The sequence below is a fragment of the Clostridioides sp. ES-S-0005-03 genome (assembly GCF_020658455.1).
Lineage (GTDB): Bacteria > Bacillota > Clostridia > Peptostreptococcales > Peptostreptococcaceae > Clostridioides.
Genome location: NZ_JACVWI010000009.1, coordinates 57,672 through 115,342, shown reverse-complemented (window position 1 = coordinate 115,342; position 57,671 = coordinate 57,672). Strand labels below are relative to the sequence as shown.

The following is a 57,671-nucleotide window of genomic DNA, read 5'->3' as shown; positions in this document are numbered from 1 at the left end:
TGTAATTCCTCTTTTCTTCAATTCACTTGACGTTGCTGAGCCTATTGCACATATCTTTAGGTTAGATAATATTCTTGAATCAAAATTCACTTCATAAATCTTCTCAAAAAATATTTCTACTGCATTTTTACTGGTTAGTATTAGATAGTTATATTCATTTATATTTTTTATTTCATTTTCCAATTTAGTATTATTCTGTATTTTTTCTATCTTAATAGTAGGTATCTCTATTGGATTCCCACCTAAATCCATTATCTTTTCTACTAATACACTATTTTGATTTCTAGACCTAGTCACAGCTATACTTTTTCCAAACAAAGGTTTCCCCTCAAAGAAATTCAGTTTTTCTCTAAGTCCTACAACACTTCCAACTACTATAAGAGTTGGTGGTTTTACTTCTTCTTTGATAGCAACTTCATAGACATTTTCAAGTGTAGATGTAACAACCCTTTGATTATATCTAGTTGCCCAACTTATAAGAGCAACTGGTGTATCTTTGCTCTTTCCCTCTTTCATCAAGTTTTCACTTATTTTCTTCAAGTTAGAAATCCCCATCAAAAACACAAGAGTGCCTTTATTGTTTGCAAGAGCATTCCAATTTAATTCCCCACTATCATCACCTTTCAGATGACCTGTTATTACATGAAATGATGAAGCGTGGTCTCTGTGTGTTATAGGAATACCCGCATAGCATAAACCTCCTATTGCAGAAGTTATCCCTGGAACTACTTCAAACTCTATACCTTCATCCACTAGAGTCTCTGCTTCCTCTCCACCTCTACCAAATACATAAGGGTCTCCACCTTTTAAACGAGTCACAAGTTTTCCTTCTTTAGCTTTTTCTGCTATAACTCTATTTATATCTTCTTGTGGCAAAATATGATTGCTTGATGCCTTTCCTACATATATAAATTCACAATCTGTTTTAGCTTCTCTTAAGTAACTACTATTTGCTAATCTATCATATACTATTACATCCGATTTTCTTATACACTCTAAGCCTTTCAGAGTCATGAGTTTATAATCTCCTGGTCCTGCACCTACTAAGTAAACCTTACCCTTCATAACTTTCATACTCCTTCAATACAAGTTTAGCTAACTTTAAACCTAACTCTCTAGGAGAAGAGATATCTCCTTCTATGGACTTAATTACTATTTTATTTCCTTCTGAATCTCCATATAAACCAGTAAGATGTATTTTATCTTGATTTATTTCACAATAAGCTGCCATTGGAATATGACAACTTCCATTCACACCATCTAAAAATCCTCTTTCAGCTAATATTTGGATTTCTGTATCATTATCTTTTAGTGAGTTCACTATCTCCTCAACATCACTATCATTACTTCTTATCTCTATAGCTAAAGCCCCTTGAGCAGGTGCTGGAATGACAACATCAACAGGTAAATAAGAACTTATTTTATCTTGTAAATTAGCCCTTATTATTCCTGATGCAGCTAATACAATTCCATGTAGATTTTCATCTTTGATTTTTCGTATTCTAGTCTCTACATTTCCCCTAACTTGAACTATGTTTAAATCAGGTCTTTGCTTTAATAATTGAAATTTTCTCCTTTTACTCCCTGTTCCTATTACTGCTCCATGAGGTAAATCATCTAGGCTTTTATATTCATCTCTAAGTATTAACACATCTCTTGGGTCTTCTCTTTTAGGTGTATGAGCAAATTTTAGTCCATCTGCCAAATAAGAAGGCATATCTTTCATACTATGTACTGCTATATCTATCTGTCCATCCAATAATTGTTGCTCTATTTCTTTTACAAATAATCCTTTATCACCTATTTTATCTAATGAAACATTTTGAATTATATCTCCTTTTGTTTTTATAATTTTGATTTCAAAATTAATATAAGGATATTTCTTTTTTAGCTCATTTATTACCCATTCAGTTTGTATAAGTGCTAGATTACTACCCCTAGTTCCAACCACGATATTCATATTAAATCTCCTTTAAATATTACATTCGTCTATTTTATTTTGTTCTCTTTATTTACTAGTATCGTAGAAAAATAAGATATCTTATCTTCAAGATGTGCTTCTCTTAAATCCTTAAATACAGTTTCACTATCTTGAGACGAATTACTAACTAAAATAGCATGTTCTATCAGATTATATTTTTCTAATTTTTTTATTATTTCTTTAAAATTCTTATACACTTTCATTAACACTATAGAATTATAATTTTGTAGAGCATTCTCTATCTTATCATCTTCCATAGTACAAGGAACTACTACTAATGCTTCTCTATCCATAACTAATGGAAAATTTTGATTAGATGCTATATTAGAAAACGAAGAAATTCCTGGTATAGTTTCTACTTCTATCTCATCTACTATTCTGTTCATTATATACACATATGTACTATAAAGCATAGGGTCACCCAATGTTACAAATCCTACATTTTTACCATTATTAACATCTGATATAATTTCCTCTGCTACATTGTCCCAAGCTAGTTCTTTTTCGTTTCCATCAAAACTCATTGGGAAATGTCTAGATTTTATCTCTAGTGATTCTGGTAAATATTCATTAACTATTGATAATGCCAAGCTTTCTCCACCCCTTTTTGACTCCGGAGTGTATAAAACATCTAGTTTTTTTAGAGTATTAACTGCTTTTATTGTAAGTAAAGAACTATCTCCTGGTCCTGTTCCTATACCATAAAACTTAGCAGTTTCTGCACCTTTAAGAGTATGACGAACAAATTTATCTTGTATATAAGGATTTTCTCCTAGCCCTTTTAAATGAATTTTCACATTAAATCCATTATCTTCAAGTATTGTCTTCCAAGAATCCTCTTCATCTCCTGCCATATCATTTATGGCATGGTCACCTGCAACTAACATAAATGGCATTAAATTTATAGTTTTTATATTTCCTTCTTTTAATCTTCTCATTACATGTTCTATTTCTGGATAACCTTCAACCGTACCAACATAAGCATTTACTCCATTATCTCTAAGCATATATTCTAAGGCTGGATATGCTGAATGAGACTCATGAACTGTTCCATGACCCATAAATACTACTGCTTCATCACTTTCCATATGAGGAATTTGATGTTTAATTGCCTCTACTGATTCTTGATAATCCTCTATGTGAGTAAGTAAAGGTCTACCTAATATAAGTTTTTTAAATTTAGAAGAATAGCTTTCTACTTGTTCTTTTAGCTTATTAAATTCTTCTCCACATATAATATGAAGCGTTTGAATTATTACTTCCTCATACCCTTGCTCATATATTTTATCTAAAGCTTGTATAGGGTTGTCTATTTCTATGCCATCTCTTTTTTTTATTTTGTTTATTATCATATTTGATGTATACGCTCTAAAAAAATCATAGTTTTTTAACGAATTCTTTATTTTATTTTCACACACATCTATTGTCTTTTCTCTTGTTTCATGGTAGCTTGTCCCAAAACTTACTACTAATAAGGCTTTCTTCATATCTTCTCCTCCTAAAAATCACACAATTATGTCTTTAATTTTATTTATGTCATTAATTACATTTTCGTAGTTAATCGATTCTCGTTTAATAATTACTACTGGTATATTGAGATTTTTACATGCATTTACTTTTTCTAAAAAACCTCCTGCTACCCCACTTTCTTTTGTTATAACTAAATCTACATCATAATGTTTATATGTTTCCTCGTTTATACACTGGCTAAACGGACCTTTCATTGCTACTATATTGTCTGCATTTAAACCTAATTTTTCACAACTTAAGATAACTTCACTTGTCGGAAGAACTCTAACCACTAAATTTTTATTACTTATTCCTTCTACAAATCTGTTTAAGTTTTTACTTCCTGTTCCTATAAATATATTTTTTCCTATTTTATTTGCAATTTTACAAGCTTCTTCAATTGTATCTACTATAAACTTATTGTCATAATTTATTTCTTCTATTAACGATTTTCTTTCAAATCTTATATACTCTATGTTTGATAACTTTGCACAAATAATAGCATTTTTAGATACTTCAACTGCATAAGGATGAGTAGCATCTATTATTCTAGCTATATGATTATCCTTTATAAACCTTAGCATTTCTTCTTTTCCAAGCTTACCTAAAACTATATTATTTGTATGTTTTTGTGCAAGTTCTTTTCCATATTCTGTAGTTACTGAAAGTACATAGGACTGATTTTCCAATTCATTTATCATATCACATATAGCTAAACTATCTGAAGTTCCTCCTAGAATCAAAATCATACTGTATAACCTCTTGGAGTTATCATCAGTTCACCATCAATATAAGTAGATTTATTTCCGATTATAACCATAGTAGTCATATCAACTTTTTCAAAATCCATATTCTCAAAAGTACATATAAACTTAGTTTCTTTTTCTCTACCTACATCTTTGACCACTCCAACAGGTGTATTTCCATATTTAAACTCTCCCATTATTTTAAATGCTTTACTTAGATGTTCACTTCTTCCCTTACTTCTTGGATTATACAGACATATTACAAAATCAGCTTCTGCAGCTAACTTTAATCTTTTTTCAATTACTTCCCATGGAGTCATTAAATCACTTAAACTTATATGACAGAAATCATGCATAATAGGTGCTCCAAGTATAGCTGCTGCACCAATACTAGCAGTAACACCTGGAATTACTTTAACTCTTATGTCTTCACTTTCCTTAGATATTAATTCTAAAATAAGTCCTGCCATTCCGTATATACCAGCATCTCCACTACTTATAACTGCTACTTTTTTCCCTTTTTTCGCTTCTTCTACTGCTTGTTTACATCTATCAACTTCTTGTCTCATACCATTTTGAATTACTTCCTTATCACTTATAAATTCTTCTATTAAATTTATATAAGTCTTATACCCAACAATAGCCTCAGAGTCCTCTATCGCTTTTATCGCCTCTAAAGTCATAGTATCTTTATTTCCTGGTCCAATTCCTACAACATATATCATATTTTTATTCTCCCTACCGAAAAAGTTATTCCTTTATATTTGTGTTTTTCAACTATTAAGTTTCCTTTACTTAAAAGATATGCTACAGGTTCTGCTACTGAATATACACCTACATTTTTTTTCACAAAATCGGATTTATCAAACATATCATCAACTTTGGATATTTCATCTATTGAAAATGTCTTAAATGGCGCTTTTAGCTTTTTTGCTAAATCAATGATTGCCTTTTCATCTTTTTTTAGGTCTATACTTCCAATTATTTTTACAGCTTTAATATCTATATTTTGTACCTCAAAAAATTCTAGTAAAGAATCAAACATCAACTTACTATCTGTGTATCTTCTACACCCAATCCCTATAACTATATCCTTTGGAATCACTTTTATTATTTTTTCTCTGTAATAATTATGTGTAAAGTTATTATCCACATCTAAACTTTCTATATCTTTAGTAAAATTTATCTTGTTGCTTACTATAACTATCTTTTCTATATCTTTATTTAAAAAACTATCTTTTAATCCTTTACTACTTTTTATAAGCTTAAATCCTCTAGTGTCAACTTGATAGCCTTCCTCAACATACAAACCAACACATTTACCATTTACTAACATAGAATTTACTTCTTTTACATTTTCTCTAAAGTTATCAATATAAGCATTTAATTTTTTTGCTATCATATCTAAAGAAGCTTTTTGGTTTACATCAGTAGCTGTTGTTATTACTGGATTCGCATTGATAAGACTACTTATATAATGCGTTAAACTATTTGCTCCTCCAATATGTCCACTCAATAAACTTATTACATTTTGTCCTTTCTCATCTATCACTAGAATTGCAGGGTCACTAAACTTGCTTGTTATATATGGTGCTATACTTCGTACAACTATCCCTGTCGCCATTATAAATATTATGTACTCAAATTTATTAAATACCTCTCCTACAAAATCACTTAGTTTTTTTTGTATTATTTGTACAGAATCTTCCTGACTAATATCTAAAGTACCTTTTTTATTTTTTATTTGATATACAACACAATTGTCCACTAAAGATTCTATCTTTCTAGCTAAGTTTTTTCCGTTTTCAGTAATACAAATTATAGCGATATTACCCTCTATACTCATGTTTAAAATCCTTATCATATAACTTTGAGTTATTATATTCTTCTCCTAAAAATCTACCTACCATTATTAAAGCAGTTTTATTTATGTTATTTTCTTTAACTTTTACAGCTATATCATTTAAAGTTCCTTTAACTATTTTTTCATCTGCCCATGTAGCTTTATATATAACCGCTATAGGAGTGTCCTTTGGATAACCGCCTTCTAATAATTTAGATACAACCTTCTCAATCTCTTGAACTGATAAAAATATTACCATAGACGTCTGATGCTTAGCATAAGATTGTATTGATTCCTTTTCAGGAACTGGAGTCCTTCCTTCCATTCTCGTTATAATAACACTTTGAGAAATTTCAGGAACTGTATATTCCACTCCTAGAGATGAAGCTGCCCCTAAAAAAGAACTCACTCCTGGTGTACAATCATAGTCTATATTCAATTTATTTAAATCTTCCACTTGTTCTCTAATTGAACCATATATAGAAAAATCTCCTGTTTGTAATCTCACAACAGACTTGTTATTTTCTATACCGTCTCTCATAACATCTATTATTTCTTGTAAATCCATATGTGCACTATTATGTATTTGACAATCTTCTTTACAATATTCTAAAAGTTCAGGATTGACAAGTGACCCAGCATATATTACTACGTCTGCATTACTTAATAGTTTATACCCTTTCAAAGTTATTAGCTCTTTGTCTCCAGGTCCTGCTCCTACAAAATGTACTTTATTCATCATCATCTTCCCCTTTTTCACAAGATATTATATATATAGGATTTAGTGGTTTAAAATATTCACCTTTTCCCAGTTTCTCTAGTTTAGAAACATTTAAAACACATACATCTATTTCTTTAAACCCATATTTTCTAAGTAACTTTAGAGTTTGGTTAAATGTTTCTATGATTATAAAATTAGCTACAAGTCTTCCTCCTGTAATTAAAGTTTTTTTAGACCATGCTATTATTTCTTCTAAGTTATTTCCAGTACCCCCAAGAAAAATAGAATCAACTTTAGTATTTAAGCTTATCTTTATCGGTGCATAGCCTTTTATTACTTCTACATTTTTCAAATTAAACTTTTTAATATTTTTTTCTATAAGTTCTACAGCAGCATCATTTTTCTCTATAGATATAACCTCTAGGTTGGGATAGTTATATGCAGCTTCAATGCTTACACTTCCTGTACCAGCACCTATATCTATAAAACTCTCAGCATTTACTAAATCTAGTTTGCTTATTGATATTGCTCTAACTTCTTCTTTAGTAATTGGAACCTTACCTGTTATAAATTCACTATTCCTCATCTAAAATCACCACAACATTCATTCCGAAATTGTCCATTCTTATTATTTCATCTGGCTTTGCTATTGTTATTTTTTCATTGTCATATGATAAATTCTCACCTACAACAATAATTTTATTTAAATTCCTATCTATTATTTCTTTACTTATTTGCTTTGGTCCTATCTTAGAATCTGTAACCATACATACTTTTTTATGTGATAGTATATAATCGAAATCTGGTATTTTACCATGGCTACTGGTAATATATAAATCATTCATATCAACATATATCCTTGAAAATATATATTGTAAAGAACTAATTCCAGAAACCATATTTAACATCTTATTATCAATATTTTTAGATAAATACTTACCTATACCATATATCAGTGGGTCACCTGAAGCTATTATTGATATTTGCTTTTCACTATTGTTATTTATATACTCTACAATTTCTCTTAAATTAGAATCTAATATTATTTTTTCTCCTTCAAAGTTTTTTACAGATTCTAAATTCCTTCTGCCACCAATTAATACATCTGAAGTAGAAATTAAATTTTCACCTTTTTTTGTTATATAGTCTAAGTTACCAGGCCCTAAACCTATTATATTTATCATATAAAAACCTCCAATAAATCATCTGTATTATCTGATTTTCCTAACAAAGACTTATCCATTGAAAAAATTATTACTTCTACATCAATATCATCTACATCTTCATTTAAATATTGCTTTACTCTATCTCTACATTTATTACTCAATATATTATAAACCTGTTTATATTCGCTATTATTTATTAACTCTACAGCTTCTTCAGCAGTTAAACACTGATTTATTTTATGTAAAAATTCATGTGTAGCTCCCATTAAAGCTAGATTTGCCACTAATATCTCACTTCTAGCATCTGCTACTTTACTATGAGTATTAAAAATCCCAGCTGATACTTTTATAAATTTACCTATATGCCCAGCCATCAATATTTTTTTATATCCTATTCTTTGAGCCTCTTTAATCATATAACCAATAAAATTACTGGTTCTTACTACATACTTAATATCTAAGTTCAGTTTCTCTCTTATAAATTGTTCTCCATGATTTCCTGGAACTAATATTATCTTGTCTAAACCTTGTTCTTTTTTCATTTGGAGTTCTATAGATAAAGATTTTTTCCAGCCCTCATCGCTCATTGGCTCAACTATCCCAGTTGTTCCTATTATAGATATTCCTCCAACTATCCCTAACCTTGGATTAAATGTTTTTTTTGCTATTTTTTCTCCTTGTGGAGCAAAGATTGTTATTTTTAAAACTTTATCATGCCCAAGCATAGATTCAAAATCACTTTCTATAAGCTTTATTATTTCTTGATTTATCATTCTTAATGGAGTTGGATTTATGGCAGGTTTACCAACACCTACACTTAATCCTTTTTTAGTTACTACTCCAATACCAGTTCCACCATAGACCCTAATAAATTTATAGAGTTCACTTTGACATTCTTCACTAATATTTATGTTATCAATATTTTCTAAGGTAAGATAACTATTGCTATCATCAGTTTTAGATATAATTTCAACTCTTGCATAGATATCCATAGTATGTGTTGCATCTATATCATCTCCACCATCTTTTTTTACAGAACATTCCACAAAATCATCAGAAATGTTTACATTATCAATATTTAATGATAGTGGTATTCCCTTAGGAGTATCTATGTTTATTGTATCAATTTTATTTTTTGTAATCATCATATACACAGCAGCCTTAGATGCACCTGTAGCACAAGAACCTGTAGTATATCCTCTTCGATACTTTTTCCCATCTATATATACATATTCTTCCATATAGATACCTACATGGCATATAAGATAGCATTCACTATTGCTGCTGCTAAATTACTACCACCTTTTCTACCTTTAGAAATTATATATGGTATATCTGTCTTTTCAACTTCATCTTTTGACTCCTGTGCTCCTACAAAACCTACAGGAACTCCTATAACTGCATCTACATCCAATTTCCCTTCTGATTTCATTTCCATAACTTTATATAAAGCTGTTGGTGCATTCCCAAGTACAAATATCTTTCTTCCTTCTTCTTTTGATGCAATTTCTACAGCTGCCATAGAGCGGGTAATACCTTTTTCTTTAGCTACTTTTGCAGTTTCATCATCTGCTACTAAACATTTATATTTGCATCCCAATGCTTCCAACTTCTTCTTATTTATTCCACTCAGAGCCATATTTGTATCTGTATAAATACTTGCATTATTTTTTAGCGCATCTATTATACTATCAACTGCCTTTTCTGATATTTTTAATATATCCAAGTAATCAAAATCAGCAGTAGTATGTATAGCTCTTTTTATTATTTTTTCTTCAATCTCATTTTTAAATTTATAATCTGGTCTGATTTCATCTATTATTCCTTGTATTAATTCAAAACTTCTTTCTTCTATTTTCATAGGATTCTTTATGTATTCCATTCTACTTCCCCCTTAATTCCACCATCTATTATATCCAAGGTATAGATTTTATTATAAACAGAATTTATATTAGACTCACATAATACATCTATTAATTTCTTATCATTCATAAGCTTATCAATTAAAATCCCTATTACTGTACCACTATGGGCAATATTTACTCCATAGGCTCCATATAGCTTAGATATTTTTATTATTTCATTTAAGTATTCTTTTTTTTCTATATTTTCGTTTGCTAAACTACTTAATGTACAAGCCTCTCCAACTAAGGATAAATCATCTTTCTTCAGACCTTCTTCTAAAAGAGTAAATGACTTTTTTATAATTTCCTTATTTTCGATTTTTAGCTTACTATAATCTTTCCTCATTCTAATTTTCATCGTATCTAATACTTTATTAGGTTCAAGAATTATAACTTTTGCATTAGTTATATTTCCCAAGTATTTTATAACAGTACCATTTAATGGATTAAATATACTATTTTTATTTATAAATATAGAGTCTGTTGGTTCTATTTCTGCTGCCAATTTCGATATTTCTTCACTATTTAAATCTTTATCTATTAACGATAATGTTGCTTTTATAGTAGCCCCTATATCAGCTGTCGAACTTGCCATCCCTTTTCCAACAGGTATTTTGCTGTTTATATTTAAAGAAATGTTTTTGGTATCTTTTTTAGGCAAATTAAATTTTTCAAATACCTTTTCTATAGCTATTCTTGATTTATGTCTACCTAAATTTATATCTTTTAATTTCTCTTCAATACATACCTTAGAGTACATATTTATAGCATATGAACATAGATATTCTTCATCATCTATTATCCCTTGAACAAACTCTCCACATGATGCTGGACATATTCCATAAGATTTCATTTTAATCACCTAATAAATTTTTTATATTTTCTATAAGAATTTTATTATCTTCATGAGATTTTATAGCTATCCTTATAAAACTGTCGTCCAATCCTATAAAGTTGGACGCATCTCTAACCAATATATTTCCGTGCTTAAACAAATCTTTTTTTAACTCATCAGCTGTCTTTTTATAAACTTTTATTAGGATAAAATTAGCATCTGTATCATAAACTTTTATATTTCTTATGTTTTTTAACTCTTGTAACATGTATTTTCTTTCTTTTATGTAGTACTCTTTACTATTTCTAATATAATCTTTATCTTCAAAAACAAAATTGGATAGCATATCAGCAAAAGAATTTATAGTCCATGGTTCTTTATACTCATAAATTTTATCCATAATGTTGCTATTACTTGTAAGGCCATACCCTAATCTTAAACCAGGCATTCCAAAAAATTTAGTCACAGCTTTAATTATAAATATATTTTTATTTGACTCTATATATTTAACTAAACTATATTTATTTTCATTTTCGATAAATTCCATAAAAGTTTCATCAATTATTAGCATCTTATTGTTTTCATTTAATAAACAAACAAGTTCCTTTAAATCTTGAACATTCCCACTAGGATTATTCGGATTACATATAAATAAACAATCAAATTTTTCAATGTTATTTTTTACTGTATTTATATCAAGTTTAAAATTATTATTTGAATCTAATTCTAAATCTATAATATCTATATTATTTAGTTTGGCACTTCTTCTATACTCTGAAAAAGTGGGGTTTATTATAGCCAATCTTTTTTTAATACTCTTCATAAGCAAATAAATTATCTCTGTTGCTCCATTTCCAGGTATTATAAAGTTTGAATTTATATTTATATATTTTGATATATTTTTTCTCAAGTTTGTATAATTTATATCTGGATAATTCCTACATTCATCTAACCCTCTTAAAATATATTTTTCTAAATTTGGTAAAACTTTTGGATTTATATTTGAACTAAAGTCTATTATTTCTTTTGGGTCTTTCCCATACAATTTTGCCATTTCGTCTACATTAGCACCATGCCCCAAATCCTTCATCTACATCCCCCTTAAATCAATACACAATTAATTTATATAATTAAAATCATCCTACACACCACAGATACCAGCGTAAATACTAATATAGAGGTCAATGAAGAAGCATACATAATTTTATTTGTTTTAATTATATCTTCTATATCTATCTCTCTAATTTTATCTCCTATCGTTGGCTTATCTACTTTTTTCCCAAAATAAACATTGGTTCCTCCTAGTTGAATTCCTAAGGCTCCTGATACTGCACCTTCTGAAAAAGCACAATTTGGACTTTTATGATTTTTTCTATCTCTAATAGAAATTTTAAAACAATTCTTATAGTTATAACCAAGAAAAAAGCTCCCTACTGTCATAAGAATAACAGATATTCTTGCTGGTATATAATTAGCTATATCATCAATTTTAGCAGAAGCAAAACCAATATCTTTGTATTTTTCATTCTTATATCCGACAGTTGAATCAAGAGTGTTTATGGCTTTATATGCCATAGCAAGTGGTGCTCCCCCAATAAATGCATAAAGCATAGGTGCAATTATACCATCTACAGTATTTTCTGCCACAGTTTCCACAGTTGCTCTTATTATTTCAGGTTCACTTAAATTAGTTGTATCTCTACCCACTATATAAGATAATTGAATTCTAGATTTCTCTATGTCTCCAGTCTTTAATACATCATAAATTTTTACAGCTTCATCTTTTAAACACTTTGTTGCTAATGTCGTATAAATTATAAACCCATTTACTACAGTGCTTAATAATACATTAAAACTACATAGCTTCACTATAACATAAGTTGCTAAGTAAGTTATTCCAACAGTTACAAACCATAATATAAAGCCACCAATTTTTAACTGTTTTTCATTTTTAGAGGCCTTCCTTATTATCCCTTGGATAAGATTTATAAGTTTTCCAATAAACCTTACTGGATGAGGGAAAGAATATGGGTCTCCTACAATTAAATCTGTTATATACCCTATATAAATAGATAAAATATTCATTTACTCATTTCCCTTTTCCAAAAAATTTTCTATGCAATTTAAGTTATTATAAAAATGTGTATGAAGGTATGTTGCCAGTGTATTTCCTTTGCTATAACCTCCATCCCATTCTTCTATTAAATTTCCTTCTCTTTCTTTTTTCATTGAATATGCACATTTCTCATCACTTTCAAATATTGAATGATGAAACTCATGCCCTTTAATAATTTCACCTGTTTTAGATAAAATTGTATTTTCTTTAGCTATACCAAGGCAATATCCAAACCTCTTTAGAGAAGGTGTCATCTTACTAGTTCCATTAAATATGCCAACCATATTAAATTCTTGTTCCTCTTGATTAAGTAACTTCTCACCTAAGTACATTAATCCACCACATTCTGCATAAATAGGAATATTATTATTATGTGCTTCTAGTATAGAGGCTCTCATTGATTCATTTGCTTCTAGTTCTTTCCCAAATATCTCTGGAAAACCGCCTCCAATATAAATATAGTCTGAATTTGGCACTGATGTATCTTCAAGAGGACTAAAATAGTTTACTTCTAATCCAAGCTCTTCTAAAAGTTCTATGTTTTCCCTATAATAAAAATTGAAGGCTTTATCATATGCTATGGCTATTGATTTATCCTTAACATGCTCTTTTATCTTATTATTTTCTATTAGATTTTGAAAATCAAAACTACTCTCAAATTCATCACTTTCTGAGATTTCGATTATTCTATCAATATTTATGTAGTTTTCAATCTCATCAGCTAAAGTATAAAACTTTTCTCTTAAAGATTTCATCTCAACACTAGGAACTAGACCTAGATGTCTGGATTCTAATGAAAATTTATTATTTGGAGGAAAGTATCCCAACACTTCGATATTACAATATTTCTCTATAGAACTCTTAATTATTTGATAATGGCTCTTAGTTTTTACATTATTTACTATAACACCTTTTATATCCACAGCTTTATCTAGTTCCTTATATCCTAGTACCATAGCAGCACTAGATGCAGCCATAGATTTTCCATTTATAACTAGTATAACTGGGGCTTTTAATACCTTAGAAGTATGTGAACTTGTGCAATTATCTAAATCTATCCCAAAACCATCATATAATCCCATAACTCCTTCTACTACTGAAATATCTGCATCCTTTGAAGATTTATTTACTATATGCTTTATCTTTTCATCATCTAACATATAAGAATCCAAATTCCTAGAATGTCTTCCAGTTATAAATGTGTGATATGAAGGGTCTATATAGTCTGGCCCTACTTTATACGGCTGTACTTTCATATTTCTCTTAACTAAAGCCTGCATTATGCCTAATGATATTGTAGTCTTCCCAACTCCACTGCTAGTACCTGCAATCAGAATCTTTTTCATAATACACCTCCTACCTAAAGTATAAATATAAAGTCATTCTTATTTCATAATTTCATATATCTGCTCTATATCTAAATGTTCTCTCAAGAAATCTGCCAATTTATCATACTCTTTATCTTTAAACTCATCAAAAGAACTTACAGTACTTTCTAATTCTTTTAATCCCTTTTTCTTTCTTATATTATTTAAAATTGCTCTTGTAAAATCTATTTCATCAAATATTCCATGAAGATAAGTACCAATTACATTACCTTCTTTATTTACACTTCCTTCAGTATAATTGACTTCTTTATCTAGTTTTTTTGTTATTAAGTCTAAGCTACTTACTTTATTACTGCGATTTGTAATTCCCATATGTATTTCATAGCCTTTTACTTTCTTACCTTTAAGGTTGTTCATATATTCGCCAGTACATTCAATAATGGTGGCTTCTACTTGAGTTGTAGTCTTTTCCTCTTCAAATATTGTTTCTGTATCTAAAAGACCAATGCCATCTACTTCTTCAATTTCACTTTCAACATGATAAGGGTCTTTTAATTTTTTACCTAGCATTTGATACCCACCACATATTCCAAATATCAATTTACCCTGACTATGTAAATTTTTAATTTGTGACTCAAGACCACTTTCTCTTATGTACTTTAAATCATCTATAGTACTTTTAGTTCCAGGTATTATCAATATATCTGGATTTCCTATAGCTTCTCCATAGTCTACATATCTAAGGCTTACATCTTCTTGTGTTTCAAATATATTAAAATCTGTAAAATTTGACATATGTGGAGTTCTAATTATTTCTATATGTATATCATTTTTATCCATTTTTTTCTTAAATCTAGTTGTTACACTATCTTCATCTTCTATTTTTATATCCATATAAGGAACCACACCTAAAACTGGTACTTTTATAATATCTTCAAGCATCTTTAAACCATCTTGTAGGAGTTCCTTTTTCCCTCTAAATTTATTGATTATTACTCCTTTGACTCTTTTTCTCTCATCATCATCTAATAAAAGCATTGTACCTGCTAATGATGCAAATACTCCTCCTCTATCAATATCCCCAACTATTATTACTGGTGCATCTGCTATTTTTGCCATACCCATATTAGATATATCTCTATCTTTTAAATTTATCTCTGCAGTACTCCCTGCACCTTCCATAACCACAATGTCATACATTGAACTTAAATTATTAAAGGTTTCCTTTAATACATCTACCAATTCTAGCTTATAATCATGATATTCAGATGAATGCATTTCTCCTACAACTTTTCCCCTTACAATCACTTGACTTTTATGATTTCCAGAAGGTTTTAATAAGACTGGATTCATATCTGCTATTGGCTCTATTTTTGACGCTTCTGCTTGAAATACTTGTGCTCTCCCCATTTCCAATCCTTCTTTAGTTATAAAAGAATTTAAAGCCATATTTTGTGATTTAAAAGGAGCAACAGTATAACCATCTTGTTTAAATATTCTACACAATCCTGCTGATAAAATGCTCTTACCTACATTTGATGCAGTTCCCTGTAACATTACTTTTTTACCCACTTTCTCCCCCTCCTTAAAGTTAAATTTTACCTACAAATAAAATAAAAAAAGTCCTAATGCTTCTAAAGCTAGGACTTTTATATATATATCAATTAAAAATCTTTCACCCCGAAGACCTCATGTTTTAAATTAAATTAGGCAGGTATCCTGGCTTAACTTCATCCTACTCCTATAACCTTCCCATCAAATTGACAGTGGTATTTATAGTTTCGTTGGTTTCACAGTAGCGGGGGCTGCAAAGGCATCTAACCTTTTTCCCTTTTTACATCTAATTGAGAACCTAATTTTAATCTAATATTCTATTTTTGTTATTAAGTTTATAAGCACATATCGTTTAATGTTTAATTTATATAAAATCAGTAAAATTCATTTTATTTATTACAGTAAATCCATTATCAACTTCCAAAATTGTAATAGATGCATTATCAATTTTAAAGTTCCAATGATATTTATAACTACCAGAAATCAAATGTGTTATTATGTTTCTTATTGTACCTGCATGAGAACATATAAGTATTGCTTTTCTATTTAAATAATCATCATTTTCTAAAATTATATTGTCAATCTCTTTTGCTACTCTTTCATATGAATCTATCAAACTTTCTCCATTTGGGTATCTATAATTGCTACCTTCTTCTATCATTTTTTCAAATTCTTTTGGATGCTTAACTTTTATTTCTTCAAAAGTTATTCCTTCAAAGTCTCCAAAGCTAATTTCTCTTAGATTTTCTCTTTCTTCTATTTCTATTGATTTCAGATTTGATATTTTCTCTACTGTATCTTTAGTACGTGAAGATGGAGTTGTATAAATCTTATCTATACTTTCACTACTCATATATTTTGTAATTTTATTTATTTGCAATTTACCTTCTTCACTTATATAACTATTTATATGACCTGATAATCTTCCTTTTTCATTATCAATTGTCAATGCATGTCTTATTAATATTAATCTTATCACATTATCACCACTTTTTAGTTTTAAATAAACATAAAAATTAACAAATATATATAAATCAAATATACAAGTTCTGAAAGTTCTATTCCACAACCTAATATATCTCCTGTTACTCCATCAATTTTTTTATAAATATGATTTTTAAACAATGTTATAAATATAAAAACTGCTATAGCTGAGCATAATACTTTAATCAATACTATATTAGGCACTAAAAATATTAATTTAGCAATAATACTAACTATCAATAATGTATATATTATAGCTGTTATTAACATACTTGTAGTCAATTTTCCTATAAATAAATTCCCCATTCCTTTTGCTCTTGGTGTTACCGTTTTATATGTCAATAACATTACTCCTAACCTTGCAATCATTGGCATGAATATTATAACCCATAGTGAATTATTGCTTATAATACTATATACAAATCCAATCTTTAATAAAAGTACAAACATAATTGCTAAAAGCGAATTTGTACCTAATCGAGAGTCTTTCATTATTTCAAGCATTTTCTCTTTGTCTCTATAACTGTATATTGCATCAAATGTATCCCCTAATCCATCTATATGAAGCCCCCCAGTAATCAAAACACCAGCAAGTGTTATTATAATCGCACATATAAATGGCTGAAACAAAAGTATAGAAACCCATCCTATTAAATAAGTTAATATACCAATAACAAGACCTACAAGTGGGAAATATACTATGGATTTGTAAAATTCATCATCAAATCCTACATCTAATTTTATAGGTATCCTTGTCAAAAACTGTAGTATCAAAATAAATCTTTTCATAGTCACATACTACTCCTTTATTTTCATAGGTATTCCACTAACTACAAAATAAACTTCATTGCTTTTTGATGCTATATATTGATTTATACGACCTACAATATCAGTATATATTCTACTAAGTTTATTTCCAGGAACAATTCCCATACCTAATTCATTTGTCACAAATACAAAATATAGATTTGTTTTTTCTATTTCTTTAATCAGTTTACTAATTTGCTCTTTTATGTACTCTTCCAATTTATTTATTTCTTCTTGAGTAGATTCTTCTATGTTTAAATTATGTGAAAACATTAAATTATTTACTAATAGTGTGACACAGTCTAGTATAACAGTCTCATGTTCTCCACATATATTTTTAATTATAGAATATATATCTTCATATATTTCATATGTCTTCCAACTTTTAGGTCTACTCTCTTGATGCTTTCTTACTCTATCTTTCATCTCATCATCAAATGGAATAGATGTCGCTATGTAGGCTGTATTATTATTCCTATCTAAACACAATTTTTCTGCAAAATTACTCTTTCCTGACCTAGCTCCTCCTGTTACCAGAATAATTTGACTCATCAAAACACTCCTAAATATATTAAATTTTTTATCGACCCATATCTATCTCATCAAAAGTCGCCATATTTTTGTAAGTATAATTTGAAGCTTCCACTATATTGAATGCCAAAGCAGCTCCACTTCCTTCACCTAATCTCATATCCATATTTAGTATAGGGTCTAATTTCAATATATCTAATGCTCTTTTAGTTCCTGATTCTGCTGATAAATGTGATGCTATCATATATTCTCTAGTTTTTGGATTTATTTTATAAGCAATTAAAGCAGCAGCATAAGAAATAAACCCATCTATAACAACTGGGATTCTATTAGCACTACATCCTAATATAACACCTGCCATTGAACCTATTTCAAATCCACCTACTTTAGATAAAATATCTACACCATCAGTTGGATTTGGATTGTTAATTTCAATAGCTTTTCTAATTACATCAGCTTTATGTTTTAATCTTTCTTTTTTAAGACCTGCACCTATTCCTGTCACTTCTGATGGGTCACATCCTGAGATTACAGATATTATTGCAGTACTTGGAGTAGTATTTGCTATTCCCATCTCTCCAATACCAATTACTTTATAATCTCTTTCTATACATTGCTCTGCTATTTCAATTCCTATTTCTAAGCATCTTATAGCCTCTTGTTTACTCATGGCTGGTCCCTTTGCCATATTTGAAGTACCTTTTCTTATCTTATAATCTAATACTCCATCTAATTTTTCATCACAATTTATTCCTACATCTACAGCTACAACATCTGCTCCTACAAATTTACTTATTACCCCAACTCCACATAGTCCTTTTGAGAAATTTGGAAATTGTAACTTTGTTATGTCTTGAGGGTCAGGTGCAACTCCTTCTTCATATACTCCATGGTCTCCAGCAAAAGCAATTATAACTTTTTTAGTTGTATCAAAATTTTCATTACCAAATATCCCTGCTAATTGCATGCAAATATCTTCTATCTTTCCTAAACTTCCAGTTGGATGTATAAGCCTGTCCAACCTCTGTTTTGCTTTTTCAATAGAAGACTTATCTAGAGAATATATATTTCTTGATATACTTTCTAATAAACTCATTTTCTATCCTCCCAATATTATTTTTTAATTATCTTTTTAGATAAAAGATACTCTTATTTTCTAAAAATTTCAACTTTTTCTTTTTATTTTTACATACATATAGAGATTATTCTACATTTTATCTTAATTTCCTTTATTTTACATTTCTAATTTGCATACAATCACATACTTTTTGTAAAAATATAATTAAAAGAACTTTAAGGAGTTGATATTGTGGATGATTTTTCTAAATTAAAAAATTTATATGAAGATGGATATAGATGTATTTATCATAATTGTGTTGATAATAATTATACTATCTATCTTAAGAATTTTTATACGGAAGGTACAGAAACTGTAGAGTTAAGTAGTGAATCAGATTTTTCACAATTTAAAGATTATATAGATGGACTTAGAATGTCTTAATTCTTTGGGAACCCATTAAAATAGGGAGTTTAACAACTCCCTATTTTGAAGTCACAATTTTTTTAATAAGCTTTAAAAGTTCGTCTCGGTTTACTTCTCTTTGTTTTTTTCTGTCTTTATACTCTTGAAAGTTAACAACTTTTGTATTTGATTTTTCCATAAACTCACTTCCCATTTAACATTATTAACTTATCTTAATATATTTAATTCTATACAATTTATCTATTTCCTTCTATTTATAATACAAAATTTCTTAAATAATCCCAAATTTTCAAAACAAAATTTTCAAAATATACTAAAATCTACCTTTCAAATATAATATCAAATACAATTTAAAACTCATTATACTTTATAGTATAATATACTAACAAAGTATAATAAAGGAGATTTTAAATGAATATATTACAAAATGAAAACTTAATTATTGAATCAAGTAGCTCTGGTGCTGAGCTTACTAGGATATTTTCTAAAAAACATAACAGAAATATTCTTTGGGATGGTAATAAAAAGCATTGGAGTAGACAATCACCTATATTATTCCCTATAGTTGGTAAACTGCTTGATAATGAAACCATAATAGAAGAAAATTTATACAATATGACTCAACATGGATTTGCTAGAGATATGGATTTTGAAATTACAAATAAAAGTGATACATTCATATCTTATAGTTTAAAATCCAACGAATCTACTCTAAAAAAATATCCCTACTCTTTTGAACTGCTTATAAATTATACATTAAATGACAATAGCATAAATATAGAATGGATTGTAAAAAATACTGACTCTAAAGATATATTCTTTTCTATAGGTGGACATCCTGCATTTAATCTTCCTTTTTATGAACAAGATGACTTTTCTAAATACTATCTTGAGTTTAAAGGAAGAAATAATGTAGAAAAAATTAATTTAAATGGGTCCTTTACTGATGATACAAAATTTATTGGAGATTTAAAAAAGTTACAATTAAATCCAGAATTATTTAAAAATGATGCTTTAATATACACTAACATAGACAAAGTATCTATATATAATGATAAAGATAGTAAATGCCTAACTATATCTATGAAGAATTTTCCTCTAGTTGGCATTTGGACTCCTTATTATAGCGAAACTAATTCTACTGCTCCATTTTTATGTATAGAACCATGGTATGGTCTCGCTGATAGTATACATTCTAATAAAATTTATAAAGATAAGAAATTTATAAACAAATTAGGTAAAGGAAAAATTTTTACAACTTCTTATAGTATAGACATACATTAGATAAAAAATTTAATTTACATGTATGTGTTTTTACAAAATATTAATTTAATTCAAAATAGAAAATACCTTAAATATTCTTATAATCAGTATAAAACAAATAAGTTTCTATATTACTGAATGAGAGTACTTTTAAATAAGAGTATGTATAGTATTAGAAAATAGTGTTATTAATATTAATATTTCTTAAATCAAAAAAATATTACTGGAATGATAAATTTCCAGTAATATTTTTATATCTACAAACTTTAAATTCTATTTATTAACCTGCTCTCTAAGCCATTCAGTTGCTACATCCAGTTGCTTTTTCTCATCTTTTTCTTCAATGGTAGGTTTTATCCCTTTTTCATTGATATAATCTCCATTAGGTGTAAAGTATTGAGCAGTAGTTAGCTTGTATCCTGTTCCATCTTTCAATCTTACAACTGACTGTACCAGCCCTTTACCATAAGTCGTAGTACCTACAGAAATACCTTCTTTATTATCAACAATTGCAGCTGTTAATATCTCAGCAGCAGAGGCGCTTTCTCCATTAGTTAAAACTACTATTGGAAGTCCCAATTTTTCTTTATCAGATTTTAAGTATTCTGTATTACCTTTATTGTCTTTAGTATACACTATAGTTCCTTCACCAATTAATTCATCAGCAACTTCTTTACATATATCCAACATTCCTCCAGGATTGTTTCTAAGGTCTATTACTAATCCCTTAATATTCTTTTCTTTCAACCCTTTTAAAGCTTTGTCAAAATCAGTATATGTACTTGATATAAACTGGGTAATTTCTATATATCCTAAATCATTATCAATTACTTTACTTTCTATACTTTTCTCAACTATCTGTTCTGTTTTTAGCTCAAAGCTTAGTTGTTTATCTTCTCTCAATACTACTAGCTTTACTTTTTTGCCTTTTTTACCTTTCATCATACTTACAGCTTCATCTGAATTTTTATATGATACAGATTTTCCATTGACTTTTATTAATTTATCTCCTGCTTTTACTCCTGCTTTTTCTGCTGGAGAATCTTTCATAGGAACTACTACAAGACCTCCATCTTTTGATGCTCCTATATACATCCCTACACCAACATAAGAGCCCTCACTATCTTCTATTAGCTTTTTCATTTCATCTTCAGTGTAATAACCAGAATATTTATCATTTGTTCCTAGGAATAATCCCTTTGATGCTCCATCCACTAAATCTTTATCAGAGACTTTTTTATAAAAATCTTGTTTTATAATAGATTCTAATCCTAACAACTTATCATATTTTTTATAGCCTTCATAGAGTTCTTTTGATATTACAACTTTGTTCCCTAATGTAAGCTGAAATGCCGATGTGGCCATAGCTGTTATAATTACTAAAATCACCCCTAAAAAAATAGCTTTCTTTTTTGAAATCACAAGATACATCTCCTTTTACATAAACTATTATATATTATATGACTAGCTGTTATTTTTATTACATTTACCCAAATATATTGCCTTATTACAATAAACTATACTAAAATTTATATTAGAATATAAATTCTGTTCACATTATAACATATTAAGGGAGGAATATTTTATGAAAAAAGAATTTAGGAAAAAAGTTATTGAGCATAGAAAAAATAAAGGTGCTGATTTTATACTAAATAATTCAAATTTGATAACAGAAAAATTACTTCAAATGGAGGATATAAGAAACGCAACTAACATAATGCTTTATCTAGATTTTAATAACGAAGTTAACACAGATAATTTAATCAAAAAACTTTTATCTCTAAAGAAAATAGTCTCAAGTCCTATTACAATAAAAGAAAATCATACATTAATTCCTACTCAAATAACAGATTTAGATAACGGACTAAAAATTGGTGCATATGGAATAAGAGAACCTAACGAAAAATCGCCTAAAATTGATATTAAAGCTTTAGATGTTGTAATTGTTCCAGCTGTTGCATATGACATACATTGCTATAGATTGGGATATGGCGGAGGATTTTATGATAGATTTTTAGAGAACTTAAGAAAAGACGCAATAACTATAGGAATAGCATTTGACTTTCAGGTATTCGATTCTATTCCAAAAGAAACTCATGATGCTCAATTAAACTATATAGTTACTGAAACTAGAATTCTTACACCAAATAATTAAGACTCTCAATACTATTAATATAACACTCTGTTTAATATTTAATTTTTATCTCATTCAATGAATATTTTAAGTCATGGCTTTTACATCAATAAAGCTTCGAAATGATTTATTTACATTAATAAAAACCATGACTTTATTTTACTATACAAATAAATAGTTATCTAATTACAAATATATTTTTATTTAGTAGAATTTAATTCTATTCTATCTGGAAGTTCACTCATATTTGTTTCAACCACTATGTATGGAAGAGAATCCTCCTTATCCTTATACTTTATCTTAACTCTCAAAACTTCTTTTCCTTCTTCACTTACACTTTCTATGTTATCCATCTCAATACCATATTTATTATTTCCCCTAGTTACTATGATGTATATTTTATTATCAATTTTAGCTGCTAATGCCCTTTCTTCATTCGTGTATTTGTCCATAACGTCAAGTATCTTTTCTGGTATTGAATTCCTTTGCAATACTGTATAATCTATTGGTTTAGTTTTTTCTATAAACATACTTGGTATGAATATAAATCCTCCTATTACAAATATAAGAGCTATAACTCCATAAATTATACCTTTAATATTAAACTTTACATTCAATTTTATCACTCCTCCCGTCTATTTAAATATATGATTTATAATTTTGTCTTAGACTTTAAATCATCAATAATAAAATGTTTATTAACAATTGTCTTCAAGTATAAAACAATTAAAAAAGGGATTTTATGACAAATAAATTATAAAATAAAAAAGAGTTATATAAAAACAATTTAATTGTTTTTATATAACTCTTTATTTTACAATTCCAAATTACTTATTTACCATTAACTCCTTCTTGATAGCCAGATGTTTTTGTAATCTGTCTATAAAGAACACAAACCAGTATTATGACGCCCATATATCCGGTATATGGATATAAGATACCAACCAGCTTATCAAATGGTAAGAATCCACCTATAAGACCTAATATAGCTGTTATTAATGTTATTAATTTGAATTTAGGATGATTATCATCTACAAATCTATTAGTTACTGACCATAATAAAGGTACAGCTGTTGTATATATTCCTAATATAAGAACTACTGAGAATAAAACTCCAACTATTGGTGAAATCTTATCAGCTAAGAATAATGAAGGTATTGCTTTTGAATATAAGTTCCCTATATCAGAAAGCATTGCTAAGTTCATCATTATAGCTGCTGCCATAAGTGCTACACCACCTAGTATACCACCACAAACAGCTTCTTTTTTATTAGCAGCACTTGCTCCTAATCCTGTTAAGAACGCCATGACAACGATTGTATTATAAGTAGTATATATTACACCAGATAGGTATGCGTTTGGAACTGGCTTAGTTACCTCTACAGTACTAAGAATCTCTCCTGCTTGAGATAAGTTACCTATATTACTGCTCAAACTTATAGCTCCAACTAAAAGTGTAAAGATTATTATTATAGGCCCTATTCCACCTAGTATCTTTGATAATTTATCAAGACCTAATGAAACAGTTAATAATGCTACTACTGCCATACCTATTCTACCTACAAATGGATTTAATCCATAGTATTCAGTTAAAGTTGCTCCTGCTCCTGAAATCATTACTACGAAAACACCAAATAAGAATAAAGGTCCAAACCACTCAAAGAATATTCCTAAATACTTACCACAATAAACACGATAAATTTTGATAGGTTCCTTAAGTTGAAGTTCTTTACCTTTTGACATTACTGAAGCACCCATCCATGAGAATAATACCATTGAAATTATCCCACCAATAATACCTGCAAACCCATAAAAAGTGAAGAATTGCATTATTTCTTGTCCTGTTGCAAATCCAGAACCGATTACTGTTGCTACATAAGCTCCTGCGAAACTGATGACCGTTTTAACATTTACTTTTTCTGACATATCTCAGTTACCTCCCCACGTGAAATTTTTTCATCTGCTTAATTACTTCGATAAACTACTTACAATTTCCTTTAACATAAAATCCATGATAACTGTTTTAAAACTTTTTGTATTTTGTATAATAACTTAAAACTTATAGCATATTTTTTATACAGTATACCTCCCTTCATACAATTCTTTAAATTCTTTTTATCTAAGTAGTTATTATATGTATAAAACTAATTTCCCTATAAACTATATATTAGTCATATTTTTCTGAATAGTCAATATATATTTGAATATTTTCTCTATTTTTGTAAAAATTTGAATATTTGGTTAGGTTTTTGATAAATTGATATAGTGTATAAAAAAGAGAGATACAAATTCATATAATGCTTTATATCTCTCTTTTACACATATTATATTGTTAACAAACATGCATAATTTATATTTCTTACATTCTTTTTGCAAGAATAGCTTCTTTTACAGCTTTTACTATGTCATCACAAGTTAATTCATATTTTTTTAACAATTCGTTTGGAGCACCAGATTCTCCAAAAGAATCCTTAATCCCAACTTTTTTTACAATAGTTGGATAAGATTCTCCAACTGTCTCACTTACAGCAGAACCTAATCCTCCAATTATACTATGTTCTTCTACAGTTACAATAGCATTAGTTTCTTTTGCTGATTTTAATATTAAATCCTTATCTATAGGTTTTATTGTGGACATATTTATGACTCTAGCACTAATACCTTCTTCTTGCAATTTTTCTTGTGCTAATATAGCATCATTCACCATAATCCCACAAGCTATAATCGTGACATCATTGCCATCTCTTAGTACTACACCTTTTCCTATTTCAAAGTGATAATCCTCATCAAATAAAACTGGAACTGAACTTCTTCCTAGTCTAACATAAACAGGTCCATTGTATTTAGCTATTTCAAAAATCATCTTCTCCGTCTCTACTCCATCAGCTGGAACAAGAACTGTCATATTTGGTATAGCTCTCATTATTGCAATATCCTCTACACTTTCATGAGATGCTCCATCTTCTCCAACAGTAAGTCCTGCATGAGTAGCACAAATTTTTACATTTAATTTTGGATAACAAACTGAATTTCTTATAATCTCAAATGCTCTTCCTGTAGCAAACATAGCAAAAGTACTAGCAAAAGGTATTTTTCCAGCAGTTGATAACCCACAAGCAGCACCTATTAGATTTTGTTCGGCTATGCCCATATTAAAAAATCTATCTGGAAATGCTTCATAAAAATCATGTGTCTTTGTAGACTTTGATAAATCTGCATCTAATACTACAACATTGTCATTTATTTGTCCTAATTTTACCAAGGCTTTACCATATGCTTCTCTTGTTGCCATTTTATTCATTGTCAGCACCTCCTAATTCAAGTAAGGCTTGTTCTAGTTCTGCATCATTTGGAGCTGTCCCATGCCATCCTGCTTGATTTTCCATAAAAGATATTCCTTTACCCTTTATAGTCTTTGCAACTATCATTGTAGGCTTTTTAACTGTTGATTTAGCTATATCAAGAGCAGCAAATATTTGGTCAAAATCATGACCATCTATTTCAATTACATTCCATCCAAAAGCCTTAAATTTATCAACTATTGAACCTAAGTTCATTACACTTTCTATGTTTCCATCTATCTGAAGTCCATTATTGTCTAAAAAAGCAATTAAATTATCAAGTTTATAATGTGCTGCACTCATAGCAGCTTCCCAAACAATACCTTCTTGAACTTCTCCATCACCAAGTAAAGTGTACACATTCCATGGTGCATTATCTAATTTTGATGCCATAGCCATCCCACATGCAGCCGAGAAACCTTGACCTAAGGAACCTGTAGATATCTCCACACCAGGTGTTCCTTTCATATCTGGATGCCCTTGTAACATTCTTCCTATTTTCCTCAGCCCATTTAATTCTTCCTTATCAAAATAACCTTTTTCAGCCAATGTTGCATATAATGCTGGTGCAGCATGTCCTTTTGATAATACAAATCTATCTCTATCCTCCATTTTAGGATTTGAAGAATCCACATTCATTTCATCAAAGTATAACGCAGTAAGTATTTCAACTACTGATAATGACCCTCCTGGATGTCCAGATTTGGCTCTATGTATCATAGAAACTATATCTCTTCTTATGATACGCGCAATCTCATTTAATCCTTTATGGTCTCTCATGTAATTACCTCCCTTGAGTTTGTAATTTTTATATCAATTCCATATTATTATATCACTTTTATGCTATTTTTTTTCGTTATTTTTGATTTTATTAGCTTAGGCACTAAAATTAAACTCTATGAAATATTTTTAAAGAAAAAAGGGATTGTCTAACAAAAGACAAATCCCTCTTTAAAAAGTAAACAATCCTAAACTTATTTGAAGTCCATCATCTACTTTTATCATCATATTTTCATCTAGACAACCAATTTTTTCCCTCAGCCTCTTTTTATCAATAGTTCTGATTTGTTCTAAAAGAATCACTGAGTCTTTATTAAGCCCATATTCATTGGAACTTATCTCTACATGAGTAGGTAATTTGGCTTTATTAATCTGAGATGTTATAGCTGATACTATAACTGTAGGACTATATTTATTACCTACATCATTTTGTATTATCAGAACAGGCCTAACTCCTCCCTGTTCTGAACCAACAACTGGACTTAAATCAGCGTAATATAAATCACCACGCTTTATTTCACAATTAGTACTCACCTTGGGCAATCTTCCCTTCATTTTTATCATCAGAAGATACTTCGTCAACTGTCATACCTAGTTCAGCTAATGACAGATTAATTTGACCCATTTCTCTATAACCCGTTTTCATAGATTCTTTAATATGAATTCTCTTTTTCTGAGTTATATAGAACTGAAAAGCAGCTTTTGCAAAATCTTCTCTGTTACTGTTCTCCATCTGAACAATACTATCAACTTCAGAAATCAGAGAGTCTGGTAAAGTAACTTCTATTTTTTCTTTACTCTTATCGTACACAAAATCGCCTCCCAGATTATAATATCATGGTTTTATTTTAGCAAATAACTGTTTATTTGTACAAGCTCATTATTTTCCATATAAACACGGTCAACTCTTCTTGATATCATGCATAACACTTCATAGTTTATAGTTCCTAAGTCTTTGGCTATACGTTCAGCTGTAACTTCACCTTCTCCAAATAGTATAACCTCATCTCCAACTTTTATGTCTACATCTTTGTCAATTCTAACCATTATTTGATCCATACAAATTCTACCAACTACATCAAATACTTCTCCTTTAATAATAACTTTTGGATTCTTTTGAATTCTAGTAAATCCATCTGCATATCCTATTGGAATTGTAGCTATTGTTTCCATACTAGTAGTTGTATATTTTAGTCCATAACTTATTCCTATACCTGGTTCAACTTGTTTTATATGTCCGATTTTTGATTTTAATTTCATGGCTGGTTTTAGTTCTAGTCTTTCTTTAAATACATCATCAGATGGATAATGACCATATAATATTATTCCTGCTCTTACCATATTTAATCTTAAATCAGGGCAATCCATAATAGCTGCACTATTTGATACATGCTTTATAGCTATTTCTACACCAGCTTCATCTAACTTATCAGACATAAATTTATAATTATTAGCTTGTTTATAAGTGTACTCTTTACTTACTTCATCAGCTGTAGCAAAATGAGTAAACATACCTTCTAAATTTATATATTCTAATTTATTTAATTTTACTATATCCTGAACTGACTCTTCATTAGGTTGGAAACCTATTCTAGTCATTCCTGAGTCTATTTTAATGTGAACACAGGCTTTTTCTCCTAAAGATTTTGCAATTTCGTTTATCTTTTGTGCTGTTTCTAAAGAATAAACTGTCATAGTTATTTTATTTTTTATAGAATCTTCAAAAGCTTCATCTGGAGTATATCCTAAGTTCAAAATAGGAAGTGTTATACCATTTTGTCTAAGTTCAATTCCTTCAGCAGTTCTTGCTACTGCTAAATAATCTACTTTTTCCTTTTGTAATAATTTTGCAACTTCTACTGCACCATGTCCATATGCATCAGCTTTTATTACTCCACAAACCTTAATATCTTCTTCTAATAAATTTTTAATATTTTTTAAGTTAAATCTTAAGTTATCTAGATTTATCTCTGCCCATGTAGGCACTGTTATTTTTTGCATTTCTTTAGTCCCCCTTAGTTTCTGTATTCAAAATCTCTGTATTTTACTGTAAATCTTGGCACTCCTTCATTATCTAACACTTCCATCTTTTCAGGGTTCTTTGTGTCAGCATTTACATATAATACTTGCTTATTAAAATATTTATTATCCCCAGGAATAAAAGTCTCTAAAACCAAATTTCCTTTGGATAACTTTATTTTCATCTCTTCGTTTTGAAGATAATTTTTTATAAAGTCTCCTATAAAAAGATATTGATTATTTTTTCCTGTATTAGGCAATTCCACTATATCACTGATATTTGGATTTTTAACTAATATTTTATCACCTTGATACTCTATACTTTTTCCCTTTAAGTGTTTTGGGGAAATTACTTCTAATTTATAGTTATCAGTTTTTTTATAAGTATGAATTAAAACATAATTGTGTGGGCTCTTATTTCCAACTACTTCTACTTCAGCTTTACAACTGTAAGAATTCATATCAGAAATCTGCTTTTGAAAGTCTTTGTATACTTCTTCTTTTGTGGACTGTCGTTTTTGGCATCCTATTACAATTATAACCAGTGCCAAGAACATAATACATACTATAGTCCACTTTTTTCTCACATCACACCTCCTACTTCAGTTTATTCATTATATAAAGCTTTTATTATATCATATCTACAGATTATACCTTTAATTTTATTGTCATCATCTACTACAGGAACTCTGTTTATTGATTTTTTAATCATTATATTAGCCACATCATCGAACTTATCATCTTCATGAACTTTTATTATGTCTTTAGACATCAGTTCTCCGACTTTATACGCTGCTACTTGCTTTATGTCTTTTTCTACCTTTTTTAAATCATCTAAAAAAATCAGCCCTTGTAATAAATTTATATAGAGAGGTGCTTCTATATATTTTTCTTTTTTAAGAATGTCTGTCTCAGAAATTATTCCAACAACTTTATTTTCTGAATCTACAACTGGCAATCCTCCTATTTTCTCTGCAATTAGCATATTAGCTACATCTGCTATACTATCATCTTGTTTTGCTACTATTACATCTGTTGTCATTATTTCTTTTGCTGTTTTATCCATCATAGTGTAATCACTCCTTAGTCCTTAATTATAGTTATCGCATTTGCTATAGCATAATCTTTTGAATGTGATATTGAAACTTTTATTTCTAAAACATTATAATCTATGCACATTTTTGCCAGATTATTATAAGTTTTTACTATTGGTTTTCCCATTTCATTTCTGAGAACCTCTATATCTTTAAAGTTAAACATTCTGATTCCTGTACCCATAGATTTACTTATAGCTTCCTTAGCCGCAAAATTACCGGCTATACTTTCTGCCTTAAAATTTTTAGAATTAAAATATTCAATTTCTTTATCTGTAAACATTTTCTCTAAAAACCGATTATTTTTTTCTACAGCTTTTTTTATTCTGTCAATTTCAACTATGTCTACTCCAATATCAAATATATCCATTTTTCCTCCAGAAAATTTATAATAGCTCTTTTCATTTAATAATGAATTTATAAATTTACTATTGATAATACCTATTATTGTTTAGTTTATGTTACTTATCCCAATTTAATAATCATTATAATAAAATTGTAACTTTTAAAATTATTTATAATAAATAACCTATGTAAATCTATTATATTATTTATTATACTACACAACTAAGCAAATTTTTTAAATTTTATAAAAATTTTATATAGATTCCTTATATGAATATTTTTTCACTTCTATATAATCTATCTAAACTTTCTTTATCTTATTAATTACAACATAATTTTGCAGTAAATTCAAACATTTTGTGAATTTATTGTCAGTGCATTTTCTGCATACTTTACACTCTATTTGTTATTATTTTATTAACACCAAAACATAAAAAAGTCACTTTGACCAAAAATATTTTTAGTAAAAATGACTTTTCATGTTTTATATTAAGTTATTAAATCCATTCAGCAGATTCTGTCAATATAACGGTTTTATTTTGATCTACATTAACAAATCCTTCTGATATTTTTGCTTCTTTAAAATTTCCATCTTTTTTTATCTTCAAAGTCCCTACAGGTATGCCTGAAACAAATGGTATATGACCTTTCAATACCCCTTTGTCTCCCTTTGTAGTTCTAACTACTATCATTTCAACTTCTCCATCATAAAATGTATCATTTGGAGTTACAACTTTCAATGAAAATTCACTAGCCATGACTACATACTTCCCTTCGCTTTTTTAACAGCATCTTCTATTGTACCTACAAACAGGAATGCTGACTCTGGTAAGTCATCATGTTTACCTTCAAGTATCTCTTTGAATCCTCTTACAGTTTCTTTAACAGGAACATATTGACCTGGATTTCCTGTAAATTGCTCTGCAACTGTAAACGATTGAGATAAGAATCTTTGTATTTTTCTAGCACGTGCAACTATTAACTTATCTTCATCAGACAATTCATCCATACCAAGTATGGCAATTATATCTTGTAGTTCTTTATATCTTTGAAGTATTGATTGAACTCCTCTGGCTACTTCATAATGTTCTTTTCCTACTATACTAGGGTCAAGAATTCTTGATGTAGATTCAAGAGGGTCAACCGCTGGATATATACCAAGTGATGATATTTGTCTAGATAAAACTGTTTTTGCATCTAAGTGAGAGAATGTTGTAGCTGGTGCTGGGTCAGTTAAGTCATCTGCTGGTACATATACTGCTTGAACAGATGTTATTGAACCTTTCTTAGTTGACGTTATCCTCTCTTGAAGTGCACCCATTTCAGTAGCTAATGTTGGTTGGTAACCAACAGCTGATGGCATACGTCCTAGAAGTGCTGAAACTTCTGAACCAGCTTGTGTGAAACGGAATATATTATCAACGAAAAGTAAGACGTCTTGTCCTTGCTCATCTCTAAAATGTTCTGCCATTGTAAGTCCAGTTAAAGCAACTCTCATTCTTGCTCCAGGTGGCTCGTTCATCTGACCAAATACTAGAGCTGTCTTATTTATAACTCCAGACTCACTCATTTCTCCATAAAGGTCATTACCTTCTCTTGTTCTTTCTCCTACTCCTGAGAATACAGAAATACCACCATGTTGCTTAGCAATATTGTTTATAAGTTCTTGTATTAAAACTGTTTTTCCTACTCCTGCTCCTCCAAATAGACCTATTTTTCCACCTTTCAGATATGGTGCTAGCAAATCAACTACCTTAATACCTGTTTCTAGTATCTCAGCTGTAGTTTCTAGTTCGTCATATGCTGGTGCTGGTCTATGTATAGGTAACTTAGGCGCAGACTTTGGAGCTGGTTTTCCATCAACTGGTTTTCCAAGAACATTGAATATTCTACCTAAAGTTTCATCTCCAACAGGAACACTTATTGGTCCTCCTGTATCTACAACTTCCATACCTCTTACAAGTCCATCTGTTGCACTCATAGAGATACATCTTACTGTATCATCACCTATATGTTGAGCAACTTCTGCAACTATTTCTTTATCTCCTAACTTTATTACTAACGCATTTAATAAGTTAGGTAGGCTTTGTTCATTATCAAACTTAACATCTAGTACAGCTCCTACAATCTGTACTATTTCACCTACATTTGCCATTTCCTAACCTCCCTATTTTAGAGCTTCAACTCCACCAACTATCTCTGTTATTTCTTGAGTTACAGCTGACTGTCTTGCTCTGTTATAACTTAACTCTAAATTAGATAGCATTTCATTCGCATTATCTGTGGCTGATTCCATCGCAGTTCTTCTAGCTCCTTGCTCTGATGCAAAAGATTCTAAAATCCCACCATATATTGTACCTGATACAAACTGAGGCACAATATAACTTAAGACTGCTTCTGCTGATGGTATATATTGTACTTTCGATTTATTTTGTTTTTCTTCTTTTATTACAATTCCATGGTCATCTGTATCTTTTTCAAACACCAATGGAAGCAATTTTAAAACTTCAACTTCTTGTAATAACGCTGATTTAAATTTTGTATAAGCTATATAAACTTCATCTACTTCACCTTTTTTATACAGGTCAATAACAGTTTGTGAAATTTCTATCGCTTCTTCATATCCACAAGCTTCAACACTATTTATATCTTTTGCTATATTGTAATTTCTCTTAGAAAAAAACTCGTGAGCCTTCTTTCCTACTGTGATAACTGTTTCTTTTTTTCCTTCCATGTGAGATACAGATTCCTTTAATACATTGGAATTGTATCCACCTGCAAGACCTCTATCTCCAGCTACCACTATATAGCATTTATTTTTTACTTCTCTTACTTTTAAAAATTCATTTCTAACTCCACGTGTTGTTTGGGCAATATCTTTTACTGTATCGTACAAAGTATTAAAGTATTCTCTTGAATCTTCAGCTTTTTCTTTTGCTTTTCTAAGCTTAGAAGATGCAACAAGTTCCATTGCTTTAGTTATTTGTTTTGTACTTTCAACACTCCCCATACGTGTTTTAATCGCTTTAATTCCAGCTCCTGCCAATTAATTTACCTCCTTTTTTAAAAAGGATTATACTTCAACAACAAACTTTTCTTTAAATTCATTTATTGCATCTGTTAAATCATGAGTGAAGTCTTCTCCATCTAATATTTTTCTTGATATTTCTGGATAATTATTATCTACAAATGCATACAATTCTGATTCAAATCTAGCTATATTATCTATTGGAATATCTTCCAAGTGATTATTTATAACAGCGTATATTATCATAACTTGATTTTCAACTTTTATTGGTTGATGCTCACCTTGTTTTAATATCTCAACGATTCTTTCACCTTGAGCAAGTCTCTTTTTAGTATCTTCATCTAAGTCAGAACCAAATTGTGAGAATGCTGCAAGCTCTCTATATTGTGAATATGCAAGTTTCAATGTACCTGCAACTTTTTTCATTGCCTTAATTTGCGCAGAACCACCAACCCTCGATACTGATATACCAGGGTCAACTGCTGGTCTTACACCTGAATAGAATAATTCTGGTTGTAAGTATATTTGACCGTCTGTTATAGATATAACATTTGTTGGTATATACGCAGAAACGTCTCCAGCTTGAGTTTCTATTATAGGTAAGGCAGTCATTGAGCCTCCTCCTAATTCATCAGATAACTTAGCTGCTCTTTCAAGTAATCTTGAATGTAAGTAGAATACATCTCCAGGATATGCCTCACGTCCTGGTGGTCTTCTAAGTAATAATGACATTTCTCTATATGCAACGGCTTGTTTACTTAAATCATCATATACTATAAGCACATGTTTTCCATTGTACATAAATTCTTCACCCATAGCTGCTCCAGCGTATGGTGCTATATATTGAAGTGGTGCTGATTCAGATGCTGTTGCTGAAACTACTATTGTATAGTCTAAAGCTCCACCTTTTTCTAATGAGCTAACTAATTGAGCTATAGTAGAACGTTTTTGCCCAATTGCTACATATATACAGATAACATCTTTTCCTTTTTGATTTAATATAGTGTCGACAACTATAGATGTTTTACCAGTTTGTCTGTCACCTATTATTAACTCTCTCTGACCTCTACCAATTGGTATCATTGAATCTATTGATTTTATACCTGTTTGTAATGGCTCATAAACAGATCTTCTATCTATTATACCAGGTGCTTCAGATTCAACTGGTCTAGTTTTTGTACAAGCTATAGGTCCTTTTCCATCTATTGGCTGACCTAGAGAATTTACAACTCTACCTATTAAGGCTTCTCCAACTGGAACTTCAACTATTCTTCCAGTTCTCTTAACTATATCGCCTTCTTTTATTCCACTGTCATCTCCAAGTATAACAGCTCCAACTACTTCCTCTTCTAAGTTAAGTGCCATACCATATACTTCACCTGGGAACTCTAGTAACTCACCAGACATAGCTTTTTCTAATCCATATACACTAGCTATACCATCCCCAACGGTTAAAACACTACCTGTATCTGTCAATTCAACTTTATTCTCATAATTCTTTATTTGCTGTTTAATTATAGAACTTATTTCTTCAGGTTTTAAGTTCATGGGTTCACCGCCATTCTTAAGATATTACTTCAGATAGCTTTTCTTTCATCTTATCTAGACGAGTTTTTACAGTGCCATCTATCTGCTCATTTCCAAGTCTAACTAGAACTCCCCCTAGTATAGTCTTGTCAACTACATTTTCTATAGTAACATTTTTGTTGTATTTGTTTGAAAGTTTAACTTCAAGTTCTTTAATATCTGTTTCACTCATTGGAATCGCACTTATTGCGACACCATCAATTATATTATTTTTCTTATTTAATAAGTCTTTATAAGCTAACTCTATGTCTTCCAAAAATACTATTCTATCTTTATCTACCAAAACTTTTAAGAAATTTTTTATGTTAGAGCTTACTTCCTTATCAAAAATGATTTCTACCAAGTTTTTCTTTTCTGATTTTGAAACTAATGGTGATTTTAAAACTTTGTAGAAATCTTTGCTAACTTTAGTCATCATATCTACTACTTTTTCTAATTCTTTAAATAATATATCAGTTGAATTTTCTTCTTCTCCTAATTGAAACAGGGCTTCGGCATATCTATTTGCTACTACGTTTATCATTTAGCCTCCCCTACCTCTTTTATAAAGTTTTCTATCAATTCTTCATGTTTAGATTTATCTAAATCTTTTTCAATAACTTTAGATGCTGCAAGTAGTGCTATATTTGATATATCACTCTTAATTTCATTCATAACCTTTTGTTTTTCTTGTTCTATATCTTTGCTTGCTTTATCTTTTATATTAAGAGCATCTTGTTTTGCAGTACTTATTATGTCATCTGATTTTTTCTCTGCTCTTATAGTTGCTTGTTTTATGATTTCTTGACCTTCGTCTTTAGCAAAATTGATTTTTGACTCATATTCTTTTTTTAGTGCCAATCCTTCGTTTTTTGCTTTTTCGCCTTCTGCTAAGTCATTTTTAATATCATTTTCTCTTGATTGGATTATATTTAAAACTGGCTTAAATAAAAGCTTTCTTAGAAGTAAAAATATTATAAAAGTATTAACAATTTGGAATACAAATTCCCATGTTATACCTACTAGTGCTTTCTCCATAATTATCCTCCTTTCCATAAATCATAACTACTTATAATCACGAGATGATAAAATTCATCTCATGATTATAAGTTTGAGATGATTTATCTATAAAACCTATCTCAAAATATTTAAGGACTAAATCTACATTCCTAAGTATTTGAAGAATGGATTTACGAATAGAAGTATTATTGATACAACCAAGCCATATATTGCTGAAGACTCTGCTATAGCAACACCTAGTAATAAAGTTGAAGTTATATCACCTTTAGCTTCTGGTTGATTTCCTACTGCTTCTGCTGCCTTACCTGCTGCTACACCTTGACCAATTCCTGCACCTATACCTGTTGCAACTGCTATTCCTGCTCCTATTGCTGATGCTGCCGCTACTATTGCTGTTTCCATAATTATTTCCTCCTTAAAATTTAAAAATTTAAATTGTTTTTTATTTTTTATCTTAATATAAGTTGATTTCTTAATCTAATTCCCCTGCACTTGATATAAACACCATTGTTAACATTATAAATATATATGCTTGTAACAATCCTGCAAATAAATCGAAGTACAAGTGTAATGGTACTGGTATTAGTATCTGTCCAATTGGTATTGATAATCCTGGTATTAGACTAGATATAAAACCTAAAAGTTGATAAAATAGACCCATTATAATTGTTCCACCTAAGATATTTCCAAATGGACGGAAACTTAATGATATTGGTCTAGCTAACTCACCTATAATGTTAATTGGTAACATTATGGCAAGTGGTTGAGCCAATTCTTTAAAGTATGATACTCCTTTAAATTTAACTCCTGCAAAATAAATCATAAAAAATGTAATCATTGCCCATGCAGCAGTTGTATCTAGGTCGGTTGTTGGTGATCTTAATCCAAGTAATGGGCTTAAATTTGAGCACGCGAAAAATAAAAACAAACTTCCTATGTATGGTATCATATATGGCATTCTTTTTACTGTGTTTTTACCCATAACATTTGTAACCATTTTAGCAAGACCACCTATTGCAAATTCCAAAAATATTTGAACTTTACTGGTTGGAACTTTTTTCAAATTTCTAGTTAAAAAATAAGATGCTATCGCTAAAAAGGCCATTATTCCCCAACTCACTAGTATTGTTTCACTAATTTTAAAGTTTCCTATGAGATAATAATGCGCTTGACTCATACTTACGCCTCCTTCCTCTTTAATTTATTTATAAAGTTTTTTGATAATATGACAAACTTTGTACTCAATAATCCTAGTGCTGTTCCGATTATATTTAAATGTGGAACCTTAGCTGAAGCAAATAGAACAACTGCCATTATAAATAGCCTAATGGTATATTGTGCTGATGCATAAGCTTGTGCTTTTCCAGCTGGCAATGACACTGTTTTTTCTAGTGAGATTGCTAATAATCTAAAATTTAACATAGCTATTATAGAGCCAAATATAAGTCCTAAAAATACTGGCTTACTTAATGTTGATGTTATCAACATTAGCACAATTAAAATTACATCAAATATTACTATACCCTTTGTTACTGACCTTACTTGGTTAAGTAATTTTATATCCAATATATCACTTCCTTCGTGTATATACTATCAGAGTTTTATAAACACCACTAAAAGCACCTCCAACCCCTAACAGTAAAAATATTATTGTTAGAACTGGACTTGTATTTAATTTACTATCTAAAAATTTTCCTAAGAAAGTACATCCTAATATTGATATTACAATCATCAATCCTATTTGACTTATTAAACTAAACAGCTTTGCAATTTCCATATGTGTATTTTTTTTACTCATAAATAGTATCCCTCATTATTACAAAATAAATAACATGTAATTAATCTATATCATAAATTTATTTAATTATAAAATATATCTTACTACTAATCTGATTATTTTTCAAACACTTTCTTTTAATCATTTCATGAGCATGTATTTCAGTGTCAAATTTTATCGTTTATTGTCATTCTAAAATTATTCACTAAAAATTTATCTACTAGAATTTTATAAGTTCTATTCCTGCTTCTTCTAACAATTCTGTAGACATATCATCTGGATAATCGCCTTCATAAACAATTTTCAATATCCCTGCATTTATGCACATTTTTGCACACAAAACACAAGGTCTTGTAGTAACATATAAAGTTGCTCCAGCTACACTAATACCATTATGGGCAGCCTGTATTATAGCATTTTGCTCAGCATGCAATGCCCTACACAGCTCATGTCTTTCTCCTGAAGGAATATTTAGTTCCTGTCTTTTGCACCCAATATTTTCACAATGTTCAAGATTTCTTGGGGAACCATTATATCCAGTTGTTAGAATTTGTTTATCTCTTACAATAACAGCTCCTACTTGTCTCCTAATACAAGTTGAACGCTTTTTTACCACTTCTGCAATTTCCATAAAGTATTCATCCCATGATGGTCTCATAATTTACTTTTCTCCTCTTTGTTTATGTACTGGTCTCATATATATTTATTAGATTTCTTCCTAAATAAATACTTATTTTTATATTATATACACATGTCAATTGAATGTCCAATAAAAAAAGAGCATTTTTACCATTTAAATTTTAAATACCCTTTATATGCTCTCCTTAATCTATTAAATTTATTATATCACCTTAATGAAATATTAATAGTCTTATTTATCATAAATTAATTTATTGGATAGATTCCATTTTTTAATATGGCTTCTAAAACCCCTCCAGCTATACATCTAGCTTTATCTGATATGGTAAAAGCATTCTTAACTTCCTCTTTTCTAGGGTCTATGTCTAATATTTTTAAATTTTTATTTACTTTTGCTCCCTCTTTTAGTAATCCTCTAAGAACTCCAGATATTGTTGCTCTAACTTCATATTTTTGTCCATAATCATTAATATAACAAAGTAAATCACCCTTTTCAACTATATCGCCTATCTTACATACATTTTCCATTATTCCGCTATGTTCTGAGTGTATTACTCTTTCTTTAGAAATCCCTTTTATTGCACCTGGTATTCCTGTATTTTTTTCAGCTCTACCACTGGTTATTATTCTTCCCAGATTATGACCTCTCATTGTCTCTATGACCACATCAACATCTTCTCCTGCACAAAATCCAGGTCCTAAAGCTATTGTAAGTGGAGCCATATCCTTAGTTGTACCCAAATTTTTTTTGGCTAATATTCCATCAATCAAAACAACTGGATTTATCTCAGATAGTTTTTCTCCTTTTGGGTCTACAATAAGTGCTACTTTATCTTGAGATAACGTTTTTTCGATTTCGTCTTTATTTTTACAAAGTTTACACTTTATACCTTCAATAGTAACTTCCTCTTCATATACAGCCTCACAAAAAGAGACCTGTCTTCTTATTGCTAAAGGCTCTTCTATTTCTAATGCAACCACTTTAAAACCACTATTGTGTAACTTATGTATAACTGCTGTTGCTAAATCTCCAGCTCCTCTTACTACTATACATTTTTTCATGTATTATCACTCCCAATAATATCATTAATATTTTAATTTAAACTCAAGTAATATATATCAATTTAATCGTAAGCAACTAACATGCCATATTTAAAATTGCTCATAATTTGTAAACTCAAGTAAAATAGCCATTTTTTATTAATTGGTAAAAGCTTTTTATTCTCAATTCGAGAAATTTATCAATTCAAGAATTCTTATTATGAGAAAATGCATATAAAAAGGAACCTCCTTATATTAAATAATTTTTACTATATAAGAAAGTTCCCAATAAATATTTATAGTTATTAATTTTTATTTAGTTCCAAATAATCTGTCTCCTGCATCACCAAGACCAGGAATTATATATCCATGTTCATTTAATTTCTCATCAATTGATGCAACATATATATCAACATCATCATGATATTTTTGTACTTCTTGTATTCCTTCAGGTGCAGCTACTAAATTAGCTAATTTTATACTTTTAGCTCCTTTAGATTTAAGTAAATCTATTGCTGCAACAGCAGAACCTCCTGTAGCAAGCATAGGGTCAACTACTATTATATCTCTTTCTCCTATGTCTTGAGGAAGTTTACAATAATATTCAACTGGTTTTAATGTTTCTGGGTCTCTATATAATCCTACATGGCCGACTTTTGCTGCAGGCATTAAACTTACTAAACCATCTACCATTCCAAGCCCTGCTCTTAAAATTGGAATTATAGCTAGTTTTTTACCTGCAACAACTTTAGATGATGTTTTTTGAATAGGAGTCTCTATTTCTACATCTTTTAATGGTATATCTTTTGTTATTTCGTATCCCATTAGCATTGCAATTTCAGTTAAAAGTTCTCTGAAATCTTTAGAACCAGTATTTTTATCTCTCATTAAAGTTAGTTTATGTTGTATTAATGGATGGTTTGTCTCTACCACTTTGCTCATTTTGATAATTCCTCCTGATAAAACTGTAATTTTTATTATTTATTGTGTTTTTCTTCTATTGACTTAATCATATTTACTCTTCTAGCATGTCTATCACCTTCAAAATCTGTACTAATCCAAGCCTCAACTATTTCAAGTGCTAAACCTTTACCTAAAACTCTTTCACCTAATGACAACATATTTGCATCATTGTGTGCTTTTGACATTTTTGCAGAAAATACATCTGATACAACTGCACATCTTATTCCAGGAACTTTATTAGCAGCTAAAGATATTCCTATCCCTGTACCACAGCATAATATTCCATAATCTACATCTTTATCTATAACTGCATTTGCAACTATTTCTCCATAAGCAGGATAATCAACAGAATCTGTAGCATTATTAGTTCCATAATCTACACATTCAATCCCTTTTCCTTCTAAATAGTTTATTATTTCTTTTTTTAAATTATATCCTCCATGGTCACAGCCTAATCCTATTTTCATTTCTTTATCCTCCGTTTTATATATTTTTTACTATTTGGTTGACAGAATATATTATTTCTTTCATAGTATCTCTATAAGTATCCAAGCTTCCACCAAATGGGTCAGATATATCTGACTCATCCTGATTTGCGAACCCTTTAAAAGTATACACTTTTTCTTTGCATTTTGGAACTGCTTGGACTAAAATTTCTTTATGAGATTTAGTCATTGTTAGTATGATATCTGATTTATCTAATAAATCCTTAGTAATTACTCTACTTTTATGATTTGATAAATCTATTCCAAGCTCTTTTAAAGCTTCTATAGAATTATTAGAAGCATCCATACCATTTGCTGTAGATATACCCGCTGAGGATATGCAATATTCTTCAATATTTTTTCCAGACTCCTCAATAGCTTTCTTTAATATAACTTCAGCCATAGGACTTCTACAAGTATTTCCTGTACATACAATAAGTATATTCATATTTCACAACTCCTTTTTAAGCTTTTATTACTTTATATCCTGCTGACTTAAGTAATCTATTCATAATTGCTTGTCCGACACCGCTCTTAGGAAATTCCTCAGAATATATAACATCCATACCTTTTTTATCCATTTCTATGAGAGCATCAAACAAATTACTTGCTACTTCCTCAAGAGTACTCCCCAAATCTATTACTTCTCCATTATAAAACTCTTTATTTCTACTAATGCACATTACACCTGTTTTTAGACCTTTTTCTTTATTAGATTTTATCATATCATTAATCTTTGTTGCTACATTCTCTCTTTTGCCAGATATAATATATACGTCTGCATTTGGTGAATAATGTTTATATTTCATTCCTGGAGCCTTGGCTTTTTGATTATCTTCTTTTTTACTTAATGATGGGTCAAGCCTTACTTCACCAAGAATTTCTTCTAAGACTTCTTTAGTTATACTTCCAGGTCTTAATATCATAGGAATCTCTTCTGTAAGGTCTAATACAGTTGATTCTAGTCCAAAGTTACTATCTCCTCCTAAAACTATTCCATCAACTCTTCCATTCATTTCTTCATATACATGTTTCGCTTTTGTTGGGGATGGTCTCCCTGATATATTTGCAGAAGGAGCTGCAATAGGTATGCCTGCTTCTTTTATTATTGCCCTGGCAATAATATGAGAAGGCATTCTTATTGCAACTGTATCAAGTCCTCCACTAGTTCTATATGGAATTATATCTTTTTTATTTAGTATTATGGTTATAGGTCCTGGCCAAAGTTTTTCCATAACAAGTTTAGCTTTATCACTTATATCTTTAGCTAAATCATAAACTTCTTCTTTTTCATAAATATGGACTATAAGTGGATTATCACTAGGTCTACCTTTAGCTTCATAAATCTTCTTTACTGCATTTTCATCTAATGCATTTGCACCTAATCCATATACTGTCTCAGTTGGAAAAATAACCGTCTTACCTTCTCTAAGAAGTTTTGCTTGTATTTTTATTTCCTCATAATCAATATTATTTATATCAATATTACTTATAATAGTCTTCATCTTTCGTATGCCTGCTTTCATTTTAATTTTAGATATAGTTTACAATTATTGTACCTAACAAAAAACCAACTATACAATACACACTTTTTGAATGCGGAAAAATTTCTTCCAATACAACATACATCATTGTACCTCCTGCTGTAGCAAGAAATACACCTATAAGAGAAGTAAACACTCCTCCAAAATAAACACCTAAAAAACTTCCTAGACCCATAGGCAAGCCAGCTATTATTGTAAATAAAATAACTTTACTCATCCTCATTTTATTACATATCAGACCCAATGCCATTGCTAATCCTTCTGGTATGTTATGTAGACCTATTACTATAGCAAGAGTGATACCTAAGCTTTCTGTTGACATAAAAGAAGAACCAATAGCCAATCCTTCTGGTAAATTATGTAGTAATATACTTATGAATATAAGATATCCAGATGCCATACTTCCAGATACATCCAATCTTGTTTTTATGTACATAGTTATGAGAGCTCCAACAAATGTAAATATAACTGTATTGATTACTCCCATTTTATCCATGGATTCTTTCATCAAATCAAATACTACTACAGCCAACATTATTCCGCCAGACAATCCCATAAAGAAATTTAGGTATTTATCAACTTCTCTTTTAAAGATAGCTGATATAACTCCTCCTAATCCTGTCCCTATAACACCTGCCAAAAGTCCAATTATTGTTACTTTTAGTATCATATAACCCTCCTGTACTTGTATATAACAATTATATACAGTAGAATATGATAACATGACCTAAAATGCAAAATAGCTGTTTCAAAATAGAAAATAATTTCTAGAAAGAAACAGCTCTTTTAAAACATTCCTTATATTGCAGTCATTTTTTCTGTTTGGTCAACAGTAATTAAAGCGTCTATCATTTCATCTATATCCCCATCTAAGAATGCATCTAGCTTATATAAAGTTAAATTTATTCTATGGTCACTTATTCTACCTTGAGGGAAATTATATGTTCTTATTCTTTCTGATCTGTCACCAGTTCCGACTTGGCTTTTTCTTTCTGCTGCTATATCTTTGTGTTGTTCTGCCAATGCTTTATCGTAAAGTCTCGCTTTTAATATTTTTAAAGCTTGCTCTTTATTTTTTAATTGTGATTTTCCATCTTGACAAGATACTACTTCACCTGTAGGTATGTGTGTTACCCTAACAGCAGAGTCAGTAGTATTGACACTTTGCCCTCCATTACCTGAAGAACGGAAAACGTCTATTCTTAAATCATTTGGATTTATGTCAACTTCTACATCTTCAACCTCTGGTAATACTGCAACAGTAGAAGTTGATGTGTGTATTCTTCCACCAGATTCAGTTGATGGTATCCTTTGAACTCTATGAACTCCAGATTCATACTTTAATCTTGAGTAAGCTCCTTTACCTTTTATCATAAAAGATACTTCTTTATATCCACCCACTCCAGTATCACTAGCACTTAATAATTCTATTTTCCATCTTCTTCTCTCAGCATATCTCGAATACATTCTAAATAAATTACCTGCAAATAGAGCTGCTTCATCTCCTCCAGCTCCACCTCTAATTTCAACTATAACGTTCTTGTCATCATTAGGGTCTTTAGGTAATAGTAGTATTTTTATTTCTTCTTCTATTGGAGCTACTTTTTCTTCCATTTCAGATAGTTCCATTTTAGCTAATTCTCTTAACTCTTCGTCTGACTCTTCTTGTAAAATTTCTTTTGATTCCTTTATGCTATCTAAAACGCTTTTGTACTCTCTGTATTTCATAACAATAGGCTCTAAGTCAGCATGTTCTTTTATATACTTTTGCCAAACTTTTTGATCATTTATTACATCAGGATCACCTATTTTTTCACTTAAGTCTTTATATGTATCTTCCAATACCTCTAATTTTTTTAACATACTTTCACCTCGATTAAATGTAACATATCAATTGTTGATTATATCATATATTGTATCCTATAACAACTCTATCAATGCCTTGTATATCCTTCTTTGTATATATTTTTTTATATCCATTACTTTTCATAATATTAATTACATCTTCAGCTTGATTGTGACCAACTTCATATGCTAATATTCCACATTGATTTAAATATTTCTTTCCTTGCTCTGTTATTTTTCTATAAAAATCCAATCCATCTTCTCCACCCTCAAGTGCATTATATGGCTCATAATCTTTAACTTGTGTGTGTAGTGTTTCTATGTCTTGTTTTTTTATATATGGTGGATTTGAAACTATAATATCAAATTTTATATCACTATTATTCAATACTGTAAATAAATCTGATTTAATGTACTCTATTTTTTCATCAACTTCATTTATAATAGCATTTTTCTTTCCTATTTCTAAGGCTGTTTCTGATATATCAAAAGACATCAATTTAGAATTTTCAATATATTTTGCTAAGCTAACTGTAATCGCACCTGAACCAGTACCTATATCTAGTATGCTTACATTCTTTCTACCTTTACATATTTCAATTATTTCTTCTACCAAAGTTTCTGTATCTGGTCTTGGGATTAATACTCCTTCCTTAACAAAGAAATCTAGTCCCATAAACTCCCTATTTTCAACTATATATGCTATTGGTCTTCCATTTATTCTTTCTTCTGCAAAACCTATAAATTCTGTTTTCTGTTCTTCAGTTAATTCTTTACTTAGATTTAAGTGAATATACAATCTATCAACGTCACCTAATGCTTTTTGTAACAATAATTCTGTATCTAGTCTTGGAGTATCACTTATACCTTTAAATTCCTCTGAATATTTAATAATTATATCTTTTATCGTCATAATAAATACCCTTTTCTTTAATCTACTACTGCCTTTAATGCTTCTAAAGCTACTTCTAACTGCTCATCATCAGGCTCTTTAGTCGTAAAGTATTGCAACATCATACCTGGATATGCAATAATCTTAGTAAATCCATTGTCGTATTTTCCAAGAATTCTAATTACTTCATAAGATAATCCTGCTACTATAGGAACGCATATGATTCTCATAAATATCCTAAGTATTGGATTTGGCCAACCAAAAAATGCAAACAGTATTATTGATACAGCCATAACTATAAACAAAAAATTTGTACCACATCTAGGGTGAAGTCTTTTAAATTTTCTAGCGTTTTCTACTGTAAGTTCCAAATTATTTTCATAACAATATATGGATTTATGCTCTGCGCCATGATATTGAAATACTCTTTCTATATCCTTACTTCTAGAAATCAATACTATATATGCAAATAATATAACTATCCTTATAATACCTTCTATTAAATTGAGCATAAAATCACTAGGTATTACCTTAGAAAAAGCCCCTCCTACTAGCGTAGGTATAAAAATAAATAAACCAGCAGAAAGTATCATCGCTATAACCAAGGAAAATACTATAAGTATATCATTTGCCTTATCTTTAAAAATCTTCTTCATAAATAAGTCAAATTTGTCCTCTTCAGCTTCTTCCATAAAAAACTCTGAAGAAAAGTTCAAGCTCTTTATTCCTTGAATCATTGTATCTATCATAACAAAAGAACCTCTAATAAAAGGTATCTTGTCTATATTCTTATCTCTTACCCAACTTTTTATTCTATCTTCTTTTAAGGCTATTTCTCCGTCACTTTTTCTAACAGCTACAGCTCTTTTATCTTTTGATTGCATCATTACGCCTTCAATAACAGCTTGACCACCTACAGATTGCTTTCCCATCCACTCACCTCATTCAATTGCATTTTAAATACTTAATTTAACATATTTATTATTATAATACAAAAAGACAATTTAAAGTAGAATATGAACCTTTTTTTGTAATAAAATAGGAGTTGGCTTCCTCCAACTCCACTTTTATAAAAATTAGTCCATTTTGAATCTTTTTTTGAATTTGTCGATTCTTCCACCTTTTTCTATGTTCTTTTGTTTTCCTGTATAGAATGGATGGCACTCCGAACATATTTCAACTTTTATTTCGTCCTTAGTTGAACCAGCAACAAATGTGTTCCCACAAGCACAACGCACTTCAACTGGATTATATTTTGGTTGTATTTCCTTTTGCATTATAGTCACCTCTTCTCTTTATTTAAAAAAATTAATTATATTAACTTTCTTTTTACATTATCAACTACATTATTATAGCATAACTTATTATGCCATTCAAGTGATTTTTCTATTACTTTATATAATCTATTTTTACAATTATTCCTTGATTTTACAAACTCTTTATCGATTTTACAAATTCTTTATTGTCTTTGGTTCTTTTTATAAGTTCAATGACTTTATCTGTGATTTCCATCACTGAATTATTACTCATTTCTCTTCTTAATCTCCAAAGAGCTGTTTTTTCTTCATCATCAAGCAATAGGTCATCTCTTCTTGTCCCAGACTTATAAATATCAATTGCAGGGAATATCCTTTTTTCAGCTAATTTTCTATCTAAATGTAATTCCATATTTCCTGTACCTTTAAATTCCTCGAAAATTACATCATCCATTCTAGAACCAGTTTCAACTAATGCTGTTCCTAGTATTGTTAGGGAACCACCTTGTCTTATATTTCTAGCAGCTCCAAAGAATTTTTTAGGTCCATGAAGTGCCCCAGGGTCAATACCTCCAGATAAAGTTCTACCTGTAGGAGATATTGTAAGGTTATATGCTCTTGCAAGTCTAGTTATACTGTCTAGTAATATTACTACATCTTTACCGTGTTCAACTAGTCTTTGAGCTCTATTTAATACCATTTCTGCAACCTTAACATGATGACTTGATACTTGGTCAAAAGTAGAATATATAACATCTCCTTCAATAGATTCCTTCATATCAGTAACTTCCTCTGGTCTTTCATCTATAAGAAGTACTATAAGTTCAACATTTGGATGGTTTTTAGCTATACTGTTTGCGACACTTTTTAAAAGAACTGTTTTCCCAGCTTTTGGAGGTGCGACTATCAATCCTCTTTGTCCTTTACCTATAGGAGAAATTAAATCTATAATTCTTGTGGCTATCTCATTTCTATTTGTTTCCAGTGTAAGTCGTTCTTCTGGAAAGATTGGTGTCAATGTCTCAAATGCATTTCTTTGTATAGCTGTATCAGGATTTTCATCATTTATCTTTTGAACATATAAAAGTGCTCTAAACTTTTCTCCACTTTTTGGATGTCTAGTTATACCCTTAATCTTATCTCCTGTTTTCATATTAAATCTTCTTATTTGAGATGGCGAAACATATACATCGCCTTCGGTAGATAAATAATTTGAGCCTCTTAAAAAACCAAATCCATCTGGTAAAATCTCAAGTACACCGACCACTTCATCTTCCTTTGATGTGTTAAATTCATCTACTATCTTAGATTCATCAACTTGTTTAGGCATATAATAGTTTTTATTATTATTTCTGACCATTCTATTACATGTATTTGACGCCTTATTGTAATCATTTGTATTTGATGTCTTATTATAATCATTTTTTTGGTTTCTGTTATCTTGGCTTTGGGAAATATTTTGATTATCCATATCTTTTTTGTTATATGATTTGGCAGGGCTCTTATATTCAACTTCTTTTTCTATGCTTTCGCTCTCTATATTTTCTTTTCTATTTTTTATGTCTTCTTTTATATTTTCATTTTTATCTTTAATTTCTTCACTCACTTTAATATCACTTGTTTTTACTTCATTCTTGCTCTTAGAATTTATAATCTCAATTAGCTCATTTTTCTTATATGTAGTAATTGATTTTATTTTTAATTCTTTTGCTATTTCTCGTAGTTCAACTAATGTTTTACTACCCAATCCTTCTAATACTTTATCATCTAAAATCAAAAAAATCCTCCTCATCTATATATTCATTTATATACATACTTTTTTTTGGAAATTGAAGGCATGAAAAAGAAAAGTTTTATTCAAACAGTTAAGTCTAATAATATCACTATTTATACATTATGGTCAATAAATAAAATTTAAAACATTATTATCCATATTATCCATTTATTTATTATATCTCAAGTCCAATCTTAGCACGTTTTTATAAATTTATCACTATATTTATATTTTATAATAATATTTTCCCTTAAAATATGCAACTATTATAAAAATTATTTTTTATCTTTATAAATTCTAAAAACCATATATAACTAGAATTCTGTAAATTTTTAACTACATCAAGTTATATATGGTTTTTATATTTATGTATACTACAGTAGTTATTTATTTCTACAACATAGTTGCAATCATGCTTAAAACAGCTGTTATACTTGTTAATACAAGAACACCTACAATCCCAACAGCTATTATTCTATTAATCTTTTTTTGACCTGATTTTGCCACACTACATCACCTTTCCTAATTATTTTTGAACTTCGAGTTCTTTAATCTCGCAAATCTTATCTGAATCTATTCCTTCATTTGTACTATTGTATAACACATTGTCATCTTTATCAAATTCATTACAGACATGTCTTAGATATTTAATAAAATCTTCCTTAAGGTCTTCTTTCTTTAGAGCAAAATCGACAGTCGCTTCTAAAAATCCTAATTTATCACCTACATCATATCTCTTACCCTCAAAGTTATATGCATACATGGCTTCCTTTTTAGATAATACTTTTAAAGCATCTGTAAGTTGTACTTCTCCACCTTTGCCTGGTGGTAAATCCTTGAGGATGTCAAATATCTCAGGAGTTATTATATACCTACCTAAAATAGCTATATTTGAAGGTGCCTTCCCTGATTCTGGTTTTTCCACCATATCTTTTACTTTATAAACCCTACCCTCTATATTTTTAGCTTCTATTATACCATATTTATTAGTATCTTCTGGATTCACTTTTTGCACACCTAATATTGTAGTTCTATACTCTTCATATGCGTCTGTTAATTGTTTTAAACAAGGTACATCATTGTCTACAATGTCATCTCCTAACATTACAGCAAAAGGCTCATCACCTATAAAATGTCTAGCACAATAAATCGCATCTCCCAGTCCTTTTGGTTCTTTCTGTCTTATATAATGTATATTAATCATATTAGATATGTTTTGTACTATTTCTAATAACTCTTTTTTACCTTTTTTTTCTAAGTCAAGTTCTAATTCTACAGATTTATCAAAATGGTCTTCAATAGATTTTTTATTTCTACCTGTTATTATTAATATTTCCTCTATCCCTGAAGCTACAGCCTCTTCTATTATGTATTGTAGTGTTGGCTTATCAACTATTGGTAACATTTCTTTTGGCTGTGCCTTTGTCGCTGGCAAAAATCTAGTGCCTAAACCTGCTGCTGGTATTACAGCTTTCTTAACTTTAACTTGCATAGAATCATCTCCCACTAATTAATAGATAAAAAGCCCTATTTATAAATAGGACTTTAAACTTTTAGTATATTTTAACATTAATTCGATATATTTTCCATGTGGATTATAATAAATCTTTTATAATAGCTTTTCAAGTTCTGCTACTAAGCTGTCAAATTTTTTGATTGTATTTTCTATAGGTTTTGTATTAGTTAAATTTATCCCACTTCCTTTTAATAAGTCTATTGGATAATCTGAGCTTCCTTTTTTAAGAAAATTTATATAATTATCTGAGCCATTTTTTAGTATATCTTGGGCGAAACTGACTCCTGCACTACAGCCTGTAGCATATTTATAGACATAAAAACTATTATAAAAATGTGGGATTCTTGCCCATCCGACCTTAGATAATTGGTCTAATTCATAGTTTTGCCCATAATACTTCTTGAGAAGTTGTCCCCAAACATCATTTAACACTAATGCATTTACACTTTTTCCTTTTTCTACTAATTCATGTATAGTTTTTTCAAATTCAGCATACATAGTTTGTGTATAAAGAGTATCCTTTATTAAATCTAGATATTGTGTTATATAATAAGCTTTCTCACCATTACTTTTAGATTCTCTTATAAGCATCTCATAAAGTAATGCCTCATTAGTAGTAGACGCAACTTCATGAGTAAATATAGATGGACTTGAATTAAAATAATTTTGGTTCTTAGAACTTAGATATTCATATACAGCATGACCTAACTCATGTGATAAAGTTGAAACTGAGCCTAGCGAATTATTATAATTTAAAAGTATATATGGATGATTTTCATAGACAGATAGGCAATATCCACCACTCACTTTATTTTCATGTGAATAAACATCTATCCATTTTTCATTAAACGCTTTGTATACTACATCATTGTATTCTTTTCCCAAAGGTGATAATGCTGAATATACTATACTCTGAGCTTTTTCATAGTTAATATTACTATCAACAGCCTTAACTATAGGTACAGACATATCATATGAATGAACCTTATCCAACTTTAAGACTTTTTTTCTTAAATCTATATATTTGTGTAAACTATCCATATTACTGTTTACAGTTCTTATTAAATTATTGTATACTTTTTCATCTACATTATCAGATTCTAAATACATTTCTAAAGACGACTCATAACCTCTTTCTTGAGAATAAAATATATTCTTTTTAACTTGGCCAGTAATCAAGCCCGCAATTGTATTTATATTATCATTATAAGTAATGAGTTCATCTTGATAAGCTTTTTTTCTATTTTCTCTATCTGGCGATTCCAGTTCACTTGCATATTGAGCTGGTGTCAAATTAGTTTTTCTATCCATATTTCTAAATAACTCATACACTTGACTTGGAAGACTACTTATTGAAGACACTTTACTTAGAATATCTTCTGATTTATCGTCCAAATAATGTACTTTATTTCTTCTTATATCTCTTAAATACACACCATATTTTCTATTTATATTTTTATTTGAAATAATCTTCTTATAATCTCTATTTGATAATTTTAATATCTCTAACTCTAAATCTGAGCAAATCCCCATATAGTCTCCATAAGATTTACCCATACTATCACTCATATCTAAATATTTATATGAATTTTTATTAGTATCTTGTTTTAATTTTACATAAGCAGAAAGTTTATTTAATCTTATATCAAGTTTCTCTTTGATATCTAACGCAAAAGACAAATGCGTTGGTGACTTTGTAACTTTACCTATGTAATTTTTAAGTTCTTTTGTATCTTTATTAAAACTCTTAAGTTCTTTTTTCCATTGGTCATCACTTTTAAATAGAGACTGTAAATTCCAACATGTTTTTTCATAATCTATTTCTTGTTTTTTTTCAGCATCATCTTCAGTATCATTATTCATGACAGTAATTGCTCTATCATTATTTTTTTGATATCCTTGGTCAGCTTTTATACTTATTATTAACATGCAAAAAATAGAGATAAATAAAGGTATTATTGCTTTGCACAATTTCCTATTCATAAAAAGCCATCCTTTCAATAAGTTTACTTAATAATAGGATGGCTTTTTTTAGATATATTATTCAATTATTCATACTATATAAATAAATATCGAATTAATAGTTATCCACATAATAATCAACATATTCACAGGCTTTACTTGCTTAGAAATTTAGTTATTTCAACATGAATCTCTTTTGATAATAGCTTTTGTTTTTTCTTTTTTTACATTTTATTAACATTTATGCCATACTTATCAACAAATTTTGTTGATTTATACGTTTTTTTTGTTAATAACTTTACTTTTTTCAAAAGTCTATTAACACATTATACACAAGTTATCCACATATTATACACAGAAATTTATAAAGTTTATTTTGTACATATTTTTGTAACTAGAACAGTCATGTCATCTTCGATTTGTAACGCTTGTAACTCCAATGCTCTATCTAATATTAAATTTGAAATTTCTTTTGGATTAGTAGTTTCTATGTTTTTTAAGAAATATATTAACCAATTATCACCTAAATTGTTATTTCTTCCTGCATCTACAATTCCATCAGAAACCATTATAACATAGTCCCCTTCCTTAACTTTTACATTTTTTCTATCAATCTTTACATCTGACAATATACCCACAGGTAAAGATGATGATGATATTAAATCAACTTCTCCATCCTCTCTTTTTATATAGGTAGAACATGCTCCCATCTTTATAGTTTCTAAACTCCCTCGTTTTAAATCTAAAATACCTAAGTCGAGAGTTGAAAACATTTCTTCTGAAGACTTTAATAACAACATATTATTTATAGTATCTATAACTATTTCATCTTTAATCTTTGCATCTATCATTTTTTCTAGTATATCAATAGTAGCAGAAGACTCTTCATAAGCTTTTTTACCTTTTCCCATACCATCGCTTATAGCCATCATATATTTGCCATCATTTATCTCCATATATGTGTAGTTATCTCCACAAAGGATATGTCCATCCCTTGACATTGCTGAAACTTCTGTAACAGCCTTATATTTTTGAGACTTAACAAATGTTGCTTTACATTTACCTCCTAAACAGTGACATCCTATTTTTCTAACAGACATATTCTCTCCTACTAGGTCTGAAATTATATCTACAATTTTATTTTCACACATGCAACCATCATTGCAAGTTTTCTTTTCTATTGATATTTCAAACTCGCTGTTACTCTTTGTTAAGTAACTTACTTTATCAACAGTTATATCATATCTCTCTAATTGTTCATATATATTTTTTTCTTTTTCTATATCTAACATTATATCGCCCTCTAAATCCTGAGACAGCGATTTAATTGATTTTGAAATACTCCTTATCTGATTTGCTATTAATTTTCTACTTTCTGAAAACTTCACACTCCAATCATAATCTAATACAAACATTTTATAATAGTGATTTGATATTTTCACTATTGACTCTGGCTTCATACATTCCTTTCTAAAGTTTTTAGGTATATCGTTTACACTTAATTCTCCTTTCTCTTCAATTTTTTCAAGAATATTATATATCATAGTGTATGTATGATTAAATCTTGATTCCCAACACATTCTTCTCATACTACAACTTTTACATTCATCATTATGAATCATATCTATTACATTAGCTATGTCTCTTTGGTCTAAAACCTTATCCTTTTCTCTTATCTTGTCAAATGTATCTGCAAGGTCATCATAGGTTTTATAGATACTGTTTAATCGGCTATTCGTTAAGTTTTTGCTTCTCATAATATAATCGTATACAATTTCATTTGAAGCTACATTACTTTTTATTAATTTTTCAATCTTATTGAATAACCTTTCAGGCAACACAATCACTATCAAGCATCCTAACAATATATCTCTTAGTTGCATCATATTTGAAGTAATACCAGAAGTATATAGGTATATTATTGTCCAACTTAGAATATATCCTAATATACAGAAATATTTATTTATTTTATTAAATGCACCACTTATTAATCCTGAAAAAGAATATATACCCATATAAATAGCTGATGTCATATTATTTAAAATAGATGCCACTCCAATAATTACACCACTAGATGCTCCCATGGTAGCTCCACCTACTATTGAGGTCAGTAATATCAATACCGTTGACAAAATGGTCCTTATCGATATTCCAAATAAAGATATATCTCCTATCCCCATTATACTAAAGGTTAGCAGTAAACTTATTGATATGGCTTCTTCTGTCCGTACAGACATCCTATTGTTTACATTGGCCATTAAACCTATACCATAAGAAAATACATATATAGATATAAACATTATTATTGCTTCTACACCTGCAACAAGCAGATTATACACACACCTATCAGAAAAGAACGCTTGTCCCATGGAAATTGGAAGTAATACCATTGCACCTATAAACGCCACTTTGGCAATTGAATCTAATAGTTTTAGTTTCTTATTTAATGCCATAAATATTGTAAGGCACACAGCATATTTTGCTACATTTCCAAAATCATTGAATGATAACAATATCCCTATTAATGCTGATATAAATACAGGTATCTTGTACTTATCAATCTTTGATGCACATATAAAAAAGGCAATCCCTAAAGGAGCTACAGAGTCTACTATGATAGACCTACTAAGTAAAAATCCCATTACAGCGAATGACACTGTAGTAAAATCAATATATCCGCTTATTAATTTTATGACATTTGGTTTTACAGTTTTGTTCTTTACAACTGCTACACTTCTTTGCATAAAAAAACCTCCTCTTTTGTTTATATTAAGAATTGTAACAAAGAGGAGTAATTTTTTTTGTCATAATCGGTTCCAAATATCAAAAAATATTAATACATTTTTTTTGACTTTTGACATATTAAGCCTTCCAAATTATCGTATTCACTTACGGTTATTTCTTCTATTTCTAATTTTTCCATTATTATATTCAATATTTTTACACCAGCAGTTATAATATCCGCACGTTTTTCTTGTAGCCCTTTTAAGTTCTTTTTATCACTTAATGTCATCTTTATTAATTTTTGTAGAATTTCTTCTATTTCTTTTTTGCATATCTTACTATTATGTATTTTTTCCATAGAGTAAATTTCTAATTCTTGATTCATTGCTGACAATGATGTGATTGTACCTCCTATACCTATAAGAGTTTTTAATCCCTTTTCTTTTATGTAATTTAAAGTCTCACTGATTTCGTTATATATAAATGAACTCATAGCTTCAAACTCTTCATTTTCAATGATATCGTGTTTTAAAAATTTTTCTGTCATTCTAAGAGCTCCTACATTTTTACTTTTATTAAATTTAATTCCATCTGAATCACCTATAATAAATTCTGTTGAGCCTCCTCCAATATCTATAACAATAATATCATTCTCTTCTTGTATGCCTTCTAAAACACCTTTAAAGCCCAAATTTGATTCTTCTATACCTGTAACTATGTCAACATCAATACCAGCCTCTTCTTTTGCTAGTTTAACAAAATAATCTCCATTTTTACTATCTCTAAGAGCAGATGTCCCCATACAATAAATATTTTCACATTTTTCATCATTACACTTGTCAGAGAATTCTTTTAATGCTTCTATATTTCTTTGAATCGCATCTTCCTTTATATATCCCTTGCTATCTACACCTTGCCCAATTCTAGTTGTGTTAACAAATTTTTTTCTATTTATAAGTTTTCCATCCACATAATCTACTATCAACAATCTCATTGAGTTTGTTCCAATATCAATAGCTCCTATTTTCATTATAAAATTCCTCCTTAAATCAAAATAAAAAAGTCATCCTTAAACTGAATGACTTTTTTATTCAATCTTAAATTTTAAAATCAATACTCGTAGACTTATTGGCAACTTTTAATCAACGATTTATATCTACATAAACGGTTTCATTAGGCTTTACCATGTTTAACCTTTTTCTAGCTATTTCTTCTAAGTCTCCTTCATATGATTTTTCATCTTTCTTTAAGCTGTTTATTTGTATTTCAGTCTTTTTTAATTGTTTATTTAGACTTGCTATTTCTGTTTTATATTCTTTAGCTTTTTCGTACTCAAATACAAATCCTGTCATTATACTAAAAATTGATATTCCTAAAAATAAACTGATAACAATAATTTGTCCTGAAAATTTTTTTCTTAAGTTCATTTTTCCTACACCCTTTTTTTAGTTTTAGTTTTTTTCTTAGATTTTGATTTTTTCTTGTTTTTTGATTTTTTATTTGATTTTCTCTTTATACTTTTTTTTGTTGCTATAAATATGTTTGGTATATAAAATATAATATCAAATAGTAGGTGTAGTGAATAGATTATAACGTAATACAAATTGTTTAAAAAACTGACTATGTAGTATGTAACTTTTTTAAAAGAATTCCTCACAAAACGAATTATTTTATTGATAATTGATAAAACAATTTTACTTATGGTGTTATAGTATAAAATAAAACCAATAAACAAAGCCACAAAATGGTAATATCTTAAATTAAAAAACTCTGTAAGGTTTATTGTTATAAATATTATAATGGTTGCTAGAAACCAAAATAATACATCAAAAATTATTGCAAAATAATTGATGAATTTAAAACTCCCTCTCAAGCTTCTATAAAAATCAAACAACACTCCTATGAGTATTCCACCATAAATAGTAGCGTAGAAAATACTTACATCTTGAGTAAAAGGTATCATCTATCTAAATACCTTTTTCAAAAAACTTTCTTGTGGCTTTTTAGGCTTTGCATATACCATAGAATTTATAGTTCCATCTATGCTAATTATATTTTCGTCTATACTTAGCTTGCTCATATCTAGGTTTTCGCCTTCAATTACCATCTCACCAACAGAAGTTTTAAGCTCTACTCTTTTATCATTAAAAGAATATATGTGCTCAACTCCTGAAATAACCAGCTTTGATCTATCTTTCAAAGTTATGTTCTGTTCCATAATATCCCCCCAGTAAATATTTCACTAATACTACTATTAATATACTAGAGGACTATTAATTTTATTCTAAAATTTCGTACATTTCTTTCGCATCATTTTTTAATACATGCTCTCTTACTTCATTTATCTTAAACTTCATCTTCTTCTCTCCAAATTGTATTTCTAATGTATCTCCAATATTCACTTCTGAAGAAGATTTAGCGACTTTTCCATTTATAGTGACAATTCCTTTATCACATGCATCTTTAGCAACAGTTCTTCTCTTTATAATCCTAGATACTTTTAAAAACTTATCTAATCTCATAATTATCACCTTCCTTAGCTCTATAGAAAAAGTGTGGTAAATTTATCCACACTTTTTCACAAGATTTCTAATTATCCATTTATTGTATCCTTTAATCCTTTTCCAGCTTTGAAAACTGGTGCTTTAGAAGCTGGTATATCTATAATTTGCTCTGGATCTCTTGGATTTCTTCCTTGTCTAGCAGCTCTTTCTCTTGTCTCAAATGTTCCAAATCCAACTAATTGAACTTTTTCATTATTTACTAGTGCATCTTGAACAGAACTCATAAATGCGTTTAACGCAGCCTCTGCTTCCTTCTTTGTTAATCCACTTTTTTCTGCCATCTTTGATACTAATTCAGCTTTATTCACGATATTTACCTCCTAAAAATGTTTATAATATAGACTCCTATCTTTCTGATAAAAGTTCTAGATTTTTGACAAATTTCCTTCCACAATTTTATTGTTTTTTAGCCTGATTCCAAAATTCATCCATCTCTTCAAGTGTCATGTCTTCTAATTTCCTATTTAAATTCATTGCACTTTTTTCTACAAACTCAAATCTATTTATGAATTTATCTGTAGTACAGTTCAAGGCTTCTCCTGAGTCTATGTCTAAAAATCTAGCTAGATTTACTATCGAAAATAATAAATC

The 57,671-nt window shown here is 29.3% G+C and carries 66 protein-coding genes and 1 riboswitch (2 of these 67 cut by a window edge); of the genes, 3 read left to right on the top strand and 63 right to left on the bottom strand.

Going from position 1 to position 57,671, the window contains the following annotated elements; genetic code table 11:
- The 20 genes from cobA to cobT all read right to left on the bottom strand — a co-directional run.
- Nucleotides 1-1,065, bottom strand: the 5' portion of a protein-coding gene (cobA, locus tag IC218_RS19735) for a uroporphyrinogen-III C-methyltransferase (protein ID WP_227436137.1). Its footprint begins 435 nt before the window's first position; only the first 1,065 of its 1,500 coding nucleotides appear in the window; its start codon is at nucleotides 1,063-1,065; the stop codon falls past the left edge of the window.
- A complete protein-coding gene (gene hemC, locus IC218_RS19730) occupies nucleotides 1,055-1,960 on the bottom strand; it encodes a hydroxymethylbilane synthase (RefSeq protein WP_227483575.1) in 906 nt (301 codons plus the stop codon). The genes cobA and hemC overlap by 11 nt, the downstream gene beginning before the upstream one ends.
- A gap of 29 nt (nucleotides 1,961-1,989) precedes the next feature.
- Complete coding sequence (locus tag IC218_RS19725; protein ID WP_227825296.1) at nucleotides 1,990-3,468, bottom strand: cobalt-factor II C(20)-methyltransferase; 1,479 nt, start codon at nucleotides 3,466-3,468, stop codon at nucleotides 1,990-1,992.
- An 18-nt stretch (nucleotides 3,469-3,486) separates the two neighbouring features.
- The gene (gene cobK / locus IC218_RS19720; RefSeq protein WP_227825295.1) at nucleotides 3,487-4,239 is read right to left on the bottom strand and encodes a precorrin-6A reductase; all 753 of its coding nucleotides are present in this window, start codon (nucleotides 4,237-4,239) and stop codon (nucleotides 3,487-3,489) included.
- Entirely contained in the window at nucleotides 4,236-4,961 is a 726-nt protein-coding gene (cobJ, locus tag IC218_RS19715) for a precorrin-3B C(17)-methyltransferase (RefSeq protein ID WP_227825294.1), read from the bottom strand. The genes cobK and cobJ overlap by 4 nt, the downstream gene beginning before the upstream one ends.
- Nucleotides 4,958-6,082, bottom strand: coding sequence for a cobalt-precorrin 5A hydrolase (gene cbiG, locus IC218_RS19710; protein ID WP_227483578.1), 1,125 nt, complete (start codon nucleotides 6,080-6,082; stop codon nucleotides 4,958-4,960). The genes cobJ and cbiG overlap by 4 nt, the downstream gene beginning before the upstream one ends.
- Complete coding sequence (locus IC218_RS19705) at nucleotides 6,066-6,818, bottom strand: cobalt-precorrin-4 methyltransferase (RefSeq protein ID WP_227436149.1); 753 nt, start codon at nucleotides 6,816-6,818, stop codon at nucleotides 6,066-6,068. The genes cbiG and IC218_RS19705 overlap by 17 nt, the downstream gene beginning before the upstream one ends.
- Nucleotides 6,811-7,386, bottom strand: coding sequence for a decarboxylating cobalt-precorrin-6B (C(15))-methyltransferase (locus tag IC218_RS19700; RefSeq protein WP_227825293.1), 576 nt, complete (start codon nucleotides 7,384-7,386; stop codon nucleotides 6,811-6,813). The genes IC218_RS19705 and IC218_RS19700 overlap by 8 nt, the downstream gene beginning before the upstream one ends.
- Nucleotides 7,376-7,984, bottom strand: a complete 609-nt coding sequence (locus tag IC218_RS19695; RefSeq protein WP_227483580.1) for a cobalt-precorrin-7 (C(5))-methyltransferase — start codon at nucleotides 7,982-7,984, stop codon at nucleotides 7,376-7,378. Before IC218_RS19695 ends, IC218_RS19700 begins: the two co-directional genes overlap by 11 nt.
- The gene (cbiD, locus tag IC218_RS19690) at nucleotides 7,981-9,207 is read right to left on the bottom strand and encodes a cobalt-precorrin-5B (C(1))-methyltransferase CbiD (RefSeq protein WP_227483581.1); all 1,227 of its coding nucleotides are present in this window, start codon (nucleotides 9,205-9,207) and stop codon (nucleotides 7,981-7,983) included. Before cbiD ends, IC218_RS19695 begins: the two co-directional genes overlap by 4 nt.
- Nucleotides 9,208-9,215: 8 nt before the next feature.
- Nucleotides 9,216-9,848, bottom strand: a complete 633-nt coding sequence (locus IC218_RS19685; protein WP_227483582.1) for a cobalt-precorrin-8 methylmutase — start codon at nucleotides 9,846-9,848, stop codon at nucleotides 9,216-9,218.
- Nucleotides 9,836-10,723: a cobalamin biosynthesis protein gene (locus IC218_RS19680; RefSeq protein WP_227483583.1), complete on the bottom strand. Its 888-nt coding sequence runs from the start codon at nucleotides 10,721-10,723 to the stop codon at nucleotides 9,836-9,838. The genes IC218_RS19685 and IC218_RS19680 overlap by 13 nt, the downstream gene beginning before the upstream one ends.
- Nucleotide 10,724: 1 nt before the next feature.
- A complete protein-coding gene (locus IC218_RS19675; RefSeq protein WP_227825292.1) occupies nucleotides 10,725-11,795 on the bottom strand; it encodes a pyridoxal phosphate-dependent aminotransferase in 1,071 nt (356 codons plus the stop codon).
- 32 nt (nucleotides 11,796-11,827) lie between these two features.
- On the bottom strand, nucleotides 11,828-12,790 hold the full coding sequence (gene cbiB / locus IC218_RS19670) for an adenosylcobinamide-phosphate synthase CbiB (protein ID WP_227825291.1): 963 nt from the start codon (nucleotides 12,788-12,790) through the stop codon (nucleotides 11,828-11,830).
- Complete coding sequence (locus tag IC218_RS19665; protein WP_227436165.1) at nucleotides 12,791-14,167, bottom strand: cobyrinate a,c-diamide synthase; 1,377 nt, start codon at nucleotides 14,165-14,167, stop codon at nucleotides 12,791-12,793.
- A 39-nt stretch (nucleotides 14,168-14,206) separates the two neighbouring features.
- On the bottom strand, nucleotides 14,207-15,721 hold the full coding sequence (locus IC218_RS19660) for a cobyric acid synthase (RefSeq protein WP_227825290.1): 1,515 nt from the start codon (nucleotides 15,719-15,721) through the stop codon (nucleotides 14,207-14,209).
- Nucleotides 15,722-15,840: 119 nt separating this feature from the next.
- Nucleotides 15,841-16,020: riboswitch (cobalamin riboswitch) on the bottom strand.
- A 47-nt stretch (nucleotides 16,021-16,067) separates the two neighbouring features.
- Entirely contained in the window at nucleotides 16,068-16,682 is a 615-nt protein-coding gene (locus IC218_RS19655; RefSeq protein WP_227825289.1) for a histidine phosphatase family protein, read from the bottom strand.
- A gap of 20 nt (nucleotides 16,683-16,702) precedes the next feature.
- Nucleotides 16,703-17,476, bottom strand: coding sequence for an adenosylcobinamide-GDP ribazoletransferase (gene cobS / locus IC218_RS19650; RefSeq protein ID WP_227436172.1), 774 nt, complete (start codon nucleotides 17,474-17,476; stop codon nucleotides 16,703-16,705).
- Nucleotides 17,477-17,485: 9 nt separating this feature from the next.
- Nucleotides 17,486-18,046, bottom strand: coding sequence for a bifunctional adenosylcobinamide kinase/adenosylcobinamide-phosphate guanylyltransferase (gene cobU, locus IC218_RS19645; RefSeq protein WP_227436174.1), 561 nt, complete (start codon nucleotides 18,044-18,046; stop codon nucleotides 17,486-17,488).
- A 28-nt stretch (nucleotides 18,047-18,074) separates the two neighbouring features.
- The gene (gene cobT / locus IC218_RS19640) at nucleotides 18,075-19,121 is read right to left on the bottom strand and encodes a nicotinate-nucleotide--dimethylbenzimidazole phosphoribosyltransferase (RefSeq protein WP_227436176.1); all 1,047 of its coding nucleotides are present in this window, start codon (nucleotides 19,119-19,121) and stop codon (nucleotides 18,075-18,077) included.
- Nucleotides 19,122-19,334: 213 nt separating this feature from the next.
- Between cobT and IC218_RS19635 the strand changes: the two genes are divergently transcribed.
- Both IC218_RS19635 and IC218_RS19630 read left to right on the top strand, forming a co-directional pair.
- The gene (locus tag IC218_RS19635) at nucleotides 19,335-19,526 is read left to right on the top strand and encodes a hypothetical protein (RefSeq protein ID WP_227436177.1); all 192 of its coding nucleotides are present in this window, start codon (nucleotides 19,335-19,337) and stop codon (nucleotides 19,524-19,526) included.
- 393 nt (nucleotides 19,527-19,919) lie between these two features.
- On the top strand, nucleotides 19,920-20,792 hold the full coding sequence (locus IC218_RS19630) for an aldose 1-epimerase family protein (RefSeq protein ID WP_227825288.1): 873 nt from the start codon (nucleotides 19,920-19,922) through the stop codon (nucleotides 20,790-20,792).
- 252 nt (nucleotides 20,793-21,044) lie between these two features.
- On the opposite strand, the gene IC218_RS19625 is transcribed toward IC218_RS19630, so the two are convergent.
- Complete coding sequence (locus tag IC218_RS19625) at nucleotides 21,045-22,202, bottom strand: S41 family peptidase (RefSeq protein ID WP_227825287.1); 1,158 nt, start codon at nucleotides 22,200-22,202, stop codon at nucleotides 21,045-21,047.
- Between the two features lie 154 nt (nucleotides 22,203-22,356).
- Between IC218_RS19625 and IC218_RS19620 the strand changes: the two genes are divergently transcribed.
- Entirely contained in the window at nucleotides 22,357-22,926 is a 570-nt protein-coding gene (locus tag IC218_RS19620; protein WP_227436202.1) for a 5-formyltetrahydrofolate cyclo-ligase, read from the top strand.
- A 179-nt stretch (nucleotides 22,927-23,105) separates the two neighbouring features.
- Here the strand turns inward: IC218_RS19620 and IC218_RS19615 are convergent, their stop codons facing one another.
- The 42 genes from IC218_RS19615 to mazG form a co-directional block, all read right to left on the bottom strand.
- Complete coding sequence (locus IC218_RS19615) at nucleotides 23,106-23,522, bottom strand: hypothetical protein (RefSeq protein ID WP_255613098.1); 417 nt, start codon at nucleotides 23,520-23,522, stop codon at nucleotides 23,106-23,108.
- A 214-nt stretch (nucleotides 23,523-23,736) separates the two neighbouring features.
- A complete protein-coding gene (locus IC218_RS19610) occupies nucleotides 23,737-24,831 on the bottom strand; it encodes a hypothetical protein (RefSeq protein ID WP_227436206.1) in 1,095 nt (364 codons plus the stop codon).
- 433 nt (nucleotides 24,832-25,264) lie between these two features.
- Entirely contained in the window at nucleotides 25,265-26,206 is a 942-nt protein-coding gene (locus tag IC218_RS19605; protein WP_227483591.1) for a transketolase family protein, read from the bottom strand.
- Nucleotides 26,199-27,026, bottom strand: coding sequence for a transketolase (locus IC218_RS19600; RefSeq protein ID WP_227436212.1), 828 nt, complete (start codon nucleotides 27,024-27,026; stop codon nucleotides 26,199-26,201). Before IC218_RS19600 ends, IC218_RS19605 begins: the two co-directional genes overlap by 8 nt.
- Nucleotides 27,027-27,197: 171 nt before the next feature.
- Entirely contained in the window at nucleotides 27,198-27,581 is a 384-nt protein-coding gene (locus IC218_RS19595; RefSeq protein WP_003421356.1) for a type II toxin-antitoxin system PemK/MazF family toxin, read from the bottom strand.
- Nucleotides 27,550-27,837 (bottom strand): antitoxin, encoded by a 288-nt coding sequence (locus IC218_RS19590; RefSeq protein ID WP_227436214.1) that lies wholly within the window; start codon nucleotides 27,835-27,837, stop codon nucleotides 27,550-27,552. The genes IC218_RS19595 and IC218_RS19590 overlap by 32 nt, the downstream gene beginning before the upstream one ends.
- Before the next feature lie 32 nt (nucleotides 27,838-27,869).
- A complete protein-coding gene (gene alr / locus IC218_RS19585; protein ID WP_227436215.1) occupies nucleotides 27,870-29,027 on the bottom strand; it encodes an alanine racemase in 1,158 nt (385 codons plus the stop codon).
- Nucleotides 29,028-29,041: 14 nt separating this feature from the next.
- Nucleotides 29,042-29,632: a germination lipoprotein GerS gene (gerS, locus tag IC218_RS19580; RefSeq protein ID WP_227436217.1), complete on the bottom strand. Its 591-nt coding sequence runs from the start codon at nucleotides 29,630-29,632 to the stop codon at nucleotides 29,042-29,044.
- Nucleotides 29,633-29,652: 20 nt separating this feature from the next.
- Nucleotides 29,653-30,114, bottom strand: a complete 462-nt coding sequence (locus tag IC218_RS19575) for a CBS domain-containing protein (protein WP_227436219.1) — start codon at nucleotides 30,112-30,114, stop codon at nucleotides 29,653-29,655.
- 14 nt (nucleotides 30,115-30,128) lie between these two features.
- Nucleotides 30,129-30,509, bottom strand: coding sequence for a holo-ACP synthase (acpS, locus tag IC218_RS19570; protein ID WP_227436228.1), 381 nt, complete (start codon nucleotides 30,507-30,509; stop codon nucleotides 30,129-30,131).
- 472 nt (nucleotides 30,510-30,981) lie between these two features.
- Entirely contained in the window at nucleotides 30,982-31,242 is a 261-nt protein-coding gene (gene atpC / locus IC218_RS19565) for an ATP synthase F1 subunit epsilon (RefSeq protein WP_227436229.1), read from the bottom strand.
- A gap of 2 nt (nucleotides 31,243-31,244) precedes the next feature.
- On the bottom strand, nucleotides 31,245-32,639 hold the full coding sequence (gene atpD / locus IC218_RS19560; RefSeq protein WP_227436232.1) for a F0F1 ATP synthase subunit beta: 1,395 nt from the start codon (nucleotides 32,637-32,639) through the stop codon (nucleotides 31,245-31,247).
- Between the two features lie 12 nt (nucleotides 32,640-32,651).
- The gene (gene atpG, locus IC218_RS19555) at nucleotides 32,652-33,530 is read right to left on the bottom strand and encodes an ATP synthase F1 subunit gamma (RefSeq protein WP_227436233.1); all 879 of its coding nucleotides are present in this window, start codon (nucleotides 33,528-33,530) and stop codon (nucleotides 32,652-32,654) included.
- Nucleotides 33,531-33,557: 27 nt separating this feature from the next.
- The gene (atpA, locus tag IC218_RS19550; RefSeq protein ID WP_227436234.1) at nucleotides 33,558-35,060 is read right to left on the bottom strand and encodes a F0F1 ATP synthase subunit alpha; all 1,503 of its coding nucleotides are present in this window, start codon (nucleotides 35,058-35,060) and stop codon (nucleotides 33,558-33,560) included.
- Between the two features lie 16 nt (nucleotides 35,061-35,076).
- Nucleotides 35,077-35,622, bottom strand: coding sequence for a F0F1 ATP synthase subunit delta (locus tag IC218_RS19545; protein ID WP_227825286.1), 546 nt, complete (start codon nucleotides 35,620-35,622; stop codon nucleotides 35,077-35,079).
- On the bottom strand, nucleotides 35,619-36,116 hold the full coding sequence (atpF, locus tag IC218_RS19540) for a F0F1 ATP synthase subunit B (protein WP_227436237.1): 498 nt from the start codon (nucleotides 36,114-36,116) through the stop codon (nucleotides 35,619-35,621). The genes IC218_RS19545 and atpF overlap by 4 nt, the downstream gene beginning before the upstream one ends.
- A 123-nt stretch (nucleotides 36,117-36,239) precedes the next feature.
- The gene (gene atpE, locus IC218_RS19535) at nucleotides 36,240-36,500 is read right to left on the bottom strand and encodes an ATP synthase F0 subunit C (RefSeq protein ID WP_021386434.1); all 261 of its coding nucleotides are present in this window, start codon (nucleotides 36,498-36,500) and stop codon (nucleotides 36,240-36,242) included.
- A 70-nt stretch (nucleotides 36,501-36,570) separates the two neighbouring features.
- Nucleotides 36,571-37,275, bottom strand: a complete 705-nt coding sequence (locus tag IC218_RS19530; protein ID WP_227436239.1) for a F0F1 ATP synthase subunit A — start codon at nucleotides 37,273-37,275, stop codon at nucleotides 36,571-36,573.
- 2 nt (nucleotides 37,276-37,277) lie between these two features.
- Nucleotides 37,278-37,664: an ATP synthase subunit I gene (locus IC218_RS19525; RefSeq protein WP_227436241.1), complete on the bottom strand. Its 387-nt coding sequence runs from the start codon at nucleotides 37,662-37,664 to the stop codon at nucleotides 37,278-37,280.
- Nucleotides 37,665-37,668: 4 nt separating this feature from the next.
- Nucleotides 37,669-37,896: an AtpZ/AtpI family protein gene (locus IC218_RS19520; protein WP_227436243.1), complete on the bottom strand. Its 228-nt coding sequence runs from the start codon at nucleotides 37,894-37,896 to the stop codon at nucleotides 37,669-37,671.
- Between the two features lie 199 nt (nucleotides 37,897-38,095).
- Nucleotides 38,096-38,533, bottom strand: a complete 438-nt coding sequence (locus IC218_RS19515; RefSeq protein ID WP_227436245.1) for a deoxycytidylate deaminase — start codon at nucleotides 38,531-38,533, stop codon at nucleotides 38,096-38,098.
- Nucleotides 38,534-38,760: 227 nt separating this feature from the next.
- Nucleotides 38,761-39,576, bottom strand: a complete 816-nt coding sequence (gene yqeB / locus IC218_RS19510; protein WP_227825285.1) for a selenium-dependent molybdenum cofactor biosynthesis protein YqeB — start codon at nucleotides 39,574-39,576, stop codon at nucleotides 38,761-38,763.
- 291 nt (nucleotides 39,577-39,867) lie between these two features.
- A complete protein-coding gene (gene upp / locus IC218_RS19505) occupies nucleotides 39,868-40,497 on the bottom strand; it encodes a uracil phosphoribosyltransferase (RefSeq protein ID WP_227436248.1) in 630 nt (209 codons plus the stop codon).
- A gap of 35 nt (nucleotides 40,498-40,532) precedes the next feature.
- Nucleotides 40,533-40,985, bottom strand: coding sequence for a ribose 5-phosphate isomerase B (gene rpiB / locus IC218_RS19500; RefSeq protein ID WP_227825284.1), 453 nt, complete (start codon nucleotides 40,983-40,985; stop codon nucleotides 40,533-40,535).
- A 16-nt stretch (nucleotides 40,986-41,001) separates the two neighbouring features.
- Nucleotides 41,002-41,451: a low molecular weight protein arginine phosphatase gene (locus IC218_RS19495; RefSeq protein ID WP_227436252.1), complete on the bottom strand. Its 450-nt coding sequence runs from the start codon at nucleotides 41,449-41,451 to the stop codon at nucleotides 41,002-41,004.
- A 16-nt stretch (nucleotides 41,452-41,467) separates the two neighbouring features.
- Nucleotides 41,468-42,508 carry an L-threonylcarbamoyladenylate synthase gene (locus tag IC218_RS19490; RefSeq protein ID WP_227436254.1) on the bottom strand — a complete coding sequence of 347 codons (1,041 nt, stop codon included), beginning with the start codon at nucleotides 42,506-42,508 and terminating at the stop codon, nucleotides 41,468-41,470.
- A 28-nt stretch (nucleotides 42,509-42,536) separates the two neighbouring features.
- Nucleotides 42,537-43,217 (bottom strand): ZIP family metal transporter, encoded by a 681-nt coding sequence (locus IC218_RS19485; protein ID WP_227436256.1) that lies wholly within the window; start codon nucleotides 43,215-43,217, stop codon nucleotides 42,537-42,539.
- A gap of 128 nt (nucleotides 43,218-43,345) precedes the next feature.
- Nucleotides 43,346-44,410, bottom strand: coding sequence for a peptide chain release factor 1 (gene prfA / locus IC218_RS19480; protein WP_227825283.1), 1,065 nt, complete (start codon nucleotides 44,408-44,410; stop codon nucleotides 43,346-43,348).
- 43 nt (nucleotides 44,411-44,453) lie between these two features.
- A complete protein-coding gene (gene prmC / locus IC218_RS19475) occupies nucleotides 44,454-45,305 on the bottom strand; it encodes a peptide chain release factor N(5)-glutamine methyltransferase (protein WP_227436268.1) in 852 nt (283 codons plus the stop codon).
- Nucleotides 45,306-45,322: 17 nt separating this feature from the next.
- Complete coding sequence (locus tag IC218_RS19470) at nucleotides 45,323-46,216, bottom strand: DUF1385 domain-containing protein (protein WP_227436270.1); 894 nt, start codon at nucleotides 46,214-46,216, stop codon at nucleotides 45,323-45,325.
- A 144-nt stretch (nucleotides 46,217-46,360) separates the two neighbouring features.
- On the bottom strand, nucleotides 46,361-46,561 hold the full coding sequence (rpmE, locus tag IC218_RS19465; protein WP_003421397.1) for a 50S ribosomal protein L31: 201 nt from the start codon (nucleotides 46,559-46,561) through the stop codon (nucleotides 46,361-46,363).
- A 151-nt stretch (nucleotides 46,562-46,712) separates the two neighbouring features.
- Complete coding sequence (gene rho, locus IC218_RS19460; protein ID WP_227436272.1) at nucleotides 46,713-48,332, bottom strand: transcription termination factor Rho; 1,620 nt, start codon at nucleotides 48,330-48,332, stop codon at nucleotides 46,713-46,715.
- A gap of 508 nt (nucleotides 48,333-48,840) precedes the next feature.
- Entirely contained in the window at nucleotides 48,841-49,806 is a 966-nt protein-coding gene (galU, locus tag IC218_RS19455) for a UTP--glucose-1-phosphate uridylyltransferase GalU (protein ID WP_227436274.1), read from the bottom strand.
- A gap of 117 nt (nucleotides 49,807-49,923) precedes the next feature.
- Nucleotides 49,924-51,813, bottom strand: a complete 1,890-nt coding sequence (gene pepF, locus IC218_RS19450; protein WP_227436275.1) for an oligoendopeptidase F — start codon at nucleotides 51,811-51,813, stop codon at nucleotides 49,924-49,926.
- Nucleotides 51,814-52,163: 350 nt separating this feature from the next.
- The gene (gene spoIIE, locus IC218_RS19445; RefSeq protein WP_227825282.1) at nucleotides 52,164-54,536 is read right to left on the bottom strand and encodes a stage II sporulation protein E; all 2,373 of its coding nucleotides are present in this window, start codon (nucleotides 54,534-54,536) and stop codon (nucleotides 52,164-52,166) included.
- An 89-nt stretch (nucleotides 54,537-54,625) separates the two neighbouring features.
- Entirely contained in the window at nucleotides 54,626-55,546 is a 921-nt protein-coding gene (locus IC218_RS19440) for a Ppx/GppA phosphatase family protein (RefSeq protein ID WP_227825281.1), read from the bottom strand.
- A gap of 112 nt (nucleotides 55,547-55,658) precedes the next feature.
- Nucleotides 55,659-55,943, bottom strand: a complete 285-nt coding sequence (locus IC218_RS19435) for an FtsB family cell division protein (protein ID WP_227436281.1) — start codon at nucleotides 55,941-55,943, stop codon at nucleotides 55,659-55,661.
- A gap of 5 nt (nucleotides 55,944-55,948) precedes the next feature.
- Nucleotides 55,949-56,479: a spore cortex biosynthesis protein YabQ gene (gene yabQ, locus IC218_RS19430; protein ID WP_227436283.1), complete on the bottom strand. Its 531-nt coding sequence runs from the start codon at nucleotides 56,477-56,479 to the stop codon at nucleotides 55,949-55,951.
- Entirely contained in the window at nucleotides 56,480-56,734 is a 255-nt protein-coding gene (locus tag IC218_RS19425) for a YabP/YqfC family sporulation protein (RefSeq protein ID WP_003421411.1), read from the bottom strand. It lies immediately after the preceding gene.
- A gap of 61 nt (nucleotides 56,735-56,795) precedes the next feature.
- Entirely contained in the window at nucleotides 56,796-57,038 is a 243-nt protein-coding gene (locus tag IC218_RS19420) for an RNA-binding S4 domain-containing protein (protein WP_227436285.1), read from the bottom strand.
- Nucleotides 57,039-57,109: 71 nt separating this feature from the next.
- Entirely contained in the window at nucleotides 57,110-57,388 is a 279-nt protein-coding gene (locus tag IC218_RS19415) for an HU family DNA-binding protein (RefSeq protein WP_227436295.1), read from the bottom strand.
- A gap of 88 nt (nucleotides 57,389-57,476) precedes the next feature.
- A protein-coding gene (gene mazG, locus IC218_RS19410; RefSeq protein WP_227825280.1) for a nucleoside triphosphate pyrophosphohydrolase crosses the window boundary here: on the bottom strand, nucleotides 57,477-57,671 show its final stretch. 1,254 nt of this gene lie beyond the right edge of the window; 195 of the gene's 1,449 nt are visible here — the last part of the coding sequence; the start codon falls outside the window, past its right edge; the stop codon is at nucleotides 57,477-57,479.

Bases quoted from the DNA above. Each gene is read 5' to 3' on its own strand.
- hemC (WP_227483575.1), bottom strand. From the start codon at position 1,960: ATGAATATCGTGGTTGGAACTAGGGGTAGTAATCTAGCACTTATACAA.
- IC218_RS19725 (WP_227825296.1), bottom strand. From the start codon at position 3,468: ATGAAGAAAGCCTTATTAGTAGTAAGTTTTGGGACAAGCTACCATGAA.
- cobK (WP_227825295.1), bottom strand. From the start codon at position 4,239: ATGATTTTGATTCTAGGAGGAACTTCAGATAGTTTAGCTATATGTGAT.
- cobJ (WP_227825294.1), bottom strand. From the start codon at position 4,961: ATGATATATGTTGTAGGAATTGGACCAGGAAATAAAGATACTATGACT.
- cbiG (WP_227483578.1), bottom strand. From the start codon at position 6,082: ATGAGTATAGAGGGTAATATCGCTATAATTTGTATTACTGAAAACGGA.
- IC218_RS19705 (WP_227436149.1), bottom strand. From the start codon at position 6,818: ATGAATAAAGTACATTTTGTAGGAGCAGGACCTGGAGACAAAGAGCTA.
- IC218_RS19700 (WP_227825293.1), bottom strand. From the start codon at position 7,386: ATGAGGAATAGTGAATTTATAACAGGTAAGGTTCCAATTACTAAAGAA.
- IC218_RS19695 (WP_227483580.1), bottom strand. From the start codon at position 7,984: ATGATAAATATAATAGGTTTAGGGCCTGGTAACTTAGACTATATAACA.
- cbiD (WP_227483581.1), bottom strand. From the start codon at position 9,207: ATGGAAGAATATGTATATATAGATGGGAAAAAGTATCGAAGAGGATAT.
- IC218_RS19685 (WP_227483582.1), bottom strand. From the start codon at position 9,848: ATGGAATACATAAAGAATCCTATGAAAATAGAAGAAAGAAGTTTTGAA.
- IC218_RS19680 (WP_227483583.1), bottom strand. From the start codon at position 10,723: ATGAAATCTTATGGAATATGTCCAGCATCATGTGGAGAGTTTGTTCAA.
- IC218_RS19675 (WP_227825292.1), bottom strand. From the start codon at position 11,795: ATGAAGGATTTGGGGCATGGTGCTAATGTAGACGAAATGGCAAAATTG.
- cbiB (WP_227825291.1), bottom strand. From the start codon at position 12,790: ATGAATATTTTATCTATTTATATAGGGTATATAACAGATTTAATTGTA.
- IC218_RS19665 (WP_227436165.1), bottom strand. From the start codon at position 14,167: ATGAAAAAGATTCTGATTGCAGGTACTAGCAGTGGAGTTGGGAAGACT.
- cobS (WP_227436172.1), bottom strand. From the start codon at position 17,476: ATGAAAAGATTTATTTTGATACTACAGTTTTTGACAAGGATACCTATA.
- cobU (WP_227436174.1), bottom strand. From the start codon at position 18,046: ATGAGTCAAATTATTCTGGTAACAGGAGGAGCTAGGTCAGGAAAGAGT.
- cobT (WP_227436176.1), bottom strand. From the start codon at position 19,121: ATGAGTTTATTAGAAAGTATATCAAGAAATATATATTCTCTAGATAAG.
- IC218_RS19630 (WP_227825288.1), top strand. From the start codon at position 19,920: ATGAATATATTACAAAATGAAAACTTAATTATTGAATCAAGTAGCTCT.
- IC218_RS19625 (WP_227825287.1), bottom strand. From the start codon at position 22,202: ATGTATCTTGTGATTTCAAAAAAGAAAGCTATTTTTTTAGGGGTGATT.
- IC218_RS19620 (WP_227436202.1), top strand. From the start codon at position 22,357: ATGAAAAAAGAATTTAGGAAAAAAGTTATTGAGCATAGAAAAAATAAA.
- IC218_RS19610 (WP_227436206.1), bottom strand. From the start codon at position 24,831: ATGTCAGAAAAAGTAAATGTTAAAACGGTCATCAGTTTCGCAGGAGCT.
- IC218_RS19605 (WP_227483591.1), bottom strand. From the start codon at position 26,206: ATGAATAAAATGGCAACAAGAGAAGCATATGGTAAAGCCTTGGTAAAA.
- IC218_RS19600 (WP_227436212.1), bottom strand. From the start codon at position 27,026: ATGAGAGACCATAAAGGATTAAATGAGATTGCGCGTATCATAAGAAGA.
- IC218_RS19595 (WP_003421356.1), bottom strand. From the start codon at position 27,581: ATGAAGGGAAGATTGCCCAAGGTGAGTACTAATTGTGAAATAAAGCGT.
- alr (WP_227436215.1), bottom strand. From the start codon at position 29,027: ATGCAAAAAATAACAGTGCCTACATGGGCAGAGATAAATCTAGATAAC.
- IC218_RS19575 (WP_227436219.1), bottom strand. From the start codon at position 30,114: ATGATGGATAAAACAGCAAAAGAAATAATGACAACAGATGTAATAGTA.
- acpS (WP_227436228.1), bottom strand. From the start codon at position 30,509: ATGGATATATTTGATATTGGAGTAGACATAGTTGAAATTGACAGAATA.
- atpC (WP_227436229.1), bottom strand. From the start codon at position 31,242: ATGGCTAGTGAATTTTCATTGAAAGTTGTAACTCCAAATGATACATTT.
- atpD (WP_227436232.1), bottom strand. From the start codon at position 32,639: ATGGCAAATGTAGGTGAAATAGTACAGATTGTAGGAGCTGTACTAGAT.
- atpA (WP_227436234.1), bottom strand. From the start codon at position 35,060: ATGAACTTAAAACCTGAAGAAATAAGTTCTATAATTAAACAGCAAATA.
- IC218_RS19545 (WP_227825286.1), bottom strand. From the start codon at position 35,622: ATGATAAACGTAGTAGCAAATAGATATGCCGAAGCCCTGTTTCAATTA.
- atpF (WP_227436237.1), bottom strand. From the start codon at position 36,116: ATGGAGAAAGCACTAGTAGGTATAACATGGGAATTTGTATTCCAAATT.
- atpE (WP_021386434.1), bottom strand. From the start codon at position 36,500: ATGGAAACAGCAATAGTAGCGGCAGCATCAGCAATAGGAGCAGGAATA.
- IC218_RS19530 (WP_227436239.1), bottom strand. From the start codon at position 37,275: ATGAGTCAAGCGCATTATTATCTCATAGGAAACTTTAAAATTAGTGAA.
- IC218_RS19520 (WP_227436243.1), bottom strand. From the start codon at position 37,896: ATGAGTAAAAAAAATACACATATGGAAATTGCAAAGCTGTTTAGTTTA.
- IC218_RS19515 (WP_227436245.1), bottom strand. From the start codon at position 38,533: ATGAGACCATCATGGGATGAATACTTTATGGAAATTGCAGAAGTGGTA.
- yqeB (WP_227825285.1), bottom strand. From the start codon at position 39,576: ATGAAAAAATGTATAGTAGTAAGAGGAGCTGGAGATTTAGCAACAGCA.
- upp (WP_227436248.1), bottom strand. From the start codon at position 40,497: ATGAGCAAAGTGGTAGAGACAAACCATCCATTAATACAACATAAACTA.
- rpiB (WP_227825284.1), bottom strand. From the start codon at position 40,985: ATGAAAATAGGATTAGGCTGTGACCATGGAGGATATAATTTAAAAAAA.
- IC218_RS19495 (WP_227436252.1), bottom strand. From the start codon at position 41,451: ATGAATATACTTATTGTATGTACAGGAAATACTTGTAGAAGTCCTATG.
- IC218_RS19490 (WP_227436254.1), bottom strand. From the start codon at position 42,508: ATGAAGACTATTATAAGTAATATTGATATAAATAATATTGATTATGAG.
- IC218_RS19485 (WP_227436256.1), bottom strand. From the start codon at position 43,217: ATGATACTAAAAGTAACAATAATTGGACTTTTGGCAGGTGTTATAGGG.
- prfA (WP_227825283.1), bottom strand. From the start codon at position 44,410: ATGTTAAAAAAATTAGAGGTATTGGAAGATACATATAAAGACTTAAGT.
- prmC (WP_227436268.1), bottom strand. From the start codon at position 45,305: ATGACGATAAAAGATATAATTATTAAATATTCAGAGGAATTTAAAGGT.
- IC218_RS19470 (WP_227436270.1), bottom strand. From the start codon at position 46,216: ATGGGAAAGCAATCTGTAGGTGGTCAAGCTGTTATTGAAGGCGTAATG.
- rpmE (WP_003421397.1), bottom strand. From the start codon at position 46,561: ATGCAAAAGGAAATACAACCAAAATATAATCCAGTTGAAGTGCGTTGT.
- rho (WP_227436272.1), bottom strand. From the start codon at position 48,332: ATGAGGAGGATTTTTTTGATTTTAGATGATAAAGTATTAGAAGGATTG.
- galU (WP_227436274.1), bottom strand. From the start codon at position 49,806: ATGCAAGTTAAAGTTAAGAAAGCTGTAATACCAGCAGCAGGTTTAGGC.
- pepF (WP_227436275.1), bottom strand. From the start codon at position 51,813: ATGAATAGGAAATTGTGCAAAGCAATAATACCTTTATTTATCTCTATT.
- spoIIE (WP_227825282.1), bottom strand. From the start codon at position 54,536: ATGCAAAGAAGTGTAGCAGTTGTAAAGAACAAAACTGTAAAACCAAAT.
- IC218_RS19440 (WP_227825281.1), bottom strand. From the start codon at position 55,546: ATGAAAATAGGAGCTATTGATATTGGAACAAACTCAATGAGATTGTTG.
- IC218_RS19435 (WP_227436281.1), bottom strand. From the start codon at position 55,943: ATGAACTTAAGAAAAAAATTTTCAGGACAAATTATTGTTATCAGTTTA.
- yabQ (WP_227436283.1), bottom strand. From the start codon at position 56,479: ATGATACCTTTTACTCAAGATGTAAGTATTTTCTACGCTACTATTTAT.
- IC218_RS19425 (WP_003421411.1), bottom strand. From the start codon at position 56,734: ATGGAACAGAACATAACTTTGAAAGATAGATCAAAGCTGGTTATTTCA.
- IC218_RS19420 (WP_227436285.1), bottom strand. From the start codon at position 57,038: ATGAGATTAGATAAGTTTTTAAAAGTATCTAGGATTATAAAGAGAAGA.